The sequence below is a fragment of the Streptomyces sp. Q6 genome (genome assembly GCF_036967205.1).
Lineage (GTDB): Bacteria > Actinomycetota > Actinomycetes > Streptomycetales > Streptomycetaceae > Streptomyces > Streptomyces citrinus.
The window spans coordinates 4,203,271-4,259,822 of sequence record NZ_CP146022.1 but is presented as its reverse complement, the minus strand read 5'-3'; the positions used below and the strand labels follow the sequence as shown (position 1 = coordinate 4,259,822).

Genomic DNA, 56,552 nt, shown 5'->3' with positions numbered 1-56,552 from the left:
CGGGGCTGCGGTGTCCGATGCGCCGAAGAGCTCCACCAGGCCGGGGGCGGTGGGCAGGACGACGGCGACGACCGCGGCGCCGAGGAGCAGGGCGAGCCAGATGCCGTCCATGCCCTGTTGGATCGCGGCGCGCAGATCGCCCGACCCGACGCGGCGGGCGACGGCGGCGGTGGTCGCGTAGGCGAGGAAGACGAAGATGCTGACCGCGGTCATCAGGAGGGCCGAGGCGATGGCGAGTCCCGCCAGTTGGGCGGTGCCCAGATGGCCGACGATGGCGCTGTCGGCCATGAGGAAGAGGGGCTCGGCGACGAGCGCGCCGAAGGCGGGAACGGCGAGGGCGATGATCTCTCGGTCGTGCCGTCGTCGGGCAGCCTTGGGCGTCGCGGGAGCCTGTGTCATGCACACCAATCTAATCTTCCACAGGTAAGAGATGCAATGCGATTGAGACCCTTACTTGTGGACGTCTTCCGCGTGTCGCGGGACGTTACTTCAGACGATCTTGCGCCGACTGGGAAAGTTTTTCTTCTGCACAGCCGGTGGACGGGAAAACAGCAGGTCAAGCCCTATTCGCGGAAGTGTCTGAGGGCTTGTTCACAGGGCTGTCCACCGGGTCGTGCACAGGTTTTCCCCGGTTCTCCACAGCGAGAGGCCCGTCATCCACACCGCCTGTGGATAACCAGATTGGCTGACGGTGCCCGCACGCCTAACGTGGGGCGGCGCCCCCCGTGTCTTCCGCCCTCGGAAACCTCACAAAACCGACGCGTCAGAACCGGAGTCGGGCCCCCTGATTTGTCAGTGTCGTGCCGTAGGAATGAGTGGCACGGCGAGGTCCGCTCGGCGGACGGGAGGAGGTGGCCCGGTGAGTATCTCCGAGCCCTTGGACGACCCCTGGGCCGACAGCGGTCCCAGTGATCGTCTGCCCCCTTCCCGGCAGAACCGCAAGGGCGGCCGAGGCCAGGGTGGCGAGCATGAGCGCGGCCGCGAGGACAGCGGCTGGGACGAGGGTCCCGCCACGTTCGAGCGCGTACCGCCGCAGGACCTGGACGCCGAGCAGTCCGTGCTCGGTGGCATGCTCCTGTCGAAGGACGCCATCGCGGACGTCGTCGAGGTCCTCAAGGGCGCCGACTTTTACAAGCCCGCCCACGAAACGATCTTCCAGGCGATCCTCGACGTCTACGCCAAGGGTGAGCCGGCCGACCCGATCACCATCGCCGCCGAACTCACCAAGCGCGGTGAGATCAACAAGGTCGGCGGCGCATCGTATCTGCACACCCTCGTCCAGACGGTCCCGACCGCGGCCAACGCGGAGTACTACGCGGAGATCGTCCACGAGCGGGCCGTGCTGCGCCGCCTGGTCGAGGCCGGTACGCGGATCACCCAGATGGGATACGCGGCCGACGACGATGTCGACGAGATCGTCAACAAGGCGCAGGCCGAGATCTACGCGGTCACCGAGCAGCGCACCAGCGAGGACTACCTCCCGCTCGGCGACATCATGGAAGGCGCGCTCGACGAGATTGAGGCGATCGGCTCCCGCAGTGGCGAGATGACCGGTGTGCCGACCGGATTCACCGACTTCGACTCGCTGACCAACGGTCTGCACCCGGGCCAGATGATCGTCATCGCCGCCCGTCCCGCCATGGGTAAGTCCACGCTGGCGCTCGACTTCGCCCGCGCGGCGTCGATCAAGCACAACCTGCCCAGCGTCATCTTCTCCCTGGAAATGGGGCGCAACGAGATCGCGATGCGTCTGCTGTCGGCCGAGGCGCGGGTGGCTCTGCACCACATGCGGTCCGGCACGATGACGGACGAGGACTGGACACGGCTCGCGCGCCGGATGCCCGAGGTCTCGGCCGCGCCGCTCTACATCGACGACTCCCCGAACCTGTCGATGATGGAGATCCGCGCGAAGTGCCGTCGCCTCAAGCAGCGCAACGACATCAAGCTCGTGATCATCGACTACTTGCAGCTGATGCAGGCCGGTGGCTCGAAGCGTTCCGAGAGCCGTCAGCAGGAGGTCTCGGACATGTCCCGAAACCTGAAGCTGCTGGCGAAGGAGCTCGAGGTCCCGGTGATCGCGCTCTCACAGCTGAACCGTGGTCCCGAGCAGCGCACCGACAAGAAGCCGATGGTGTCCGACCTGCGTGAGTCCGGCTCCATCGAGCAGGACGCCGACATGGTCATCCTGCTCCACCGTGAGGACGCGTACGAGAAGGAGTCGCCGCGCGCGGGCGAGGCCGACATCATCGTTGGCAAGCACCGTAACGGTCCGACGGCCACGATCACGGTCGCGTTCCAGGGCCACTACTCGCGCTTCGTGGACATGGCGCAGACCTGAGCCTCTTGAATTAGGTCGACGGGAGCGGGCGGCCGGGGTGGACTGAGGGCATGACTACGCCTTTTGAAGAGTTGTTGCCCACCACGCGTCGTGCGCTCCTGCACCGCATCGCCGTCGCCCAGAGCGAGGGGCGGTCGCCTTCCCTGGTCGCCGCGGTCGCCCGGGACGGGCACCTGGTGTGGACGGGATCCCGTACCTCGGTGGATGGGCACGGGCCCGACGAGAACGTGCAGTACCGGATCGGCTCGATCACCAAGACGTTCACGGCCGTCCTCGTGCTGCGGCTGCGTGACGAGGGGCTCCTCGATCTGGGCGACCCGCTGGAGAAGCACCTCCCGGGCACCGGCGCGGGGGAGGTCTCCATCGCCGAACTCCTCGCGCACACCGGTGGGCTGGCCGCCGAGACGCCCGGTGAGTGGTGGGAGCGCTCGTCGGCGGCGCTGCGTCCGACCCTCGCCGACGTGCTGGGCGAGCGGCCCTTCCGGCATCCCGTAGGCCGTCGCCACCATTACTCCAACCCCGGCTACACGCTGCTGGGTTCGCTGATCGAGAAGGTGCGCGGGGTCTCCTGGGAACAGGCCCTGCGTACGGAGATCCTCGAACCGCTGGGGCTGAGCCGGACCAGCGCCCAGCCGCAGATGCCGCATGCCGGCGGGTGGGCCGTCCACCCGTATGCCGACGTGATGATGCCGGAACCCGGTGAGGACCTCGGCCTGATGGCAGCGGCGGGTCAACTCTGGTCGACCACCCGGGACTTGGCCGTCTTCGCCGCCTTCCTCGCGACGGGTGACGAGCGCGTTCTGAGCGCGGAATCCGTACGGGAGATGCGGACGCCGGCCGCGCCCGAGCTTCCGGGGGCCGAAGGGTCGTCGTACGGCCTCGGCATGCAGGTGCTGAGGAGGAAGGGGCGCACTCTGGCGGGGCACAGCGGTTCCCTGCCCGGGTTCGTGGCGGGGCTGTGGCTGAGCGAGCAGGACGGCCTCGCCGCCGTGGTGCTGGCCAACTGCACGTCCGGGGTCTCCGCGGCCACCGTCGCCGCCGAACTGCTCCTGACCGTCGCGGAGGCCGAGCCGCGTATCCCCGCTCCGTGGCGGCCCCTGCCGGCGGTGGACTCGTCCGTCATGGAACTGGTCGGTCCCTGGTACTGGGGCACGCAGACCGTGGCGCTGCGGCTCACCACGGAGGGTGGCGTCGAGCTGGGGCCGGTCGCGGCCGGTGGCGGGCGTGGCTCGCGCTTCCGGGCGAACGGCGACGGCACCTGGACGGGGCTCGACGGCTACTACGCGGGGGAGCTGCTCCAGGCGGTGCGGCGGCCGGACGGCTCGGTGAGCCATCTGGATCTCGGCTCGTTCGTCTTCACGCGGAAGCCGTACGACGAGGACGCTCCGGTGCCGGGCGGTGTGCATCCTGACGGCTGGCAGGGGCTTCCGCAGTAGGAGGTCGATCCGTCGTTTCACGTGAAACGGTCCCTCGTCGTTTCACGTGAAACGACGAGGGACCGGCTCGTCAGAGCTGGAGTTTGAAGCCCACGTGCGAGGCCACGAAGCCCAGCCGTTCGTAGAAGCGATGGGCGTCGGTCCGGGTGGCGTCGGAGGTCAGCTGCACCAACTGGCAGTCCTGGCGCCGGGATTCCTCGACGGCCCACTCGATGAACAGGGTGCCGAGACCGCTGCCGCGCTCGTCCGCGTGGACGCGTACCCCCTCGATGACCGAGCGGGTGGCGCCCTTCCGGGAGAGCCCGGGGATGACGGTGAGTTGCAGGGTGCCGACGACACGGCCTTCGCGTACGGCGACGACGAGGTGCTGGTTCGGGTCGGCGGCGAGGCGTGCGTGGGCGGCGAGGTACGGCGCCAGGTCGTCCGGCGACTCCCGCTGGGCGCCGAGCGGGTCGTCCGCCAGCATCGCGACGATCGCCGGGACGTCCTCGGCCGCGGCAGGCCTGATTTCAAGATCTCCCATGGCCGCAGCCTAGGCGGGACGTCCCGTACGGAACAGGGCTTTACGCGGGGACGCGGAGTCCTTCGACGGCCCTGACCAGCGGAGCGAGTTCGGGGTTCTCGGCCGCGGTGTCGAGCGCCTCGCGCAGTGCGGCCTCGTTGGTCGGCCGGGCCTCCTCGAGGAGCTTCAGGCCGGCCTCGGAGACGTTCGTGTAGATGCCGCGCCGGTCGGTGGGGCACAGGTACCGGGCGAGAAGGCCGCGGTCCTCGAGGCGCGTGACCAGGCGGGTCGTGGCGCTCTGGCTGAGGACGACCGCGTCGGCGACCTGCTTCATCTGAAGGTGGCCGCCCTCCCCGTCGTGCTGTCGGCTGAGGACGTCGAGCAGGGAGTACTCGCGCACGCTCAGTCCGTGTCCGGCCTGGAGGGCGCGCTCGATGTGGGCCTCAATCCTCCCGTGAAGGAGGGAGAGCGCGCACCAGCCCTGGGAGAGGGCGGTGAGTGCGGGGTCAGTGGCGGTCATGGCTCGTGGATCCTCCGTCCGGAGCGGCTGCACACCAGGATAGTCGATCCGCGCGATTGCCCGCGTTTGCAATTAACCAGCGTCTGCAATTATTGTGAGGTCTCGTAAAGCGCACCCGCAACAGTCTGGGAAGGTGAACCCCATGCCTCTCGCGCTCCTTGCCCTCGCGATCGGGGCCTTCGGGATCGGAACCACGGAATTCGTGATCATGGGACTGCTCCCAGAGGTCGCGGGCGACTTCGGCGTCTCCATCCCCACGGCCGGATTCCTCGTGACCGGCTACGCCCTCGGCGTCATGTTCGGCGCCCCGTTGATGACCGCCGTCGGCACCCGCATCTCCCGCAAGCGGATGCTGATGCTGCTGATGGGCCTCTTCATCGTCGGCAACCTGCTCTCCGCCGTGGCCCCCGTCTTCGCCGTGATGCTGATCGGCCGCGTGGTCGCCTCGCTCGCCCACGGCGCGTTCTTCGGCATCGGCTCCGTGGTCGCGGCCGAACTGGTCGCCCCGCAGAAGAAGGCCGGAGCCATCGCGATGATGTTCACGGGCCTCACCGTGGCCAACGTCGTCGGCGTCCCGCTCGGCACCCTCATCGGCCAGTCCCTCGGCTGGCGCGTCACGTTCACGATCGTCGCGGCGCTCGGCGTCGTCGGTCTCCTCGGCATCGCCAAGCTCGTACCGGACCTGCCCAAGCCCGAGGGCGTGCACCTGCGGCACGAGCTGGCCGCCTTCAAGAACGTCCAGGTCCTGCTCGCCATGGCGATGACCGTGCTCGGCTTCGGCGGAGTCTTCGCCGCCATCACCTACATCACACCGATGATGACCAACGTCGCCGGATTCGCGGACGGCTCGGTGACCTGGCTGCTCGTCCTCTTCGGGCTCGGCATGGTCGGCGGCAACCTCATCGGCGGCAAGTTCGCCGACCGGGCCCTGATGCCCATGCTCTACGTCTCCCTGAGCGCCCTGGCGATCGTGCTCGCCCTCTTCACCGTGACCGCGCACCACAAGGTCCTGGCCGCGATCACCATCGCCCTGATCGGCGCGCTCGGGTTCGCGACGGTGCCCCCGCTCCAGAAGCGGGTCCTCGACCAGGCCTCCGGCGCGCCCACGCTCGCCTCGGCCGTCAACATCGGCGCGTTCAATCTCGGCAACGCCCTCTCCGCCTGGCTCGGCGGCATGGTGATCGCCGCGGGCCTCGGCTACACCGCCCCGAACTGGGTCGGCGCCGCGCTCGCCGCGGGAGCCCTCGTCCTGGCCGTCCTGTCCGCCGCCCTGGAGCGTCGCTCGCCGGCCCCGAGCCTGGTCGTCACCGGCGCCGGACAGCGGCACGCCGAGCCGGCCCACCACTGACCCGCGTCACCTCCGGGCCGGCGCACCACCGACCCGCCCCACCTCCGTCGGGGCCGACGACGTCCCCGCACCCCTGAACGACCCGCACCACCCCGCAAGGAGAACCCCCACATGAGCACCACCACGGCCGTCACGCCGCTGACCACCCAGGACGCCGAGAAGCTCGTCGCCGCCGCGTACCGCGCCGCCGAAGAGGCCGGAGTCACCGTCAGCGTCACCGTCCTGGACGCCGGCGGTCACCTTCTGGCCTTCCGCCGCGACGACCGCGCCGTGCTGATCTCCGGCGAGACCAGCACCCGCAAGGCGTACACGGCCCTCCAGCTGAACGCGCCGACCGCCGACCTCGTCGACCTGGTCAAGCCCGACGGCCCGTTCCACAGCCTGCCCACCGCCCTCGACCGGCCGCTCCTGTTCATCGCCGGTGGCCGTCCGATCCACCGCGACGGCCGCCTCATCGGCGCCATCGGCGTCGGCGGCGGCGCTCCCGAGCAGGACCACGGGTTCGCCACGACGGCCGTGGAGTCGCTCGCGTAGCGGCGGCGCAGACGGACGAGCCCGCCCCGAGCGGCCGCATCACAGCGGCCCTCGGAGCGGGCTTCCTGCTGTCCTCAGCCGGCCGCGACGGTCAGCGGCGCGAAGCGGCGGGTCCAGTCGCCCGGCAGATCCGGGGCGCCGTGGTTCATCACCGCGTTCATGCTGATGCCCTCCAGGCCGCGCTCCTTGACCCAGGCGAGCAGCTCTTCATGGCGTACGTCGATGTCGGTGCGCAGCGGTCGGTCCGTGCCCGCCGCGAGCGAGGCGACGAGGGCCTTCGCGGTCTCGGTGTCACGGGCGATCAGCGGACCGATCACGTGCGTGTCCATGTTGGGCCAGGCCGCCGCGTAGCCGACGAGCTCGCCGTCGGCCTCCGCCACCCGCAGCTGGTCGGCGAAGGCCGGCAGGCGCGTGATCACGTGCGTGCGATCCGGGCCGAACACCTCGGCGTCCAGGCGCAGGATCGCCGCGAGGTCCTCGGCGGTCGCCGGGCGCGTGGCGACGTCGGGCGCCGCACCGCCCGGGGCGAAGTGGCCGCGCACCATCTCGGCCTGGCCGGTGACCTTGAAGCCCAGTTCCTCGTAGAGCGGGCGCCCGTACGGCGTCGCGTGCAGCGTCAGCGGCGTCGTGTGCGCACGCTCCAACGCGTAGCGCATCAGACGCCTGCCGACCCCCTGACGTGCATGCCGTTCGGCGACCAGGACCATGCCGATCGCGCCGAGTTCGGGGCGGTCCTGATGGCCGTACTCGGTCACCACGAAGGCGCCGACGAGTCCGCCGTCGGGGTCGTCGATGCCGTAGCCCGTACCGGCGGTGAGGAGCAGACCCCACTTGTGTTCTTCGCGGGGCCACCCCCGGTTCTCGGAGAGGTCGGCGCAGGCGAGGACATCGCGCCGGGTGAGACGGCGGATGGGAAGGTCGGAGAGGGAAGGTGTCGACACGCAGGTCAGGCTCTCGGACTCAGCCCGTCGCGTCCACCGCTTTGCGCGCAGTGACCCGGTGCTTTCGGCCACGTCGGGTCAGACCCCAGGGCTTGAGCACGGAGATCGCCGTCATGAAGACGTACGAGGTCAGGGAGGCGATCGGTCCGGCGAGCAGGTCGGTGGCGCGGGGCACTCCGCCACCTGCGGCGAGCGTGGCCACCGCGCCGTCGACGCCGGGCCGCAGGGCGAAGATCGAGGCCGCGGTCGTGGCGAGGGTCAGCCAGAACTTGACGTAGATCCACCGGTGCCGGGCCAGCCCCCAGGGCGTCCCGAGCGAGAGCACCAGGCCGCTGAAGAGCGTCAGGAGGGCCAGCGGGATCACCAGCCAGTCCGCGAAGAGCTTCATGGAGCGGGCGGAGGCCTCCACGGCCGCGCCCGCCCCGGTGGTCGTCGCCGTGACGGCCAGCGCGAGCAGCCCGAGCGTGACGCCGAGCCAGCAGGCGGACGCGGCGACGTGCACGACGAGGAGGGCCCGACGAGGGCGGCGCTGAAGTTTCACGTGAAACACCGTGCCGGGATCGGCCTCCGGAGGCGTCTGACGGCGGGAGTAATCCGTCCTACTAGCCTCGGCGTACATGACGCGACCGAGACTGCACCTCTTCGACCTCGACGGGACGCTGCTGCCCGGCACCTCCGCGCCCGTAGAGATCTCCCGGCAGCTGGGCCTGGAGGCGGAGACGCTCGCCCTCGATGTCGAGATCGGCGCGCAGCGCATCGGCCCGCCGGAGTACGCGCGCCGGATCCATGCCCTCTGGTCGGGGCTGACGGCCGACCATGTGGCCGCCGCGTTCGACGGGGCGCCCTGGCTCGTGGGCATCCGGGAGACATGGGCCGAGATCCGGGAGCGCGGTGACTACTGCGCGGTCGTCTCCCTGTCGCCGTCCTTCTTCGTCGAGCGGCTCATCGGCTGGGGCGCCCACGCCGCGTACGGCTCGCGCTTCCCGGCCGTGCCGTTCACCGAACCGGTCGATTCCGCCGGCGTGCTCAGCGCGGCGGCGAAAGTGAAGATCGCGGACCGGCTCTGTGAAGAGTTCGGGGTGGACCGGGCTGATTGCGTTGCGTACGGCGACTCCCTGTCGGACGTGGACCTTTTCGCCGCCGTCCCTGTTTCGGTGGCGGTCAATGCGGACCGGCACCTGGTCGGCCTCGCCACTCACTCCTATGTGGGGCGTGATCTGCGGAAGGCGTACGAATTGGTGCCGCGCGACCGGTAATCGAGGAATTTCGGAGAGCCTCAGGTTCGCTTAATCGGCGCTTAAGCGGGGAGGGGGTCGTGGCCCTTACGGCGGCCGGTATGGTCGACTCCGGTTCGCGCCCTGTGCATGGAAGACGCCAGGGAGGGCACCTGGGGGAAGCCGAGGGGGAACCGTGACACGCACGCAGGCCACCGCAGCGTAACCGGACGGAGAGATCCAAAACCGGCACTTTCCGCTTTGTGTTCTGCGCAATGGCGGCGGGTGGCATGCTGCGGTGAGAGAACTGCGGGCAATGTCACATTCTTGCCTTACTTGTCCGTAGCGGGCCGGAATGCAGGTTCACTATGGGCCGCATTGTCCGGTGAGGCCGACGGGCCGAACCGACGAGTCGAACCGACGAGTCAAGCCAACGAGTCATGGAGCGACAGACGGGGGAAAACCCGCTGCTTCCGTTCGCGGAACAGCACGGAAGGCCGCGGGTGTACAGAGACCGACCGAGAGATGTTCGAGGCGAGGCACAGCATGGACGCTCCGACCACTACGTCGGCCGGTTCCGACCCGGGCGACGGGGGCGGCTGGTTCACGACGCGCACGACCGCCGGACCGGATCCGACCCCTCCCGGCTCCGAGCCGGAGGGCCGAATACCGCAGCCGCGCCCGGCGCGTGAGCCGCGGCCCGCGGAGCCCGCGCGGACCGCTCCGGTCGCGCCGGCCGGCCCCGTCGCCGAGCCCCGTCCGCAGCGCCCGGCCCGGCAGAGCGCCTCCCCCGACGCGCTCCTCGTCCGCCGCACGATGGAGGAGGTCGGCCCGGTCGCCGACCAGGTCACCTCGTACTTCTACGCCCTGCTCTTCGTGCGCCACCCGGAGCTGCGCCAGCTGTTCCCCGTCGCGATGGACACCCAGCGCGACCGCCTCCTGAAGGCGCTGCTGACCGCCGCGGAGCACATCGACAACCAGGACGTCCTGGTCGCGTACCTGAAGAACCTGGGACGCGGTCACCGCAAGTACGGCACGCACGCCGGGCACTACCCGGCCGTCGGTGAGTGCCTCATCGCCGCGCTCACCCGGTACGCCACGACGACCTGGGACGCGCCGACCGAGGCGGCCTGGGTCCGGACGTACACGGCGATCTCCCAGATCATGATCGACGCGGCGGCCGAGGACGAGCTGAAGGCGCCGCCGTGGTGGCTGGCCGAGGTCGTCTCGCACGATCTGCGGACCTCTGACATCGCTGTCGTGACGGTCAGACCCAACCAGCCGTACCCGTTCCTGGCCGGGCAGTACACGACGCTGGAGACGCCGTGGTGGCCGCGGATCTGGCGGCACTACTCGTTCGCGGCGGCGCCCCGCTCCGACGGGCTGCTCTCGTTCCACGTGAAGGCGGTGCCCGCGGGCTGGGTCTCGAACGCCCTCGTGCACCGCGCCCGCCCCGGCGACGTGCTCCGCCTCGGCCCGCCCGCCGGGTCCATGACCGTCGACCACAGCACCGACGCGGGCCTGCTGTGCCTGGGCGGCGGCACCGGCATCGCCCCCATCAAGGCGCTCGTCGAGGACGTCGCCGAGCACGGGGAGCGGCGCCCGGTCGAGGTGTTCTACGGCGCCCGTACCGACCACGACCTGTACGACATCGACACCATGCTGCGGCTCCAGCGGACCCACCCGTGGCTCGCGGTCCGCCCGATCGTCGACCACGGCCTCCAACTCCCGGACGCGGTCCGGGACTACGGGCCCTGGGACGAGTACGACGGCTACCTCTCGGGCCCGCCCGGCATGATCCGCAGCGGCGTCGACGCGCTGCGCGACGTCGGTATCCCGGTCGACCGCATCCGGCACGACTCGGTGGAGGACCTGGTCGCCGCCGCGAACTGAGGCGCTCGTGCGGCCGGCGGACGCCCTCGTGCGGCGGCTGAGGCGCCCGTACAGCCGGCGGACGCGCTCGTACGGCGGACCGAGGCGCTCGTACGGCGGGTCAGCCCAGATCGGGCGCGTGCATCGCCCGCACGCCCTCGATGTTGCCGTCGAGGTAGTGGCGCAGGGACAGCGGCACCAGATGGACCGAGGCGATGCCGACGCGGGTGAAGGGCACCCGGACGATCTCGTACTCGCCGCACGGGTCCTCGATCTCGGGGCCGTGCCGCTGGTCCGCGTCCATCGTCTCCAGACGGCAGACGAAGAAGTGCTGGACCTTCACGCCGGTCGCGCCGCCGTCCTCGCCGATGTGCTCCACGGTGTCCACGAAGCAGGGCACCACGTCGATGATCTTGGCGCCGAGTTCCTCGTGCACCTCGCGGTGCAGGGCGTCCACGACGGTCGTGTCCTCCGGCTCGACTCCGCCGCCGGGGGTCACCCAGTACGGATCGACGCCGGGCTTGGTCCGCTTGATCAGGATCAGGTCGTCGCCGTCGAGCAGAACGGCGCGTGCGGTGCGCTTGACCACGGGTCGGACGGTCATGGGAGAAATGTGGCCCGGCTGGTTCCACGTGAAACATCCCGTACCGTCCGCGCCCGCGCTCACGACCAGTCGACAGCAGCGCGCAGCAGCCACTCATGCGCCCGCGCGATGTGCGGCAGGGCGAGTGTGCCGGTGCGTACGACCAGGAAGTACGTGCGCAAGGGCGGCACCGGCGGGTCGAGGAGCGCCACGATCTCGCCGCGCTCCAGGGCCGCCGCGCACAGATAGCGCGGCAGGACGCCCAGGCCGGCTCCGGCGATCACGCAGGCGAGGACCGCGCGCAGGTCCGGGACGACGACCGTGCCGGAGGCGACGGGCCGCGCGTCGAAGACGGCGGCCCAGTAGCGCGTGACCAACGGCAGCGACTCGTGGACCTCGACGACCGGGAACTTCTCCAGCGAGGGTGCCGCGTCGCGATGCAGGGTGCCGGAGCCGACGCGGGCGGCCCAGCGCGGTGCGGCGACCAGGACGTGCTCCTCGTCGCAGAGCGGAGTCGCCGTGAGCAGAGCGCCGCGCGGACGGGCCGTCGTGATGGCCAGATCATGATGTCCGGCGGCGAGCCCCTCCAGGACCTCCTCGGCGGTGCCGAAGGTGGCGCGCAGGGCGATGCTGTGGCCGTCGTCGCGGGTCAGGGCCGTGAGCGCGGGAAGAGCGCGCTCCGCGCTGAACTCCGGCGGCCCCGCGAGGTGCAGGGTGCGGACGGAGGAATCCTCGTCGAGCCCGGCCTCCGTGATCTCCACGAGGGCGTCGAGATGCGGGGCCGCCTTGTGGGCCAGTTCGTCGCCGATGCTGGTCGGCGTCACACCGCGAGCCTGGCGCAGGAACAGCGGGCGCCCCAACTGCCGCTCCAGCGCGCGTATCTGCGAGGTCACCGCGGGCTGCGAGAGGCCGAGCAGGGCGGCGGCGCGGGTGAAGGACCCGGCCCGATGGACCGTCACGAACGTACGCAGCAGAGCGAGATCCATGCGCCTCCCCTCTCCTCGCGACCGTCCGTCGCGCCCAACTATAAATATGTCGATAGGTCTCTGTCGCTCCCGTGATTGGACACTGACACACAGTCAACTAGCCTTGTTCGCGCGGTTCTTCGCGCGCAGAACCGGGACGGTCCGAGCCACGAGGGGGGAGGCTCGGACCGTCCTTTCTGCGTAGCCGGGTACTAGACGGCCGGGGAGTTCACCGCGTCGCGCACGGCGACGAGCAGCCCGTCGCTCGCCGCCTCGACCATCCTCAGGCACTCCTCGAAGCCGTCCATGTCGCCGTAGTACGGGTCGGGGACGTCCAGGTCGTCGCCGGCGGCGGGATCGTACGAGCGCAGCAGATGGATCTTCTCGGCCTCCTCCGGCAGCGCGGCCATGCGGCGCAGGGTGCGCTCGTGGCCCGCGTCGAGGGCGATGACCAGATCGAGCCGGGCGAACCACTCGCGGCGGAACTGCCGGGCCGTGTGGTCACTGGTGTAGCCGCCCTCCTGGAGGACGTGGACGGTGCGCGGGTCCGCCGGGTCGCCCTCGTGCCAGCCGTCCGTGCCCGCGCTGTCGACCTCGACGAGAGCGGAGAGTCCGGCCTCCTCGACGCGGGCGCGGAAGACGTGCTCGGCCATCGGCGAGCGGCAGATGTTGCCGGTGCAGACGAAACAGACGCGGAAGGTCATCGGACGCCTCAGTCGTTGTCGGGCAGTACGACGTTCAGCGCCCACGAGACGACCGAGATGATCAGGCCGCCGAGGATCGCGGTCCAGAAGCCGTCGACGTGGAAGCTCAGGTCGAACTGGTCGGCCAGCCACGAGGTCAGCAGCAGCATCAAGGCGTTCACGATCAGCGTGATCAGGCCCAGCGTGAGGATGAAGAGCGGGAACGTGAGCAGCTTCACGACGGGCTTCACCAACACGTTGACCAGGCCGAAGATCAGCGCCACCAGGAGCAGCGTGCCGATCTTCTTGCCCGTGCTGTCGCCGGTCAGGGTGATCTTGTCGAGCACCCAGACCGCGACGGCCAGGGCCCCCGCGTTGGCGATCGTCTTGACTACGAAATTCTTCATGTGTCTGATCGTGGCAGACGTGACCGGTGATGACGTGGACAGCGAGGGCGACGACGGCGATGAAGGCTTTCCGGCTGGACGAACTGGAGGCGGAGCGTGCCGCCAACGACGGCGCGTATCTGCAGTTCCTGCGCGAGCGGAACATGTCGGTCGGGCTGTACGCGCTGGACGCGGGGGAGCACGACGCGCAGCAGCCGCACCAGCAGGACGAGGTGTACCTCGTGGTGAGCGGCCGCGCCTCGATCACGGTCGGGATGGAGACCACGCAGGTCGGCCGCGGCAGCGTCGTGTACGTCCCGGCCGGCGTCGCCCACAAGTTCCACCACATCAGCGAGGATCTGCGGGTTCTCGTGGTCTTCTCTCCCCCGGAGAGCTGACGCCGGACCCCGGGGTTCCCTAAGGGGCGGGTCAGGGGAGGGCAAGGGATCGCGAGGCCCCATCCGGGCCCGCGCCGTGCCAGCATCGAGTGCAGGAAGTCAGAGGAGCCCCGCGGGGGCTCTCAACCGAAGGAGCGAGGGCAGTGCGAGAGATATTCGCGGGCATGCCGTGGTGGGTGAAGTGGGTCGCGGTGCCGGTCATCGCCCTGGTCGTGTTCGGCGGGCTGATCGCCAGCATCGTCGGCTTCGTGATCGGTCTGCTCTTCAAGGTCCTGGTGTTCGCCGCTCTGGTGGGCGGCCTCATCTACGTCGTACGGAAGTTCATGGCGGGCTCGTCCTCGCGCAGCGACTGGTGAGCGCGGGCGGGGTGCGGGGTCCCGGACGGCGGTGAGGATTCCCTTGGTTGCGTCGTGCGACGGTTCGCACGACCGAGGGAAGTTTCCGTTCCGGGCCCGCACGAAGCGGTGGCCAAGGGTTAAAGTCCGGAATCCGACGGCTTCCTCCCCGTGAGCCCCGGGAACGCGGGGACACCCACGAGCATCGGGAGTGAACCGTGGCCACGGCTGACACCGCACCCGCCGCCCAGCAGACGCTCATCGGCTCCGTCCAGCGGGCCATGCGGCTGCTCGAGGCGGTCGCCTCGCACGACGACGGGGCCCCCGCCAAGCAGCTCGCCAGGGAGGCCGGGCTCGCCCTCCCCACCGCCTACCACCTGCTGCGCACGCTCACCCACGACGGCTACCTCCGCAGGGAGAACGGCGTCTTCGTCTTCGGCGACGCGACCGAGCGGCTGAGCAGCAGCGGAGCGCAGCAGAATCGTCGCGGCATGATCACCGAGGCGCTGCGGCACTGGCGGGACGCCATCGGTGTCCCGGTCTACTTCGCGGTCTACCGCGACGGCGAGATCGAGGTCGTCGCCGTCGCCGACACTCCGGCCAATCCGGCCGTCGAGGAATGGGCCGACTTCCGCGAGACCGGACACGCCCACGCGATCGGGCAGTGCCTGCTCTCGCAGCTCGACGAGGCTGCGCGCCGCGACCACCTCGACCGCTACCCCGCGCAGTCCCTCACGCCGTACTCGGTGCGCGACGACCGCTCACTGCTGCGCAAGCTGAGCGCGGTGGGGCGGATGGAGCCTGTGATCGAGCGACAGGAGTACGCGCTGGGCTCCGCCTGCGCCGCGTTCCCGATCACCATCGGGTCGACCGCGGCCACTTTGGCCATTTCGCTCCCTTCCCACCAGGCCGAGAAACTGCTTCCCGCCGCACGTCAGTTGCAGCACGAGATCGGAAAGCTCGTAGGGACACTCGCCTTCTCTATCAGCATCTGAAAACTCACTCCTTGTGATCCCCCGTGTACGTTGAGCAAGATGCCAGCAGTGTCAGGAAGGTCATTCCTGGCCAATCGACGGCAAGTTGACGGGGTAGGCGATGCGCGAGTCGGTACAAGCAGTTCAGGCAGAGGTCATGATGAGCTTCCTCGTCTCGGAGGAGCTCTCGTTCCGCATTCCGGTGGAGCTCCGGTACGAGGCCGGGGATCCGTACGCCGTGCGGCTGACCTTCCATCTTCCCGGAGACGCGCCCGTGACCTGGGCGTTCGGCCGGGAACTCCTCGTCGACGGGGTCAACGGAGCCAGCGGCGACGGTGATGTGCGGATCTCCCCGGTGGAGTTGGCCGCGGGCGGCGCAGGCGAGATGCCGGGCGAGGTCCACATCCGGCTCCAGGTCGGCACCGATCAGGCGCTGTTCCGGGCCGGGGTCGCTCCGCTCGTCGCGTTCCTCGACCGTACGGACAAGCTCGTCCCACTCGGTCAGGAGCGGGCGCTCGCCGACTTCGAGACCCACCTCGACGAGGCCCTCGACCGGATCCTCGCCGAGGAGCAGAGCGCGGGCTGAGCCGTTTCCCCCGGCAGGCCCCCCAAGACGTAACGCTTCAGCAGCACGGTGCACCCGAGCCGTACCGTGCGCTCAGCGCTTGCGTCGCCGGCCTCTGCCACCGCGTACCGGTGCGGCCTTCTCGGGCCCGTGGGACCCCGGGCGGTCGGCGGAGACCACCAGGGCCGCCAGAGCGGTGGTGACCGGCACGGACGCCACCAGGCCGATCGAGCCGACCAGCGTGCGCACGATCTCCTCCGCCACGAGCTCGCTGTTGGCGACGTCGCTCACACTGCTCTGCGCGATCGAGAAGAGCAGCAGGAGCGGCAGCGCCGCGCCCGCGTACGCCAGGACCAGGGTGTTGACGACGGACGCGATGTGGTCGCGGCCGATCCGGATGCCCGCCCGGTACAGACCGCGCCAGCCCATCGTCGGGTTGGCCTCGTGCAGTTCCCAGACCGCCGACGTCTGGGTCACCGTCACGTCGTCCAGGACACCGAGCGAACCGATGATGACTCCGGCCAGCAGCAGACCGCTCATGTCGATGTGCGGGTACAGGCCGTGGATCAGGCCGGTGTTGTCGTCCGTGTTGCCCGTCAGCGCGGCCCAGTCGATGAACAGGGACCCCAACAGGCCGATCAGCAACAGCGATACGAGCGTGCCCAGCACGGCGACCGAGGTGCGGGCCGACAGACCGTGGCACATGTAGAGCGCGATCAGCATGATGGTGCTGGCCCCGACGACCGCCACCACCAGCGGATTCGAGCCTTGCAGGATCGCGGGCAGGATGAACGACGTCAGGACGAGGAAGCTGACCGCGAGCGCGATCAGCGCCATCAGACCCCGCAGCCGGCCCACCACGACCACGGCCACGGCGAAGATCCCGGCCAGCAGCGTCATCGGCAGTTTGCGGTTCACGTCGGTGACCGAGTACTGCAAGTTCTCCGGAGCGTCGGGCGCGTAGGCGACGATCACCTTCTGGCCCTCGTGCAACTGGCGCGGCGAATCCGGCTGGACGACCTCGGTGAACGTACGGCCCTTGTCCTTGCCGGTGTCGATGCGGATCGTCGCGTTCTCGCAGGTCCCGGTGGCCTGTTGCTGGGCGGAGGAGCCCTCGGCCGTGGAGGTGTCGCCGGTGGGCGTGCCCCCGGAGGCGTTCACGGACTTGCAGTCGACCTGGTCGACCTTGGTCACCGTGGCCTGCTGCGTCTGCCGGTCGAAGCCGACGCCGGTGCGCTCGTGCGCGGGGGCGCCCCCGGGCCACAGCACCACCAGGCCCACGACGACGGCGACCGAGAACGGCACCAGGATCGCCGCGATGACCTTCCGCAGATGCTTCGAGACCGGGGCGGCCGGACCGTGGCTGTGCGAGTGGCCGTGGCCGCCGTGCCCCGTCCCGGACGGGCCCGGTCCGTGCGGCGGTTGGGACGGCGGAGGCGGGGGCTGCTGCGTGGTGGTCACCGACCGATCATCGCAAGAACGGCAGGGGCCCTCTGTTCAACGCGTCCGACATGACGCTAGCGTGGAGGCACCTTTGCACACGCGGGAGCTCGGAGCACCGGGCTGAGAGGGCGCTGACCTCCGTACCGAGGCGTGTTTCACGTGAAACAGCGTGGAACATCGCGGGACGGACATCGCTGCGTCGACCGCCGAACCTGTTACCGGGTAATGCCGGCGTAGGGAGTAGGTCTCATGACCACAACGGACGCACGCACGCCTGCCTCCAGCTCTGCTGACGAGGCCGGGAAGTCCATCGGCTGGCACAAGGGATACGTCACGGGTTCGCGCCCGGACCTCCAGGTGCCGGTCCGTCAGGTGCATCTCACCAACGGGCAGTCGGTCACGCTGTACGACACCTCCGGCCCGTACACCGATCCGACCGTCGACACCGATGTCCGCCGCGGGCTCGCCCCGCTGCGGGAGAACTGGATCATCGCCCGCGGCGACACCGAGGAGTACGCGGGACGCCCCGTCCGACCCGAGGACGACGGCATCAAGCACACCTCGCCGCGCGGCGGGGGTCTGAAGAACCTCGACGCCGTCTTCCCCGGCCGGCCGCGTCTGCCGCGCCGCGGCCGCACCGGCGCGGCCGTGACCCAACTCGCGTACGCACGCAGGGGCGAGATCACCCCGGAGATGGAGTACGTGGCCATCCGGGAGAACGTCGCGCCCGAGGTCGTACGGGAGGAGATCGCGGCCGGTCGCGCGGTGCTGCCCGCCAACGTGAACCACCCGGAGATCGAGCCGATGATCATCGGCAAGAGGTTCCTGGTGAAGGTCAACGCCAACATCGGCAACTCCGCGGTCACCTCCTCCATCGAGGAGGAGGTGGAGAAGATGACGTGGGCGACCCGCTGGGGCGCCGACACCGTCATGGACCTCTCCACCGGCCGCAACATCCACACCACGCGCGAGTGGGTGCTGCGCAACTCCCCCGTCCCCATCGGTACGGTGCCGCTCTACCAGGCCCTCGAAAAGGTCGACGGCAAGGCCGAGGAACTGACCTGGGAGATCTACAAGGACACGGTCGTCGAGCAGGCCGAGCAGGGCGTGGACTACATGACGGTCCACGCCGGGGTCCGCCTCCCGTACGTCCCGCTGACCGCCAACCGCAAGACCGGCATCGTCTCCCGCGGCGGCTCGATCATGGCCGCGTGGTGCCTCGCGCACCACAAGGAGAGCTTCCTCTACGAGCACTTCGAGGAGCTGTGCGAGATCCTCGCGGCGTACGACGTCACGTACTCGCTCGGCGACGGCCTGCGCCCCGGCTCCATCGCGGACGCCAACGACGAGGCGCAGTTCGCTGAGCTGCGCACCCTCGGCGAGCTGAACTCGATCGCCAAGCGGCACGACGTCCAGACGATGATCGAGGGCCCGGGCCACGTCCCGATGCACAAGATCAAGGAGAACATCGACCTCCAGCAGGAGATCTGCGAGGAGGCGCCGTTCTACACGCTCGGCCCGCTGACCACCGACGTCGCACCCGCCTACGACCACATCACGTCCGGGATCGGCGCCGCGATGATCGCCTGGTGGGGCACGGCGATGCTCTGCTACGTCACGCCCAAGGAGCACCTGGGCCTGCCGAACAGGGACGACGTGAAGACCGGCGTCATCACGTACAAGATCGCCGCCCACGCCGCGGACCTGGCCAAGGGGCACCCGGGCGCGCAGGACTGGGACGACGCGCTGTCCGACGCCCGCTTCGAATTCCGCTGGGAGGACCAGTTCAACCTGGCCCTCGACCCGGACACGGCACGGGAGTTCCACGACGAGACGCTGCCCGCCGAGCCGGCGAAGACCGCGCACTTCTGCTCGATGTGCGGCCCGAAGTTCTGCTCGATGAGGATTAGCCAATCCATCACAAAGCAGTTCGGTGGTACGGCGGCTGCGGGAGCGTCGGCCGAGGAGGTCGCCGAGGGGATGCTCCAGAAGTCGAAGGAGTTCGCGGCCGGCGGGAACAGGGTGTACTTGCCGCTCGCGGACTGACGCTCCGGGCGGTGCCCGCGGTCGGCTGATCCGGGCACCGCCTGTGGCACTGTTCTCGCCCCGCGGCTGCCCCTGCCGTTGTCACATGCCGCACTTAAGGTTCCTCGCAACAGCATGAGCTTGATCGGTGCAGTTCGGGAGGCATGATGCAGGGCGCTGAGCAGACGGTGAAGGTGTCTTTCGGTGAGGGATGGGACCGGGCCTCCCGAACCGTGGTCCGTCCTCTCTCGCCCACCGGGGCCGAGGCCCGCGATCGTGCGGGGAAGCCCTATGTGATGGTGTACCGACTGGAGGGCAGGAGTTCGCCCATCGAGGTGCACTTGGTGGCCTGGGGCGATTCCCACGTCGGCGGATGGGCGTACGACGATCAGGGACGGCGGACCGGGGAAGTGGACTTGCGCCTGCTCGAACCCGGCCGCCTGTTCATACGCCACATCGCGCAATGGCGTTATGACACCGAGGACCAGGCCGAGTTCGCCCCCGACGCGGAGCGCTCCTATACGGACCTCTTTCCTGGCGGCAAAGGGCGCAGCGTGAGTGAACCGAAGGGGGATCGAGGACCGTCACGCCACACGCTCGCGGGCATCCCGGAAGAGAACCGATGGCATGACAGATCGCTGTTCGGTGTGTGCGGTGCCAGGCAGCTGCTCCTCACGCAGCTGTCGACGTCGGAGCAGCAGCCACAGTTCGTCGACGCCACCGAGAGCGAGACCGAGGCATCGTGCGCAGACCGCGTCGCCGATGCCCGGCCTTCTCCGTGGGTGCCTCCGCGACCGGCACGTCCCACCCATCTCAAGGAGCTGTTCGAGCCAGGCACACGTATCGCGACGAATTTCGAGCCGGAGATGACGGTCACCGCCGTACGCGACATCGCGGCTCTCCGCGTGCCCAGCGGCAGGCTCGTCGTCGCGGATCCCGACACCGAGGGCCACAGCGCCGGACGCGAGCTGTCCGAGCGGATCCCTCCGGGCGAGTACCCCGTACAGGCCGCAGTGGTTGCATACGAGCATCAGCGCGGGGACAAGCGCATTGCCAACCAGGATGAAGTCGCCGTCCGGCTACTGCTGGGGGAAGAGACGGTCGTGTCGTGGGAGCTGGCGCTCACGGAGGAGGACGACCCCCGGCTGTTGCGCGAGGGCGAGTTCTTCGGCTTCGACACGGACTGTGCTGCGGGGGCCTTCGCCGATGCCTCGGGCTGGGAAGTACTCGCGGACAAGTACCGGCTCTATCTCGTGGAGCAGGAGGACGACGCCGGAGAGACCCTCAGTGAGGGGTACCTGCGCACCACGGACGACGTGACGGGCAGTGACCTCGTCTCCTTCTACACCGGTGGGGATGGCACGTATCCCGTGTGGATGGGACGCGCGAGCACGGGAAAGCCGGTGTGCGTCGTAGTTCTGACCGCCTACCTGCCCGAACTGCGGCTCCTCTGAACGGGTCCGGTCCCCGACGATTCCGAGTGGCCAGTTGCTCTCCTCGATGAAGATCTCGCAGGACATCCGGCGCGCGCACGGCTCCACGAAGGCCGAGGTCGAGGCCGGGATGGAGCAGAAGTCGAAGGAGTTCGCCGAGGCGGGCAACCGCGTCTATCTGCCGCTGGCCGACTGACGCGTACGCGCGCGCGACCGAGGGCTCGGGGCCCGCGCAGTTCGCCCCGAGCCGAGGTCACGGCCCCCGCCGATGCCGGAGGGTCAGTCCGGCTGGTGCTCGGGGCCTCCGAAGTCCGGACTGGAGAAGTCCGGGCTGGAGTAGCCGGCGCGCTGCCCCGTGGCGGTGCCTCCGCCGTCGGGGCTGCTGAATCCCGGCCGGTTGTAGCCGAGTTGGGGCATACGGCTGGTGGAGCCGCCGCGGCTGCCCCCGAGCGGCGTCCCACCGCTCGGGGGCGGATCCGCGAGGGCGTCCCGCAGGAACGGCAGGATGCCGCGCTCCAGGAGTGCCTTGCCCCAGACTTCTCTGGCCTGTGCCACCGCCTCGTTGGACTCGCCGTGCGCGCTCGCCTGGAGCGACGTCGCTCCGTTGCGCAGGGCCGTCAGCAGCAGGCAGACCGCCGCGACGAGGATGCCCGCCGCGGTGATGGCGCCGAAGACCCAGCCGAACGCCAGCAGCGTGTCGGCGAAGTCGGGCGCCGGGTGCAGCATCTTCAGGATGTAGCCGACGAGCAGGAAGATCGCGGCGGCGGTCCCGGCGAGGACCGGGGCGAGTACGACGGCGACCGCGGCGACGCCGGGTCCCGTGGTCTCCGCGACCAGACCGATCGTGTTGCTTCCGGACTCCGCCGAGCCGGAAGAGCCTCCTTCACGTAGCGGGCGGACGGGCCGCGGGGCGGCGCGCAGTTCCTCACGGACCTTGACGTAGTGCTGGTACTCGGTGGCGGCCGCCGTGCTGATCAGCGCGGCGGCGTTCAACGCCATGGTGCGCAGCTGTTCGGGGTTGAGCCGCTGGCCCACTGCGGCGAGTTCAGGGCGGCTGGGTGCGGTACGCAGCGCCTCATCGAGGATCCGCTCGAACTCGGGGCGGTCCTCGTTCAGCAAATGCGGAGCGCTGTTCATGTGCATCCCCCGATGCTCCGTAGGGCTTGGTGGCTCGCATGGTTACGAGCCGTCGGGCAGAAACGGAGGGGAGCCTGCTACGGATAAGCCGATGGTAGAGCGGTCACGGCACGCGGTGACAGGGGGTTTCCGGAAATTGGCCCTGTGGCCTGCCGGATCCTCCGCTTACGCGGCTGCCCGGTGAACTCTCAGATATCCATGGGGAGTTGCTGGACCAGCAGTTTTCCGGCCATGGTCACGCCGCCGTCCATGGCGATGGCCAGACCGCCCGCGTACACGTGCGGTCCCTCGACGACGGGCCGGCTCTCCTCGCCGTCGGCGTCCTCGCCGCCGACCTCGCCGAGGAGGTACGGGATCGGGCTGTGGCCGTGCACGACGCGCGAGCCGCCGTAGGCGTCGAGGAGCTCGCGGACGGACCCGGGCCCCGACTCCTCGTCCCGGAACGCGAACCGCTTGGTGAACTTGCGGAACAGGTCCCAGCACTCGTCCGCGTCGTTGCGCGTGAGCGTCTCGCGGACCGTGTCGTTGACCGCCTCGATGGAGTCGCCGTAGTCGAGGTAGGCGGTCGTGTCCGAGTGCATCAGCAGGTGGTCGTCCTCGATCTCGATCGCGTCGAGTCGGGACATCCACTGGAGATGGACGTCCTGGAGGCGGTCCATGTCGGACTTCTGGCCGCCGTTGAGCAACCAGGCCGCCTGGAAGGTGGCGGTGCCCGCTCCGGAGTTGACGGGGGTGTCGCCGAACCGCTTCGCGCCGAGCAGCAGCAGCTCGTGGTTGCCCATGAGCGCCTTGCAGTAGCCGCCCGCCGCGGCCGCCTCGGCGGACAGCCGCATCACGAGGTCGATGACGCCGATCCCGTCGGGGCCGCGGTCGGTGAAGTCACCGAGGAACCACAGGCGCGCGGTGCCCGCCGCCCAGTTGCCCTCGGCGTCGATCAGGCCCTTCTCGCGGAGCGCGGCGAGCAGCTCGTCGAGGTAGCCGTGCACGTCGCCGACGACGTACAGCGGGCCGGGTCCGTCGGCCGGCTGCTGCACGGTCTGCTGCACGACCTCGACCTGCACGGTGTCACCCCGATTGATGACGGGGAGATCGCGCTCGGTGGGGGTGTACCCGTCCGGGTACCCCTCGGTGGCGTCGGGCTCGGGGCCGGGGGCGGGGTCGGACGGCACCACGTTCGCCGGTACGTCATGGACGTACGCGGGAACGCGGAAGTCGCGCAGCGTCTCCGTGCGCGCTGCGGGTCCCTGACCGGCCCCCTGAGTCATCGACCCCTCCACCACCATTGCGCCGCCTGTGCACCGGATCGGACTGCCTGGTCGCAGCGGCCCGCGGTGTCGTGCGCCCATCATAGGAATGCGGCTCGCGCTGTGTGATGCACCAGGGGTGGTGAATCGGTGACGGGGGGCTGTTCACCGCGCTTTTCTCCCGAATTGGTGGGGACTTTTCCCCTGGTTTCTTGCCGGTTTCTTTCTTGTCCCTTCCGGGTCGGTCGCGGGAACGGGCGGTCAGCCCTGCCCCGGGGAGCGGGGCGGGCTGACGGTGGTGCGGGGCGGACGGCGCTGGGACGACGTCCGCACGATCAGTTCCGTCGGTATCACCTGCTCGACCGGCTGGTCCGATTCGAGCCCCTCGATGGCGTCGATGAGGAGTTGGACGACGGCCGTGCCGATGCGGCGCGGCTTGAGCGAGAGGGTGGTGATGGGCGGCTCTGTATTCGAGTACACATTCGACTCGCTGCAACACACGAGCAGCAGGTCCTCCGGGACGCGCAGGCCGTAGCGGCGCGCGGCCGCGAGCAGATCCGTGCCGTTGGGGTCGAACAGGCCGTAGACCGCGTCCGGGCGGTCGGGCCTGGCGAGCAGCCGGTCGGCCGCGACGGCCCCGGCACAGGGGTCGTGCGCGGGATAGGACTCGTAGACCGGCTCCTGCCCGATCCGCTCGCACCAGCGCAGGTACGCGGAGGTGGAGAGGTGCGTGTAGGTGTCGGTGGTGGTGCCGGTCAGGAGGCCGATACGGCGGGCGCCGGCCTCGGCGAGGTGATCGAGGATGCCGAGTACGGCGGCCTCGTGGTCGTTGTCGACCCAGGCGGTCACGGGCAAGGTGCCCGCGGGACGTCCGTCCGAGACGACGGGCAGGCCCTGGCGGACCAGTTCACTGACGACCGGGTCGTGGTCGGAGGGGTCGATGACGACGGTGCCGTCGAGCGCGACGTTCGACCACACGTCGTGGCGTGAGGTGGCGGGCAGGATGACAAGGGCGTAACCGCGCGCGAGCGCGGCGGAGGTGGCCGCTCGGGCCATCTCGGCGAAGTACGCGAACTCCGTGAAGGTGAAAGGTTCATCCCCGTAGGTCGTCACGGTCAGGCCGATCAAGCCCGACTTGCCGGTACGGAGCGTGCGGGCGGCCGCGGAAGGGCGATAGCCCAGCCGATCGGCGACCTCGCGGACATGGCGTCGGGTGGCGTCCGGTAGCCGGCCCTTGCCGTTGAGCGCATCGGAGACAGTCGTGATCGAGACCCCGGCGGCTGCGGCAACGTCTCTGATGCCTGCCCGGCTCGGCCGGGTGCCTCTGCGGGTCGTCTCAGCCCGGCTCACCTGGTGCTTCCCTGCTGCTGTCATGGCGAGCCGATAGTAGGGCTCATGCGGCTGCATGGCGGGGGCGCATATGCACGCGTTGACAGGCACGTTTCTGCAAGGTGATGAACCATCAATGACCTTGGAAATCAAGGGAGTTGGGGGGTAGTACAGCGGTACGTTACTTGTCGGCACGCATGAGCCTGCCAAGTCGGCGATGTTGCGAGTAGGTCTCAACTCACCTTCACGGGTGATGCGCGCCACGGCGCGAGCCACCGGCGCACGCCAGGGCGGGGAGCGCTCCCCCCTCTCCGTACGCCTTCGCCGGGTCGAGGGGCCCGGCCCATTGGGGCGGGCCGCGAATCCTCTTAAGGTGAGCAGTATTGGAACGGTGGCTACAAGGAGGACTGCGGTGAGCGAGAAGAACCCCAGGCTGCGTGCCGAGCTGGACGGGGTCCCCACCTACAAGCCGGGCAAGCCGGCGGCTGCCGGGGGTCCGGTGGCATTCAAGCTGTCCTCCAACGAGAACCCGTATCCCCCGCTGCCGGGCGTGATGGAGCAGGCGATCGCCGCGGCCGGCTCCTTCAACCGGTACCCGGACATGGCCTGCACGGGCCTGATGAACGAGCTGTCCGAGCGCTTCGGGGTGCCGGTCGAGCACCTGGCCACCGGCACCGGCTCGGTGGGCGTCGCGCAGCAGCTCCTCCAGGCGACCAGCGGTCCGGGCGACGAGGTCATCTACGCCTGGCGGTCCTTCGAGGCGTACCCGATCATCACGCAGATCAGCGGCGCCACGTCGGTGCAGGTGCCGCTGACCGACGGGGACGTGCACGACCTCGACGCGATGGCCGACGCGATCACCGACCGCACGCGCCTCATCTTCGTCTGCAACCCCAACAACCCCACGGGCACCGTGGTCCGCCGGGCCGAGCTGGAACGGTTCCTCGACCGGGTGCCCTCCGACGTCCTCGTGGTGCTCGACGAGGCGTACCGGGAGTTCATCCGCGACACCGAGGTGCCGGACGGCGTGGAGCTCTACCGGGACCGGCCGAACGTGGCGGTGCTGCGGACCTTCTCGAAGGCGTACGGGCTCGCCGGGCTGCGGGTCGGCTTCGCGATCGCCCACGAGCCCGTGGCGGCGGCGCTGCGCAAGACCGCGGTGCCGTTCGGCGTGAGTCAGCTCGCGCAGGACGCGGCGGTGGCCTCGCTGCGCGCGGAGGACGAACTCCTCGGACGCGTCGGCTCGTTGGTGGCGGAGCGCGCCCGGGTCGTGGACGGGCTGCGGGCGCAGGGCTGGACGGTGCCCGAGACGCAGGCCAACTTCGTGTGGCTGCGGCTGGGGGAGCGGACGACCGACTTCGCGGCGGCGTGCGAGCGGGCCGGGGTCGTCGTGCGGCCGTTCGCCGGCGAGGGCGCGCGGATCACGATCGGCGAGACCGAGGCCAACGACATCTTCCTGAAGGCGGCGGAGGCGTTCCGCAAGGAGCTCTGAGTCGTCGCGCGCTGCGGCCGGTTCGGCGGGGTGATCCCCGCGGAACCGGCCGTTCGCATGTCCGGGCACGGGCGCCGTGTGGCGTTCCTCGCAGTAGGGGGACCCCCCTTCGGATCCCGACAGTCAGTACGACATAATGCTTGTGAATGTGAACGCGTTCACAAGCGTGTCCCGGTTCCTCCCGGGATTTGTGGGATTAAAGGGGCAAACTGCCGCTGTGACCGCAGCGACGTAAGGAGAGACGCAGTGGACCTGGCTTTGGCGCCGGAGACCCTGGCGCGATGGCAGTTCGGCATCACGACCGTCTACCACTTCCTGTTCGTCCCTCTGACGATCTCGCTCGCGGCGCTGACCGCCGGGTTGCAGACCGCCTGGGTGCGTACGGAGAAGGAGAAGTACCTCAGAGCCACCAAGTTCTGGGGAAAGCTCTTCCTGATCAATATCGCGATGGGTGTCGTCACCGGCATCGTGCAGGAGTTCCAGTTCGGCATGAACTGGTCGGACTACTCCCGCTTCGTCGGTGACATCTTCGGGGCGCCCCTGGCGTTCGAGGCACTGATCGCGTTCTTCTTCGAGTCCACCTTCATCGGGCTGTGGATCTTCGGCTGGGACAAGCTGCCGAAGAAGATCCACCTGGCCTGCATCTGGATGGTGTCGATCGGCACGATCCTGTCGGCGTACTTCATCCTGGCGGCCAACTCCTGGATGCAGCACCCGGTCGGCTACAAGTACAACAAGGCGAACGGGCGGGCCGAACTCACCGACTTCTGGCACGTGCTGACGCAGAACACGGCGCTCACCCAGGCGTTCCACACGCTGTCCGCCTCGTTCCTGACCGGCGGCGCGTTCATGGTCGGCATCGCGGCATTCCACCTGGCCCGCAAGAAGCACATTCCGACGATGCGGTCGTCGCTGCGGCTGGGCCTGATCACCGTCGTCATCGCGGGACTGCTCACCGCGATCAGCGGCGACCAGCTCGGCAAGGTCATGTTCAAGCAGCAGCCGATGAAGATGGCCGCGGCCGAGGCGCTGTGGGACGGCCAGAACTCCGCGCCGTTCTCGATCTTCGCCTACGGAGACGTGAGCAAGGGCCACAACACCGTCGAGCTGTCGATCCCCGGGATACTGTCCTTCCTCGCCGACGACAACTTCCACTCGTACGTCCCCGGCATCAACGACACCAACAAGGCCGAGCAGGAGAAGTACGGACCGGGCGACTACCGGCCGATCATCCCCGTCACCTTCTGGGCGTTCCGCTGGATGATCGGCTTCGGGATGGCGTCCTTCGCCATCGGTCTGCTCGGACTCTGGCTCACCCGCAAGAAGTTCATGCTGCCGCAGGCCATGCGGACGGGCGACGACGAAGTGCCGAACCTGGTGCTCTTCAAGAACAAGGCCCTCAGCCCGAAGTTCACGAAGCTCTACTGGATCGTGGCGCTGTGGACCGTCGGGTTCCCGCTGATCGCCAACTCCTGGGGCTGGATCTTCACCGAGATGGGCCGGCAGCCGTGGGTCGTCTACGGCGTCCTCCAGACCCGCGACGCCGTCTCCCCCAGCGTCTCGCAGGGCGAGGTCATCACCTCGATGACCGTCTTCACCCTGCTGTACGCGGTCCTCGCCGTCATCGAGGTCAAGCTGCTCGTGAAGTACATCAAGGCCGGGCCGCCCGAGCTCACCGACGACGATCTCCACCCGCCCACCAAGATCGGCGGAGACCGTGACGCCGACAAGCCGATGGCCTTCTCCTACTGAGGCCCAGGGAGCTCACGAGTCATGGAACTTCACGACGTCTGGTTCGTCCTCATCGCGGTCCTCTGGATCGGCTACTTCTTCCTGGAGGGCTTCGACTTCGGGGTCGGCATCCTCACCAAGCTGCTGGCCCGTGACCGCACCGAGCGCCGGGTCCTGATCAACACGATCGGGCCGGTCTGGGACGGCAACGAGGTGTGGCTGCTGACGGCGGGCGGTGCGACCTTCGCCGCCTTCCCCGAGTGGTACGCGACCCTCTTCTCCGGCTTCTACCTGCCGCTGCTGATCATCCTGGTCTGTCTCATCGTCCGCGGTGTCGCCTTCGAGTACCGGGCGAAGCGGCCCGAGGAGAAGTGGCAGACCAACTGGGAACACGCGATCTTCTGGACCTCGCTGATCCCGGCGCTGCTGTGGGGTGTGGCCTTCGGCAACATCGTGCGCGGCGTGAAGATCGACAAGAACTTCGAGTACGTCGGCAACTTCTGGGACCTGCTCAACCCGTACGCGATCCTGGGCGGCCTGGTCACCCTGACCCTGTTCACCTTCCACGGCGCGGTGTTCACCGCGCTCAAGACGGTGGGCGACATCCGGATGCGGGCGCGGAAGATGGCGCTCACGCTCGGTCTGGTGGCCGCGGTGCTCGCGCTCGGCTTCCTGATCTGGACCCAGGTCGACCACGGCGACGGCTGGTCGCTCATCGCGATGATCGTGGCCGTGGTCGCGCTCGTCGGGGCGATCGGCACCATCAAGATCGGGCGCGAGGGCTGGTCGTTCGCGCTGTCGGGCATCACGATCACGGCCGCCGTCGCGATGCTCTTCCTGTCGCTGTTCCCGAACGTCATGCCGTCGTCGCTCGACCCGGCCTGGAGCCTCACGGTCTCCAACGCCTCGTCGAGCCCGTACACCCTGAAGATCATGACCTGGTGCGCGGGGATCGCGACGCCGCTCGTGCTGCTCTACCAGTCGTGGACCTACTGGGTGTTCAGGAAGCGGATCGGCACGCACCACATCGCCGACGCCGCGCACTGAGTCCCTTGGGTCAATCCACCTGATGTGAGGGTGTGTTTCACGTGAAACCGATCGACCAGCGTCTGCTCCGGTACGCCCGGGCCACCCGCTTCTTCCTGATCGCGGTGGTGCTCCTCGGCGTCGCCGGGGCGGGCCTGGTCATCGCCCAGGCGATGCTCATCGCCGAGGTGGTGGTGGGAGCCTTCCAGCACGGCTCCGACGTGGCGCACCTGCGTACCCCGCTGCTGCTGTTGGTGGTCGTGGCCGCGGGGCGCGGCCTGGTCGCCTGGCTCACCGAGATGGCGGCGCACCGGGCGAGCGCCGCGGTGAAGTCGGAACTGCGCGGACGGCTCCTCGAGCGGGCCGCGCAGCTCGGTCCCGGCTGGCTGAGCGGGCAGCGCACCGGGTCCCTGGTGGCGCTCGCGACGCGCGGGGTGGACGCGCTCGACGACTACTTCTCGCGCTATCTGCCGCAGTTGGGGCTGGCGGTGGTGGTCCCGGTGGCGGTGCTCGCCCGCGTCGTCACCGAGGACTGGGTGTCGGCGGCGATCATCGTCGGCACGCTGCCCCTCATCCCGGTCTTCATGATCCTCATCGGCTGGGCCACCCAGTCCCGGATGGACCGTCAGTGGCGGCTCCTGTCCCGCCTCTCGGGGCACTTCCTGGACGTGGTCGCGGGCCTGCCGACCCTGAAGGTCTTCGGCCGCGCCAAGGCGCAGGCCGAGTCCATCCGCAAGATCACCGGCGAGTACCGCAGGGCAACAGTGCGCACCCTGCGGATCGCCTTCTTGTCGTCCTTCGCCCTGGAACTGCTCGCGACGCTGTCGGTCGCCCTCGTCGCCGTCACCATCGGCATGCGGCTCGTCCACGGCGAGATGGACCTCTACGTGGGTCTGGTCATCCTGGTCCTCGCGCCCGAGGCGTATCTGCCGCTGCGGCAGGTCGGAGCGCAGTACCACGCGGCGGCCGAGGGGCTGGCGGCGGCGGAGGAGATCTTCGCCGTCCTGGAGACCCCGCTGCCCGAGCGGGGCGCCGGAGAGGTTCCGGCGGCCGGCGGTCTGCGGTTCGACGGTGTCCGCGTCCGCTACGAAGGGCGGGACGAGGACGCTGTCTCCGGGGTGTCCTTCGACGTCGCCGACGGGGAGACCGTCGCCCTGGTCGGGCCGAGCGGCGCCGGCAAATCGACGCTTATCAGTGCCCTGTTGGGCTTCGTGCGCCCTAGCAGCGGTCGGATTCTCGTCGGCGGCACGGATCTCGCCGAGGTGTCGCGGGAGGCGTGGCACGCGCGCGTGGCGTGGGTGCCGCAGCGGCCGCAGCTGTACGCGGGGACGATCGCGGACAACGTACGGCTCGCGCGGCCCGGCGCGGACGACGCCGCGGTGCGGGACGCGCTGCGCGAGGCGGGTGCGCTGGAGTTCGTCGACGCGCTGCCCGACGGCACGCGGACCGAACTGGGTGAGGACGGGGCCGGGCTCTCGGCGGGACAGCGGCAACGGCTCGCTCTCGCGCGGGCGTTCCTCGCCGACCGGCCCGTCGTGCTGCTCGACGAGCCGACGGCCGCGCTCGACGGCGCGACCGAGGCGGGCATCGTCGAGGCGGTGCGCAGGCTCGCCGTCGGGCGGACCGTGCTGCTGGTCGTGCACCGGCCGGCGCTGCTGGCCGTGGCCGACCGTGTGGTGCGCCTGGAGGCGGCCGGCGCGGGGCGGCTGCCGCAGACCGCGCCCGCCGCGCTCGCCGGAGTCCCGGAGCAGGCCCGCAGGACGCCGGACGAGGCGCCCGCGCAGGAGCGGGAGCTGCCCGTGTCGCGGCGTCGTCATGTGCTCGCGCGGCTGCGCGAGGCGGCCCGTCCGCGCCGCTCGCGGCTCGCGCTCGCGCTGCTGCTGGGGGCGCTGGCCCTCGGCAGCTCCGTCGGCCTGATGGCGACGTCCGGGTGGCTGATCTCGCGGGCCTCGCAGCAGCCGCCGGTGCTGTACCTGATGGTCGCGGTCACGGCCACGCGCGCGTTCGGCATCGGCCGTGCCTGCTTCCGGTACGCGGAGCGGCTCGTGTCGCACGACGCGGTGCTGCGGATGCTGGCCGACACCCGGGTCGCCGTCTACCGGCGCCTGGAGCGGCTCGCGCCCGCCGGGCTGCGGGCCCACCGGCGCGGCGACCTGCTGTCCCGGCTCGTCGCCGATGTGGACGCACTCCAGGACTACTGGCTGCGCTGGCTGCTGCCCGCGTCGGTCGCGGCACTTGTAGGGGCCGGGTCCGTGGCGTTCACCGCATGGATGCTGCCCGCGGCCGGTGCCGTGCTCGCCGTCGGACTGCTGCTCGCCGGTGTCGGCGTGCCGCTGCTGTCCGGCGCAGTGGCCCGCCGCGCGGAACGCAGACTGGCCCCCGCGCGGGGAGTGCTCGCCACCCGGGCGGCCGAACTGCTCACCGGAACCGCCGAACTGACCGTCGCCGGCGCCCTTCCGCGCCGGACGAAGCAGACCGCTGAAGCCGACTCCGTGCTGACGCGGATCGCCTCCCGCACGGCCACCGCCACCGCCCTCGGCGACGGCCTCACCGCCCTGATCACCGGCCTGACGGTGGCGGGCGCCGCGCTCGCCGGTGTCCAGGGCGTGCGCGCCGGGCAGCTCGACGGGGTCGCGACGGCGGTCGTCGTCCTGACGCCGCTCGCCGCGTTCGAGGCCGTGCTCGGGCTGCCCCTCGCCGTGCAGTACCGGCAGCGGGTCCGCAAGAGCGCCGAGCGCGTCTACGAGGTCCTCGACGCCCCCGAACCCGTACGAGAGCCCGAGAGCCCCGCAGTGATGCCGCGGGACCCCTTCCCGCTCGTCGTGCGCGACCTCGCGGCCCGGTACGAGGGGCAGGCGCGGGACGCGCTCGCCGGGGTCGACCTGACGCTGGAACGCGGGCGCAGGGTCGCCGTCGTCGGCCCGTCCGGATCCGGCAAGACGACCCTCGCCCAGGTGCTGCTGCGCTTCCTCGACGCGGACGCCGGGACGTACACGCTCGGCGGCACCGACGCCTACGCCCTCGAAAGCGACGACGTGCGCCGCGTCGTCGGGCTCTGCGCCCAGGACGCGCACCTCTTCGACAGCAGCGTCCGCGAGAACCTGCTGCTCGCCAAGAAGGACGCCACCGAGGACGAGCTGCGGGCCGTGCTCGGCCGCGTACGCCTTCTGGAGTGGGCGGACGCTCTGCCCGACGGGCTCGACACCCTGGTCGGCGAGCACGCCGCGCGGCTGTCCGGCGGGCAGCGGCAGCGGCTCGCGCTGGCCCGCGCGCTGCTCGCGGACTTCCCCGTCCTCGTCCTGGACGAGCCCGCCGAGCACCTGGACCTGGAGACGGCCGACGCGCTCACCGCCGACCTGCTGGACGCGACCCGGGGGCGGACGACCGTGCTGATCACGCACCGCCTGGCCGGTCTCGACGCGGTGGACGAGGTGCTTGTCCTGGACGGCGGGCGGGTCGCGCAGCGGGGCGCGTACGCCGACCTCGCCGCCGTCGAGGGGCCGCTGCGGGAGCTGCGCGAGCGCGAGGGCGCGGCGGAGCTCCTGGCCGGCGCGGGGTCGGGCCGGTGAGCGCGGCGCGACCGCACCCCCCATCCCGACTTTCCTCGCCAAATAGGACTAACTAGGCTCAGGGCATGGCAGCACCCCCGGAACCCGGCGTCCCGTCCCCCGCTGAGCCCGCCGCGAGCTCCGCGGAGGCGGCGACCCGGGCCACGCGCAGCCTTCAGGGGCTGTCCACCGAATTGACCGCGCGGGTGCCGCAGCTCCTGGAGGCGATGCGGTCCGTGGGCACCGGTCTGGAGCTGCACTCCACGCTGGACCGGATCTGCGAGACCGCCGCCGAGCTGGCGGACGCCAAGTATGCGGCGATCGGCGTCGTGGCCGAGGACGGCGACGGCCTCTCGGACTTCGTCTACCACGGAGTCGACGACGCGACCGCGCGTCTCATCGGACGGCTGCCCGACGGGCACCGGGGCCTGCTCGGCGCCCTGATCCACGACCCGACACCGGTGCGCCTGGCCGACCTCTCCGAGGATCCGCGCTCGTGCGGCTTTCCGGCGCACCATCCGCCGATGCGGACGTTTCTCGGCGTCCCCATCCGCGTACAGGGCGAGATCTTCGGAAATCTGTACCTCACGGAGAAGCGCGGCGGCGGCGAGTTCAACGACTACGACCTGAACATGGTCCGGGTGCTCGCCACGGAGGCCGGCATCGCGATCGGCAACGCACGCCTCTACGAAGCGGCCAAACAGCGCGAGCGGTGGATCGACGGGTCCGTGGCGGTGACCACCGCGCTGCTGTCCGGCGGCGACGCCGAGGACGCGCTCCAAGTGGTCGCCGAACAGGCCCGCCAGCTGTCGGACTCGGCGGCGGGGATAGTGCTGCTGCCCGCCTCCGAGGGCGGCATGGAGATCGTCGCCGTGGCGTCGGACGGGCCGTCGGCCGCGCTCGGCGTGATCGTCCCGCCGGAGAGCGAGATCGTCTGCGAGCTCCTGGACGGGCAGGCCGTGTTCGTCGAGGACGCGGCCACCGATCCGCGCGTGCTGACCGATCTCGCGCGGGACTACGGCCCGGCCATGATGCTGCCCCTCCAGAGCGACGGGCGCGTCCTGGGGACGCTGGTCATGCCCCGCGCGCGCGGCGCCCGTCCGTTCACCGAGGTGGAGCGGACGCTCGCCACCCAGTTCGCGTCCCAGGCCGCGCTCGCGCTGATGATGGCCGAGGCGCAACGGGACCGGGAGCGGCTCGCCGTCTTCGAGGACCGCGACCGGATCGCGCGGGATCTGCACGACCTCGTCATCCAGCGGCTCTTCGCCACCGGGATGATGCTGGAGGGCGCCCAGCGCCGCTCCGTGGTGCCCGAGGTGCAGGCCGGGATCGGCAAGTCCGTGGACGAGCTGGACGTCACCATCCAGGAGATCCGCACCGCCATCTTCGCCCTCCAGCAGGGCCCCGCGGAGGCGCCGTCGGGGCTGCGCACGCGCGTGCTGAGGGAGATCAACATGGCCGCGGTGCCGCTCGGCTTCAAGCCCTCGCACCGCTTCCTCGGCCCCGTCGACACGGTCGTCGGCGAACTCACCGGGAAGAACCTCATCGCGGCGCTCAGGGAGGCGCTCTCGAACGCCTTCCGGCACGCGCAGGCCGGGCACATCGACGTGGTCGTGGACGCCGGCGCGATCCTCCCCGACGGCCGCCAGGGCGTCCGTCTGACCGTCGCCGACGACGGCGTGGGCATCCCCGAGGGCGGCCGGCGCAGCGGCCTGAAGAACCTCAAGCGCCGCGCCGAGTCGCTCGGCGGCGACAGCTGGTACGGCCCCGGGCTCGGCGACGACGGAGGCGGCACCACGGTGGTGTGGCAGGCGCCGTACTGATCACCGGCTTCCGCCAATCAGGACCTACCAGTTCGGCGGTACGTTCCTGCGCCGTACGGGGCAAGGGTTCCCCCAGCCGTACGAGTCCCGCAGGAGGGCGGCCGCGCGGCGGGCAACGATCCGAGACATGCGCCAACGACCCCGCCGCTCCCTCGTCGTCCCGGCGCTGCTGTGCGCGCTCGTCGCCCTCGGGGGCCCGCCCACGCTCTCCCAGGGTGCGGACGGCTCCGAAGGGCCCGAGGCAAGTGCCGAAGTGGCCCGCCTCTTTGAGGAGGCGTCAGCCGCGACCCAGCACTACGAAGAGGGGCGGAGAGCCGCCGCTCTACAGAAGACGAAGGCGCAGAAGATGGAGCGCCTCCTTGAGCGGGAACGCCGCGAGATCGCCGCGCTCCACAACGACCTCGGCCGCATCGCCCGCGCCCAGTACCGCAACGGCGGCGACATCCCGCTGACCGCGCAGATGCTGCTCGCCGACGACCCCGAGGAGCTGATGCACGGTCAACGGGCCGTCTGGCAGGCCGACCTGGCGCTCAACAACGCCGTGGACAAGAGCCGCCGCGCGGAGAAGAAGCTCGAAGAAGGGCAGCGCAGGGCGACCGCCGCATGGCACTCCCTGGAGAAGAGCAACGGCCGGCTCGCGAGCCTGAAGCAGAGCATCGCGAGCAAGCTCGAAGAGGCGCAGTGGAAGCTCCAGGGTGAGGCGGACCGGTCGGTGGCGGCGGGCCAGTGCCGCGGTGCCGTACGCCTGGAGCAGCCGGAGTTCCGCGTCACCAGCGCATGGGTGCCGCCCGTGGAGACGTACGAGCTGTCCGCGGGCTTCGACAGCGCGGGCGAGCGCTGGGCGCACCGGCACACCGGGCAGGACTTCGCGGTCGGCATCGGCACGCCGGTGCGGGCGGCGGGCGCGGGACGCGTGGTCAGCGTGTCCTGCGGCGGTGGCTTCGGCGTCGAGGTCGTCGTGCGGCACCCGGGCGGCTACTACACGCAGTACGCGCACCTGGCGGCCGTCGCCGTCGACCAGGGGGAGAAGGTGCGGGCGGGGCAGTGGCTCGGGCAGTCGGGGACCACCGGCAACTCGACGGGGCCGCACCTGCACTTCGAGGTGCGGCTCACGCCGTATCTGGGGTCGGGGGTCGACCCGGTCGCATGGTTCGCCGAACGCGGCGTCAGGCTCTGAGTATCGGTGCGTCGGTGCGTCAAGACATCAGAACAACAGGTCGCCGGGCGGGCCGGTCGGCGGGATCAAGGCTTCACGCGACCTGCCGGGCCGCGAGGATCTCCTCGATGACGCGGGCCACGCCGTCCTCGTTGTTGGTCGCCGTACGGCCCGTCGCCGCGGTCAGCACTTCGGGGTGCGCGTTTCCCATCGCATAGGAGGTGCCCGCCCAGGCGAGCATCTCCATGTCGTTGGGCATGTCCCCGAAGGCGACGACCTCCGCGGGGGAGATGCCCCGCTCCTGGCAGCACAGTGCGAGGGTGCTCGCCTTGGAGACGGCGCGGCCGCTGATCTCCAGGAGGGCGCTCGGGCTGGAGCGCGTGATGGCCGCGATCTCGCCGACCGCGTCGCGCGCGAGGGCCAGGAATGCGTCCGGGCCGAGCTCGGGGTGGTACGCGAGGAGCTTGAGCACCGGCTGGTCCGCGACGGTCGAGCCCTCGAACTCCGCGGTGAGCAGCTTCTCGGCGGGGGCGACGCTCTCTCCGGGGTCGAGGTGCAGCGGCGGGTACGTCGCCTCGTGGTGCAGTCCGCCGGTCCGCTCGACGGCGAACGACGTGCCCGGGGCGGCCGCGCGCAGGATCCGGACGACGTCGAGCGCGTCCGGGACCGGCAGTTCCCGGACCTTGACGAAGCGGTGCCGGCCGGGGCCGCCGTGCAGGTCGACGACGGCGGCGCCGTTGCCGCAGATGGCCAGGCCGTGGCCGTGCACGTGATCGCTGACGACGTCCATCCAGCGGGCCGGGCGGCCCGTCACGAAGAAGACCTCGACACCGGCCTCCTCGGCGGCGGCGAGCGCGGCGACCGTCCGGGGCGAAACGGTTTTGTCGTCGTGCAGCAGCGTGCCGTCCAGGTCCGTGGCGATCAGCCGGGGCGCGGGGACGGTGGGGGCCGGGGTCCGGGGCCCAGGAGTCGGTGAGGTCACCGCCCTATGGTCGCGCATATGCGTGCACGGGCGTGCGGCGGGGCGCGCAGATGAGTACGTTCCTGGCGCATGCGCCCCGCCGGTCCTGTGGCTGGTGCCGCCGTCGGTCAGCCGAGCTGGGCGAGGGCTTCCGTGGCGATCGCCTCGAAGACCTTCTGGTCGGCCGCGAAAGCCGTGTCGGGGATCGGCCAGTGCACCACGATCTCGGTGAAGCCCAGGTCGCGGTGGGTGCCGGCGAAGTCGACGAAGGCGTCGACCGACTCCAGCGGACGGCCTCGCTCCGGGGTGAATCCGGTGAGCAGGATCTTGTCGAGCTCGGCGACGTCACGGTCGATGGCGTCGCACGCGGCGGTCAGCTTCTCGACCTGTCCGCGAATGGCTTGAAGTGATTGCTCGGGGGTGCCCGTCTCGAACAGCTTGGGGTCCCCGGTGGTCACCCAGGCCTGCCCGTGGCGCGCGGCGAGCTTCAGCCCGCGCGGCCCGGTCGCGGCCACGGCGAAGGGCAGCCGGGGGCGCTGGACGCAGCCCGGGATGTTCTGGGCGCCGCCGGCCGAGTAGAACGTGCCGTCGGACGAGACGGTGTCCTCGGTGAGCAGCCGGTCGAGCAGGGCCACGAACTCGGCGAAGCGGTCGGCCCGTTCGCGCGGCGTCCACGCCTCCTGCTCGCTGTGCGCGAGCGCGGTGGCGTCGAATCCGGTGCCGCCGGCGCCGATGCCGAGCGTGATCCGGCCATCGGAGAGGTCGTCGAGCGAGATCAGTTCCTTGGCGAGCGTGACCGGGTGGCGGAAGTTCGGCGAGGTCACCAGGGTGCCCAGGCGCAGCCGCTGCGTGACACCGGCCGCGGCGGTCAGCGTCGGCACCGCCCCGAACCACGGCCCGTCGCGGAACGGGACGCGCCAGGACAGGTGGTCGTACGTATAACCCGTGTGGAAGCCCAGCTCCTCGGCGCGCACCCAGGCGTCGCGGGCGCCCTCGCGCCAGCGGCGGTAGGGCAGGATCACGGTGCTCAGGCGGAGCGGGTGCTGGGACGTGGGGGCCTTGTCGGTCATGTCTGTGAGCGTATGCGGACCGGCGTGCGGGTGCTCGGGGCGGGCGGCCTCGCGGCAGCTCAGCGCACGTGCCCGCTGAGCCAGGGCGTGAGCTGGATCATCGGCAGGACTTCCTTGTACGTACGGTCGCCGGGCAGCGGCACGATCAGCCGGTAGCCGGGCGGGAACAGCTTTCCGCGGACGTGGGCGAGGCCGCCGTAGCAGGACCGCAGGAAGGCGGGCACCTCGTCGCGCGGTACGTCGTGGAACTCGACGCCCTCGACGGTGATCAGGGCGTCGTCCTCGGGGAAGAGCCGCACGGTGATCCGGGGCGAGCCGCCCAGTTCGACGTAGGCCTCGTGCGGCAGCGAGCCGTCGGGGTCGGTGGTCGCGCCGATGTCGGCGGTGGTGCGGCGGGAGGTCCGGTCCGCGCCGATGTCGTGGCCGACCTCGATCTCCAGGTGGAACTCGCGGGCGATCTCGCGCAGGGCGGCGACGGCCGACTCGGTGGTGGGCAGATGCGGGTGGTCCATACCGCCCGATCATGCCGCAGGGGCGCGGAGCTGTGGTCTGTCAGCCGGGAAAGCGCAGGTAGCGCGGGGGAACGGCGGCGGTGAGCCAGACCCCGTTGGCGCTCACGCGGAACGTGTGGCCCGCGCGGTGCATCGCGCCCGCGTCGACCGGCAGCACGACGGGGCGGCCGCGCCGGGCGCCGACGCGGGTGGCGGTCTCGCGGTCCGCGGACAGGTGGACGTCGTGCCGGGCCATGGGGCGCAGGCCCTCGGCGCGGATCGCGTCCAGGAAGCGGGCGACGGTGCCGTGGTAGAGGTACGCGGGCGGTTCGGCGGGGGCGAGGCCCAGGTCGACGTCGATCGTGTGGCCCTGGTTGGCCCGGATCCGGGTGCCGTCGATGCTGAAGCGCCGTTTGTCGTTCTCGGCGACGACACGGTCCAGTTCGTCGCGCGCGATCGGGAACCGGTGGGCGGCGCACGCCGCGAGCAGTTCGTCGATCTCCACCCACCCGGCCTCGTCGAGGGTCAGCCCGATGCGGTCCGGTTGATGCCGCAGGTGTTTCGAGAGGTACTTCGACACCTTGACGGTGCGTTGCTCATTCATGGCGACCAGAGTGCCCGGGAGGTCGTTCGCCGTGCACCCAGATTTCTTCCGCTCCGCGCGCCTCGCATGTTTGATCCACAGCCAAGTGCGGTTATCCACAGGGGAATTGGCAATTCTGTGGACAACTGGCCTGCGATACACCCCATTTGGGCAACTAGTGGCTATTTGTTAGGTTTTGCCGCCAAGGCGTCCAATGCCCTGGCCTGTACCTCGCGTTCGGCGGCCGCCGCGATGAACGCCGACACGTTCTCCGAGCCAACCAGCTCTCGCACGGCCCGCATTGTCCCCAGGGGTACGGCGACGGACTGCGGTTCGTTCTGCGGTACGGGCACCGGACCATCGGCGAGGTGTCGATGCAGATGCCGGGTGGCGAACAGGCGCATGGCGCGCGCCAGTTCGGCGTCCACCGACTGCTGGGCGAGCGGCCGCAGGCGGCGCACGAGCGAAGCGGCTTCGGCGGCTTCCGCGTCGGTCGGCGGGTACGGGCCGAGGTAGCGCGCGAAGACGTGCTCGGTGGTGAACTCAAGGAAACGGGCCGCTATATGTTCGATCTGGCCCCGCAACTCCCTGAGATGGCCCGCGATCGCGGACAGCGGGACGCCCGCCCCGTGCAACTCGGCCGCCACAGCGAGCTCTTGAGGGCTCGGGACGAGGAACTCGTCGTCCCGTCCGGGGATGCGCTCCAGGATGCCCAGCTCGATCGCGTCCCGCAGGGCGGCGTCATCGGGTTCGCCGCCGAACGTCTCCTCCAGCTCGACCCGCGTGATGCGTCCGGCCCGCTCGTCCGTCCACGGCCCGTCCACCTCGGCGACGAGTCCGAGTACGCCACCGAGCCCGCGGCCCGCGTCCCAGGCCTCCAGGAGTTCCTTGATGGAGGCCAGGGTGTAGCCGCGGTCGAGCAGATCGGCGATCTGCCGCAGCCGGGACAGATGCGTGTCCGTGTACACGTTGGCCCGTCCGCGACGCTCGGGGCGTGGCAGCAGCCCCCGGTCCTGGTAGGCGCGGATCGTGCGGACCGTGGCGCCGCTGTGGTGGGCCAGGTCCTCGATCCGGTACTCGGCGGCCGACTGCCCCGATCGCTCCGTCACACCGCACGCCCCTCGGTCGTCCCCGTTCACATCAGCGTCCCACTCATGGAAGGGGTCGCTCCGGTCACCCGAGGGCCGAGCGGCCGATCGCGCCCGCCGCGGCCCGTGCCGCGGGCGACACCGCCAGATACTCGACGGCCTTGCGCAGCGAACCCTCCTGCGAGGGATGGTACGACCGCCGCAGGTAGCGGGGTACGGCCGCACCCAGCTCGCGCCAGGTGGGCAGCAGCCCTTTGCGGACCGCCTTGTTGTGCTCGGCCAGGGAGTAGCGCGCCCGGCCGGCGAGCTGCGGGTCGTGGCGTATCAAGTAGGCCGCGCCCCACGCCCACAGGTAGAGCATCACGGGGGCGGTGACCGTCATGCCCGCGATGCGGCGGGCGTAGCGGGGCAGGCCCCGGCCGCCGCAGTGCTGGTACATGTCGAACGCGACCGCGCGGTGCTCGACCTCCTCCGCGCCGTGCCAGCGCAGCAGGTCGAGCATGACCTCGTCGCAGCCCGCGCGGTCGAGGGCCTCGGCGCGCAGCACCCAGTCGCCCAGGACCGCCGTGAACTGCTCGATCGCCGCCACCACCGCCAGGCGGAAGCGCAGCCACTCCTGGTCCGGTATCGGCGCTCCCAGGGGCGGCCGCTCGCCGAGCAGCTTCTCGAAGAGGAAGTCGACGTACTTCGTGTAGGCGGCGGTCTCCAGCCGCTGAGCGGCCAGGTGGTCGAGGACGTACGCGTGCTGGACGCTGTGCGTGGCCTCCTGGCCCATGAACCCCTTCACGTCACGCAGGAGTTCGGGGTCGTCGACCAGCGGCAGGCCCTCCTTGAAGACCTTCACGAACCACCGCTCCCCCGCGGGCAGCAACAGATGCAGCACGTTGATGACATGGGTGGCGGTCGGCTCGTCCGGTATCCAGTGCAGCGGCGTCGACTCCCAGTCGAAGGAGACGCGGCGCGGCGTGATCGTGTGGTGCTCGCCCCGGTCCACGGGGCCCGGGCCGGCGGTGCTCACAGGGGCGGCTCCATCCGTGCGACCGCGCGCAGGGCCCTCGGCGTGAAGCGGGACATGAGATGCGCGCCGCGGGCCTCCGGGGTGACCGGGACGACGGCCTTGTTGTGCACGACGGCACCCAGGATCGCGTCGGCGACCTTCTCCGGCGGGTAGTTGCGCAGGCCGTACAGGCGGGAGGACTTCTTCTGGCGGCGCTTCTCCTCCTCGGCGTCCACCCCGGCGAAGCGGGCCGTCGCCGTGATGTTCGTGTTCACCAGGCCGGGACAGATCGCGGAGACCCCGATGCCCTGCCCGGCCAGCTCGGCGCGCAGGCACTCGCTGAGCATGAGGACGGCGGCCTTGGAGGTGGAGTACGCGGGGAGCGCCTTCGAGGGCTGGTACGCGGCGGCGGACGCGGTGTTGACGATGTGGCCGCCCTGACCGCGCTCCGCCATCTGCTTGCCGAACAGGCGGCAGCCGTGGATGACACCCCACAGGTTCACGTCGAGGACCCTCTTCCAGTCCTCCGGGCTCGTGTCGAAGAAGGAGCCCGACAGGCCGATGCCCGCGTTGTTCACCAGGACGTCGAGCACGCCGTACTCGGACGCGACCTTCTCGGCGAGCTTCTCCATGGCCTGCTCGTCCGTGACGTCGACGGTCTCCGCCCACGCCTGCGGGGCGCCTATGAGCCGCGCCAGCTCGGCGGTGCGGGCGGCGCTCTCCGCGTCCCGGTCGACGGCGACCACGCGCGCGCCGGCCTCGGCGAACGCGAAGGCGGTGGCCCGCCCGATGCCGCTGCCGGCCCCGGTGACCAGGACGAGCTGGCCGCCGAACCGGTCCGCGTGCTTGCCGTCGGCCACCTTGCGCTGTGCGGGCACGCCCGCCTCCTGGTCCTCGTTCGCGGTGACGAACTCACTGATCCAGGCGGCGAGCTGGTCGGGCCGGGTGCGCGGCACCCAGTGCTTGGCGGGCAGGGTGCGCCGGGTCAGCCGGGGCGCCCACAGCTCCAGGCGGTCGTACAGCTTCGGTGACAGGAAGGCGTCCCCGAGCGGCGTGATGAGCTGCACGGGCGCGTGCGCGTACGCGTCCTCGCGCGGGCGGCGCAGCCGCGCCCGCACGTTGTCCCGGTACAGCCAGGCGCCGTGCGCGGCGTCCGAGGGGAGCGACGACGTCGGATAGTCGCCCGCGGGGACCCGCTCCACGCGCTCCAGGATCCTGGGCCAGCGCTTGCCGAGCGGCCCGCGCCAGGCCAGCTCGGGCAGGACGGGCGTGTGCAGCATGTACACGTACCAGGACTTGGCGCCCTGGCCGAGGAGCTGGCCCACCTTGCGGGGCGTGGGCCGCTTCATGCGCTGCTTGATCCAGTGCCCGAAGTGGTCGAGGGACGGGCCCGACATCGAGGTGAAGGACGCGACGCGCCCCTCGGTGCGCGCGACCGTGGCGAACTCCCACGACTGCACCGAACCCCAGTCGTGCCCCACCACGTGGACCGGCTCGTCGGGGCTCACCGCGTCGATGACGGCGATGAAGTCGTCGGTCAGCTTCTCCAGGGTGAAGCCGCCGCGCAGCGGGACCGGTGCCGTGGAGCGGCCGTGCCCGCGGACGTCGTACAGCACCACATGCAGGTCGTAGCGGTCCACGAGGCGCGAGGCGACCTCGGACCAGACCTCCTTGGAGTCCGGATAGCCGTGGACGAGGACGACGGTCGGCCGTGCCGCGTCGCCCAGCTCCACCACGCACAGCTCGATCCCGCCCGTGCGCACCCGGCGCTCGCGCGCGCCGTGCAGTCCCATCAGGTCCGTCATCAGATGCCCTCCGCCCAGCGCCGCACGTGCGGCAGATCGTCGTCCAGCCAAAAAGCGCTCTCCTCGGGGTCCTTGGAGTCGGTGACCACGAGGAGCTCCTCGAACTTGGCGCCCGTGCCGCGGAATCCGAGATGCGGCTCCACCGCCCACAGCCCCGGCCTCGGCGGATGGTCCGAGAACCTGTACGGCGACCAGAGCGGGGACCAGCCGTCCCGGTGCCCGTGCAGCGCGTCGCTCGCCAGCCCCTTGAGGGACTGTGTGCCGAAGCCGAAGAGCGTCGGGGTGAGCCGCCGCTCCTTGACCCGGTCGACCTTGTGCGCGATGACGCCGAAGGGGTACGCCCGGTGCCGGTTCGCATAGCCCTGGCGGACCATCAGCCGGTCGACGTCCTCGTAGATCTCCCGCAGCGAGCGGCGCTCGCGCACCTCGCGCAGCAACAGCTCGCGGTGCGCCTCCAGATCCGAAAGCAGCTTGTCGTGCACGGGGTTGGGGCCGAGGCAGCCCGAGTAACCGATGTCCGCCGTGTAGCCGTGGTGGACCGGAGCCATGTCGAGGATGAACGGCATCCCCGCCTCGAGCTTCCGGTTCGTGGGGAAGAACTGCAACGGGATGCGGAAGTTCACGAACGCGGTGCGGTCGCCGAACCAGGCGAACGGGAGGTGGAACCAGTCCTTCACCCCGCGCTCGCGCAGCCAGTCCCGCTGCATCCGCGCGGCCTCGCGCTCCGTCACTCCGGGCTTGAGCTGTGCCGCGACCGCTTCCGCGCACTCGTACGCGAGGGTCTGCACCGTCCTGAACCCCCGCAGCTCCGCGGAGAGTTCCCGTACCACTGCTGAGGCCATGCCACCGTCCGTCCGGGTCCCGGCCGCCCGGGTCCTGTGACCGGGCCGTCGCCGTACGCGCTCGTAACTTGACACTGATGAATGTGACAATGCCTGGCGGCGACGTCAAGGGGCCTGCGGCAGACTGTGGAAAAGCTCCGTGATGTGCACAACGCCGACACCCTGCGGCGCGACGGCCTCGACGATCTCGACGGCTCGGCCCCGTCGCGGGACCGACCCCCGGGAGGGGCTACTCAGGGAGGACCCCTAGGGACCCGTAATACTCAGGTCTCATACGAGGTCGACCCCACGGTCTGACGAATTGGTGTGGCCTGCGCCACTACCGTCGAACCGTGACTGTGATCGCGACCGAAAGCCTGAGCAAGCGGTTCCCCCGGGTGACCGCTCTTGACCGGCTGACCATGGACATCGGGCCCGGGGTGACCGGACTCGTCGGGGCCAATGGAGCCGGCAAGTCCACCATGATCAAGATTCTTCTTGGTCTGTCCCCCGCCACGGAGGGCCGTGCCGAAGTGCTCGGACTCGACGTCGCGACGAAGGGCGCCGCCATCCGCGAGCGGGTCGGCTACATGCCGGAGCACGACTGCCTGCCGCCCGACGTCTCGGCCACCGAGTTCGTCGTGCACATGGCCCGCATGTCGGGCCTGCCGCCGACCGCCGCCCGCGAGCGCACCGCGGACACGCTGCGCCACGTCGGCCTGTACGAGGAGCGCTACCGCCCCATCGGCGGCTACTCGACGGGCATGAAGCAGCGCGTGAAGCTGGCCCAGGCCCTCGTCCACGACCCGCAGTTGGTCTTCCTCGACGAGCCGACGAACGGCCTGGACCCGGTCGGCCGCGACGACATGCTGGATCTGATCCGCCGCGTCCACACGGACTTCGGCATCTCCGTCCTCGTCACGTCGCACCTCCTCGGCGAGCTCGAGCGCACCTGCGACCACGTCGTCGTCATCGACGGCGGCAAGCTCCTGCGCTCCAGCTCCACCACGGACTTCACGCAGAACACGGCGGTCCTCGCCATCGAGGTCACCGACAGCGACGAACACCCGGACGGCACAAGCGCGTTGCGCGCGGCCTTCGAGGAGCGCGGCATCGAGACCAGCACCGGCGGCGAGCTGCCCGGCGCGGGCCACACCGTACTGATCACCGCGCAGGGCGAGGAGACGTACGACATCGTGCGCGACGTCGTCGCGGACCTCGGCCTCGGCCTGGTCCGCATGGAGCAGCGCAGGCACCACATCGCGGAGGTCTTCCGCCCGGCGGACGAGCCGCGGCAGCAGCCGTTCGCCTCCGCGGCGGCCCAGCAGACGGGAGGCCGGTCCGATGACCACTGAACCCATGCCCACGGACCGCGCGTCCACCCAGATCCACAACATCGGCTACCGCCACTACGACGGCCCGCGCCTGGGCCGCGCGTACGCCCGCCGCTCCCTCTTCTCGCAGAGCCTGCGCGGCGCGTACGGCCTCGGCCGCTCGGCCAAGTCGAAGGTGCTGCCGATGCTGCTCTTCGTCGTGATGTGCGTCCCGGCACTGATCATGGTCGCGGTGGCCGTCGCCACGAAGGCCAAGGACCTGCCGGTGGACTACACCCGCTACGCGATCGTCCTGCAAGCCGTGATCGGCCTCTACGTGGCATCGCAGGCACCCCAGGCCGTCTCCCGCGACCTGCGTTTCAAGTCGGTGCCCCTCTACTTCTCGCGGCCCATCGAGCGCGTCGACTACGTGGTCGCGAAGTTCGCCGCGATGACGTCCGCGCTGTTCGTCCTCACGGCCGCGCCGCTGATCGTCCTCTACGTAGGCTCTCTGCTCGCCAAGCTGGACTTCACCGAGCAGACCAAGGGATTCGCCCAGGGACTGGTCTCCGTGGCACTGCTGTCGCTGCTCTTCGCCGGGATCGGCCTGGTCGTCTCCGCCATCACACCCCGCCGCGGCTTCGGCATCGCCGCCGTCATCGCCGTCCTGACCATCTCCTACGGCGCGGTCTCCACCGTCCAGGCGATCGCGGACGCGCAGGACAACGGCGACGCGGTGTCCTGGCTCGGCCTGTTCTCGCCGATCACCCTCATCGACGGGGTGCAGACCGCCTTCCTGGGAGCGGACTCCTCGTTCCCCGGCGCGCACGGTCCCTCGACCGGCCAGGGGCTGCTCTACCTGCTCGTCGTCCTCGGGCTCATCGCCGGCTCCTACGGCCTGCTGATGCGCCGCTACCGGAAGGTCGGACTGTGACCAGCATCAACATCGACCACGTCTCCCGCTGGTTCGGCAACGTCGTCGCGGTCAACGACGTCACGATGACGATCGGCCCCGGCGTCACCGGCCTGCTCGGTCCCAACGGCGCGGGCAAGTCCACACTCATCAACATGATGGGCGGCTTCCTGGCCCCGTCGAACGGATCGGTGACCCTCGACGGCGAGCAGATCTGGCGCAACGAACAGATCTACCGCCACATCGGGATCGTCCCCGAGCGCGAGGCGATGTACGACTTCCTCACGGGAGAGGAATTCGTCGTCGCCAACGCCGAACTGCACGGCCTCGGCAAGAAGGAGGCGCAGCGCGCGCTCGCCACGGTCGAGATGGAGTACGCCCAGGACCGCAAGATCTCCACGTACTCCAAGGGCATGCGGCAGCGCGTGAAGATGGCGAGCGCCTTGGTCCACGAGCCCTCGGTGCTGCTCCTCGACGAGCCGTTCAACGGCATGGACCCGCGCCAGCGCATGCAGCTCATGGATCTGCTGCGGCGCATGGGCGACGAGGGCCGCACGGTCCTGTTCTCCTCGCACATCCTCGAAGAGGTCGAGCAACTCGCCTCCCACATCGAGGTGATCGTCGCGGGCCGGCACGCGGCCAGCGGTGACTTCCGCAAGATCCGCCGCCTGATGACCGACCGCCCGCACCGCTATCTGATCCGCTCCAGCGACGACCGGGCGCTGGCCGCCGCGCTGATCGCGGACCCGTCGACCGCGGGCATCGAGGTCGACCTGAAGGAAGGGGCGCTGCGCATCCAGGCCGTCGACTTCGGCCGGTTCACGACACTGCTCCCGAAGGTCGCGCGCGCACACGGCATCCGCCTGCTCACGGTCTCGCCGTCCGACGAGTCCCTCGAGTCCGTCTTCTCGTATCTCGTCGCGGCGTAGGAGGCCCTGATGTACGACCCCACTGTCGCCCGGCTCACCTACCGGGCCCTGCTCGGCCGCCGCCGGGCCCTCATCCTCTTCGCGCTGCCCGTCCTGCTCGTCGTGATCTCCGCGCTCGTCCGCGGGCTGACCGGAGCCGACGACCAGACCGCGTCCGACGTCCTCGGCGGGTTCGCGCTCGCCACGATGGTGCCGCTCATCGGCGTCATCGCGGGCACGGGCGCCATCGGCCCCGAGATCGACGACGGGTCGGTCGTGTACCTGCTGTCGAAGCCGGTCAAGCGGCCCACGATCATCTTCACGAAGCTCATCGTCGCCATCGGCGTGACCATGGTCTTCTCCGCCGTCCCGACGCTCATCGCGGGCCTGATCCTGAACGGCAACGGGCAGCAGATCGCCGTCGCCTACACGGTCGCCGCCCTCGTGGCCTCCATCGCGTACGCGGCGATCTTCCTGCTGCTCGGCACGGTCACGCGGCACGCGGTCGTCTTCGGCCTGGTCTACGCCCTCGTCTGGGAGGCGCTGTTCGGCTCCCTGGTCGCCGGGGCGCGCACCCTCAGCGTGCAGCAGTGGTCCCTCGCGGTCGCCCACAAGGTGGCCGGCGGCGATCTCGTCACCTCCGACGTGGGGCTGCCGCTCGCCACGGTGTTCCTGGTGGCCGTGACCGTCCTGGCGACCTGGTACGCGGGGCAGAAACTGCGGGCGCTGAAGCTGGCCGGGGAGGAGTAGGCCGCCGAAAGGGGCGCCGACCGCTCCGGGCCTCCTCATCTCCTCACGCCGATTTCACCCTCCCATCCGGACACTGGTGGGAGGGTGCGCTGTTTCCTACGCCGCCCGAGGAGGACCCCATGGCATCCGAACCGACCCGTGAGGGGGACCGGCCGGAACAGGACGACGACGCCTGGGACGGCGTGGTCCTGGACGCCGACTTCATCCGGTCCGCGCAGACGACCGAGCCGTCCGCGCGGGCCCGCATGCTCACCGCGCGCTGGCGCCGGGGCGCACCGGAGCCGCAGCCGTGGCGGTCGGACGAGCCGCCCGCGGGATGGTTCTTCAGCAAGGCACGACGCCGCAGGTGGCGCCGCCGGTGAGCGCCGGAGTTTATTCGGTGGCGTCGAACCGGGCGCCGGGGCACAGTAGGGGTGTCACCGCGCCGGTCCGGTTCCGATACCGACACCGTCGCCCGTCCACGGGGAGAGGAGCGAGACGATGAAGTTCAGTAGTCCGTCGAGTTCCCGACAGGGCAGCCCGAGGCAGGCTCCGGAGTAGTCACTGCACTCCGTCGAGCCCCGCCCCAGGGGTGTTGCCCGGGGCGGCCGCTTCGAGCACGTGTCCTCAGCGGCACGTGGGCCGCCCACCCGGAGGATTGGCCGAGTGGTAAGGCAGCGGCTTGCTAAGCCGTAGTCGGGGCGGAAGCCCCGCGCGCGTTCGATCCGCGCATCCTCCGCATCTCTGCCGCGCCGAGCGGCTCGTCCGCGTCCGGCAGGCTCCGTCTGCGTCCGTCTGCATCCGTCTGCATCCGTCTGCATCCGTCAGAGTCCGTCCGCGTCCGGCTGTGCCCCGCCGGACCGGCCGCCGAACCGGCGCGGTGTCACGGGCGCCGGTCAGCCCAGCAACCGCTCCAGGACCACCGCGATGCCGTCGTCCTCGTTCGACGACGTCACCTCGTCGGCCACGGCCTTCAGCTCCGCATGGGCGTTGGCCATCGCCACGCCGTGGGACGCCCAGCCGAACATCGGGATGTCGTTGGGCATGTCACCGAAGGCGATCGTGTCCGCGGCCTTCGCGCCGAGGCGCCGGGCCGCCAGCGAGAGGCCCGTGGCCTTCGAGAGCCCCAGCGGGAGCAGCTCGACGATGCCCTCGCCGGCCATCGTCACGCCGACCAGATCACCGGCGACCGTACGCGCGACCGCCGCCAGCTCGTCGTCGGTCATGCCCGGGTGCTGCACGTAGACCTTGTTGAGCGGCGCCGCCCACAGATCCGAGACGTCCGTGAACGGGATGGCGGGCAGGTGGCCCTCACCGACCTGGTAGCCCGGGCCGACGATCACCTCGCCCTCCAGTCCGTCGCGGCTCGCGGCGAGCGCCATCGGGCCGATCTCGGCCTCGATCTTCGACAGGGCGAGCCCCGCGAGCTGCCGGTCGAGCGTCACGGACGTGAGGAGCCGGTGCTCCCCCGCGTGGTACACCTGCGCGCCCTGCCCGCACACCGCGAGACCGTCGTAACCGAGGTCGTCGAGGATGTGCCGGGTCCAGGGCACGGCCCTGCCGGTCACGATGATGTGCGCGGCGCCCGCCGCGGTGGCCGCGGTGAGCGCCTCACGCGTGCGCGTGGAGACCGTGTGGTCGGTACGGAGCAGCGTCCCGTCCAGGTCGGTCGCGACGAGCTTGTACGGGAAGGCGGGTGTGGTGGGAGCGGGATGGCTCACGTGCTGATCGGCTCCAGACTGCGCTTACTTGGGCTCAAGAGTGGCTCGTCCCCCCAGGTACGGCCGCAGCACCTCGGGCACACGCACGGAGCCGTCGGCCTGCTGGTGGTTCTCCAGAATGGCGACGATCGTGCGCGGTACCGCGCACAGCGTGCCGTTCAGCGTCGAGAGCGGCTGGACCTTCTTGCCGTCGCGCATACGGATCGACAGGCGGCGCGCCTGGAACCCGTCGCAGTTCGAGGCCGAGGTCAGCTCGCGGTACTTGCCCTGCGTCGGGATCCACGCCTCGCAGTCGAACTTGCGCGAGGCGGAGGAGCCCAGGTCACCGGTGGCGACGTCGATCACCTGGAAGGGCAGCTCGAGGCCGGTCAGCCACTGCTTCTCCCACTCCAGGAGGCGCTGGTGCTCGTTCTCCGCGTCCGCCGGGTCGACGTACGAGAACATCTCGACCTTGTCGAACTGGTGCACGCGGAAGATGCCGCGGGTGTCCTTGCCGTACGTACCGGCCTCGCGGCGGAAGCACGGCGAGAAGCCGGCGTAGCGCAGCGGCAGCTGGTTCGCCTCGACGATCTCGTCCATGTGGTACGCCGCGAGCGGGACCTCGGAGGTGCCGACCAGGTAGTAGTCGTCCTTCTCCAGGTGGTACACGTTCTCCGCGGCCTGGCCGAGGAAGCCCGTGCCCTCCATGGCGCGCGGGCGCACCAGGGCCGGGGTCAGCATCGGCGTGAAGCCGGCCTCGGTGGCCTGCGCGATCGCCGCGTTCACGAGCGCGAGCTCCAGGAGGGCGCCGACGCCCGTCAGGTAGTAGAAGCGCGATCCGGAGACCTTCGCGCCGCGCTCGACGTCGATGGCGCCGAGCGACTCGCCGAGCTCCAGGTGGTCCTTGGGCTCGAAGCCCTCGGCGCCGAAGTCGCGGATCGTGCCGTGCGTCTCCAGGACGACGAAGTCCTCCTCGCCGCCGCGCGGGACGTCGGGGTGAACGATGTTGCCCAGCTGGAGGGCGAGACGCTTGGTCTCCTCCTCGGCGTCACGCTGCTCGGCCTCGGCGGCCTTCACGTCGGCCTTGAGGGCCTCGCCCTTCTTGAGCAGCTCCGCGCGCTCCTCGGGCGTGGCCTTGCCCATCAGCTTGCCGAGCGACTTCTGCTCGGAACGGAGTTCGTCGAAGCGGAGCCCGGACGACCTGCGCCGCTCATCGGCGGACAGGACGGAGTCGACGAGCGCGACGTCCTCTCCACGGGCGCGCTGGGAGGCGCGAACACGGTCGGGGTCCTCACGGAGCAGGCGAAGGTCAATCACCCCTCAAGGCTACCGGTGCGCGGTTCCGGCTCACGACCCGATATCCGTTGCGATGCTTATGCCCTATTTGCCGGAATGTGAATTAAGGGCGGAACAGCGCCGGAATGAGGACGGGACGCGCTCTCCGGCGCCCGTCAATAAAACCCGGCCCTTTCCCTGAAAAGGGGCAGGCGGGACGCGGGCCCTTGACGTGATTCCCTTGCGGGGAAGGGGACTTGAGGCTCGGTTGTCCACAGTTACGCACAGTCCGGAAAAGTTATCCACAGGCTGTGAGAAAGAACTGTGGACACCGGAAGTGATCGTTCCGAAAGCCGCATGTGTGGCGAAGGATTCCCGTTCCAAACCCGACTCATGCTCACTTTCGGGTGGAAATGCTTCACTCCAAAGAGTTGATCAAGGGAAAAGAGTGGACGAGGGGTGACGTGCGGGACTGTGGACGGACTTGCGGGCTGTAGGCCGATTTGTCGACCATGTCGCATGATCCTGTCGACTTGTCCCCAGGTCGAGAAGGTAACCTGTGGATAACTCTTGTGGACGAAGAAAATCCGCTGGTAGGACGGGCCGCGGACGCGGCAAGAAGCCGGACCCGGCGGTGGAGAACCCGGATCCGGCGGGGGTGTGCGGGTGCTAGAAGCGGCCGTCCTGGCAGCGTGCCAGCCAGTCGGACGCCGCCACGAACTCGTCGTCCGACGTCCCGGCGCGGAGCGGGCGCACGTCCTTGGTGGCGACGCCCGCGCGCGGGTACGAGCCGAGGAAGCGCACCTGCGGGCAGGCCCGCTTGAGGCCCATGAGCGCCTCGGCCACCCGCCGGTCGGAGATGTGGCCTTCGGCGTCCATCGCGAAGCAGTAGTTGCCGATGCCCTTTCCGGTCGGCCGGGACTGGAGCAGCATCAGGTTGACCCCGCGGATGGCGAACTGCTGGAGCAGTTCCATCAGGGCGCCGGGATGGTCCTCGCGCTGCCAGATGACGACGGAGGTCTTGTCCGCGCCGGTCGGTGCGGCGGGCCGGGCGGGCTTGCCGACGAGCACGAACCGGGTCTGCGCGTTCTCCGCGTCGTGGATCTCGGTGACCAGGGGTTCCAGGCCGTACCGCTCGGCCGCGAACTCGCCGGCGAACGCGGCGTCGTACCGGCCTTCCTGGACGAGCCGTGCGCCGTCGGCGTTGGACGCGGCGGACTCCCAGACCACGTCCTCGGCGAGGTGGGTCTTCATCCAGTTGCGGACCTGCGGCTGGGCGGCCGGGTGCGCGGTGACCGACTTGATGTCGCTCAGCCGGGTGCCGGGGCGGACCAGCAGGGCGAAGGTGATGTCGAGCAGCACCTCGCGGTAGATCATCAGCGGGGCGCCCGCCACCAGCTCGTCGAGGGTCGTGGTGATGCCGCCCTCGACGGAGTTCTCGATCGGCACGAACGCGGCCTCGGCCTCGCCGTTGCGCACGGCGTCGAGCGCCGCCGGTACCGACACCACGGGCAGGAGCGTGCGGGTGGCCGTCTCCGGCAGGGTGCGCAGGGCGACTTCGGTGAAGGTGCCCTCGGGTCCGAGATACGCGTAGCTGGCTGGCATGAGGTCACCCTAATGGGCCGTACGGGGTGGAAAACGCGGATGTCGCCCCGGTCCGGGCGGGCGGGTGTGAGTCAGCCCTCCAGCAGGGCCTGCCCCACGTATCCGCCCTTCTCGGCGCCGCCGGGGACCGCGTACAGGCCGCTCGACTCGTGCCGGACGAACTGCGACAGGGCGTCGCCGCGGTCGAGTTTGCGCTGGACGGGGACGAATCCGCGCAGAGGGTCCGCCTGCCAGCACACGAAGAGCAGGCCCGCGTCGGGGACGCCGTCCTGGTCGAAGCCGTCGTGGAAGGAGAAGGGGCGGCGGAGCATGGCGGCGCCGCCGTTCTGGTCGGGGCGGCTGATGCGGGCGTGTGCGTTGATCGGGATGACGAGGTCGCCGTTCGCGTCCGTCTTCTCCAGGTCCGGTTCGGTGGTCTCCTTGCCGCCGGTCAGCGGGGCTCCCGTGGATTTCTTGCGGCCGATGACGTCCTCCTGGGCCTTCGACGACAGCTTCTCCCAGTCGTCGAGGAGCATCCGGATCCGGCGTACGACGGCGTACGAGCCGTTCGCCATCCATGCCGGGGAGCTCGCGGAGGAGCCTGAGGCGGGCACGTAGATCCGCTTGTCGAAGTCGGACTCGGACGGCTTGGGGTTGTTGGTGCCGTCGATTTGGCCCATCAGGTTGCGGGCCGTCATCGGGTGGGAGGTGGCGCCGGGCGAGCGGTTCAAGCCATTCATCTGCCAGCGCACCTTGGCCGCCGCGCCCGTGTCCTTCTGGATCGCGCGCAGGGCGTGGAAGGCGACGAGGGAGTCGTTGGCGCCGATCTGCACCCATAGGTCGCCGTTGCTGCGGGCCTTGTCGAGGTGGTCGGAGAAGAAGTCGGGCAGTGGGTCGAGGGCGGACGGTCGCTGCTTCTCCAGTCCCGTACGGGAGAAGAAGCTGTGGCCGAAGCCGAAGGTGATCGTCAGTGAGGACGGGCCCGCGTCCCGGGCCACGTCCGTGTCGTCGGACGACAGCGGCTCGCCCGCCATCAGCCGCTCGGCCGTCGCCGACCAGCGGCGCAGCAGCGCGGTGGCTTCCTTGCGGCCCGCGCCCGCGGCCAGGTCGAAGGCGATGAGGTGGCCGCGTGCCTGCATCGGTGTGGTGATGCCGGGCTGATGTTTCCCGTGAAACATCACCGTGTCCGCGCCGAGTGTCGTCAACGCGGCGTGCTGTTCGGGCGAGTTCGAGGACGCCACGGCGTATCCCGCGCCCGCGCCGACGGCGCCGAGGGCGACACCGGTGGCGCCCGCCGTGCCGATCAGACGGCGCCGGGAGATGCCGGAGGGGGCCTGGGCGGAGGGTTCGGTACGGCTCTGAGTGTCAGCCATGGTCGTTCAGCCGATCTTCGCGTTCTTGGTGACGGTCACTTGGTCGATGTCGGAGGTGCGCACGGTCACCGCGATCTTCCAGTCGCCCGCGACGGGGATCTGGACGCCGCTCGCCGACCAGTGGCCGGTGGCGATGTGGTCGGGCACGACGGGCAACGGGCCGATCTTCCGTGCCTCCAGGGTGAGGGCGACCTTCACCTCGGGGACGTCGAAGGCCTTGCCGTTCGGCCGCTCCACGTAGACGTGCATCTCGTTGTCGCCGGTGCGGCCGGGGTCGACGTCCAGGAGGACCGTGCCCTTGCCGTCCTTGCCGCCGGTGTCGAAGGGCAGCTTCAGGGAGAGCGGCCCCGACTGGGTCTGGGCGGCGGAGGTGGCGGCCTTGGCCTCTTCCTCCGTACGGCCGGGCTCGGTGGAGGTCAGCACGGTGGTGACGGCGAGCAGGACGACGGCGACGCCGGCCTCGGCGAGGACCGAGCGGCGCAGTCCGAAGCGGTGCGGGTCGGCGTCCCGGGCGCGCTTCGCGCGGGCCGTGGCCATCGCCGCGCGCTGCCGCGCGAGTTGAGCGGCGCGCTTGGGGTCGTCGCTCGTCACGGTGTCGCCGGGTACGTCGTCGCTCGTCGGGTCGGCGGCGCCGCTCTTGCCGGGTTTCGCGCTCTGGGCGCTCTTGGCGCTCTTGGCGCCGCCGCCGACGGCGACCGGTTCCTTCTTCTCGGAGGTGCCCTGCCGCACCACGGACGCGGAGAGCCGGCTCGTCCACGTACGGGAGATCCAGGCGATGCCGACCAGGACGGCGACGAGTCCGATCTTGAGCAGCAGAAGCTGTCCGTACGTCGTCCCGGTCAGGGCCGACCAGGAGCCGACCTGCCGCCACGACTGGTAGAGCCCGGTCGCCGCGAGTGTCACGACGCTGAAGAACGCGACCCGGGAGAAGCGGCGTACGGCGGTCTCCTCGATCGAAGGGGTCCGGTACAGCGCGACGAGCAGGGTGGTCAGGCCGCCCAGCCAGGCGGCCACGGCCAGCAGGTGCAGGACGTCGACGGGCATGGCGAGGCCCGCCTGGATGCCGGTCGAGGCGTGTTCGGCCATGGCCCAGGTGGCGGCGAGTCCGGCCGCGACGACGGCGCCGCCGATGGCGAGCCCGAAGGTGAGGTCCTTGACCTCCTTCTTGTCGCCGTCCTCGGCCCGCTTCACGTAGGCGCCGAAAAGCACCGCAATGAAGAGGGCTGCCGCGGCGAGCAACAGAAGGCGGGACGTCAGCGCCGCGCCCGTCTTGGTCTGCAGCACCTGCCCGAGCTGTGTCGTGTCGAAGACGTCGCCGAGCTTTCCGGAGCCGGTGTACGAGCCGCGCATCAGGAGCAGTGCGAGGGTGGCGGCGGTGAGGGCGGTCCAGCCGCCCACCACGACCCGCTGCACGGGCTTGAGCGCGGCTCCGCGCGGCCAGCAGCCGAGCACGAACGCGGCGCCGCCCACGAGCAGCACGAAGCCCGCGTACGAGACGTAGCGGGCGAATCCGTAGAGCCCGCCGACGACGCCTCCGCCCGCGTTCTGGTCGGCCAGGACGGCGGAGGTCTTGGAGGGGGCTCCGATGGAGAACGTGAAGGCGCCGGAGACGGGATGGCTGTCGGCCGACACGACCTGGTAGGCCACGGTGAACGTGCCGTCGGGCAGGCCGGAGTGCAGGCCCACGGTGTACGTCGTGCCGCGGGGGTGGCCGACCTTGCCGGTGTCGACGCGTTTGCCCGCCGGGTCCAGGACGCGCACCGCGCCGCCGGACATGGCGACGTCCTCGGAGAAGGTCAGCGACACGCTCCGCGGCGCCGTCTCGACCACCGCTCCCTGTCGGGGGTCGCTCCCGGTCAGCGCGGCGTGCGCGGACGAGGGAGCGGCACCGGCCAGGAGCGCGCCGGTGACGGCGAGGAACAGCAGCACCAGGTGCCACAGGCGGGGAGCGATGGTCTTCACGTGCGGTCAGCCCCTCAATGAGACGCGTGCGACGTCGGGTTGTAGGTGGCGGCCTTCACCGGGAAGGCGACCTTGACGGTGCCGGCCTTGGCGAAGTGCAGCTCCACGGCCACCTTGTCGCCCTCTTCCGGCTTCTGCGCCACGTTCTCGAACATGAGGTGGTTGCCGCCGCGTTCGAAGTCGAGCGTGCCGTCGGCGGGCACGGCGAAGGACTTCTGCTCCTTCATCACGCCGCCCTTGGTGCTGTGCAGGGTGACCTGCCGCGCGAGGGTGCTGGAGACGGAGGTGAGCGTGTCGGCGCCGCCGCTGTTGCGCACGACGAAGAACCCGGCCGCCATGTCGCCGGAGGCGGGCGCGGGGATGAACGCGCCCTCGACCTTCAGGTCCGGCTCGTCCTGCCCGCCGCAGGCGGTGAGGGCACACCCGGCGGCGAGTATCACGGCGCTCAGGGCGAGGGGGGTGCGCCTCACGGCCTGGCCCCCTTGATGATCTTGGGCAGGTCCTTGGTGTAGTCGTCGACGGTGGCTTCCTCGTCGTACAGCAGGTAGCCGCCGTCGGTCTTCGGCGAGAAGGCGATGACCTGCGTGCCGTGCATCGACACGAGCTTGCCGTTCTTGTCCTTCTGCGTCGGCTCGATGGAGATGCCGAGGGTGCGGGCGCCGCCCTGGATGGTGGCGAAGTCGCCGGTCAGGCCGATGAAGTCGGCGTCCTGGGCCTTGAGCCACTTGCCGAGCACGGCCGGAGTGTCCCGGTCCGGGTCGGTCGTGACGAAGACGACCTGGAGCTTGTCCTGTTCGGCCTTGGGCAGGGCCTTCTTGGCCACCGCGATGTTGCTCATCGTCAGCGGGCAGACGTCGGGGCAGTGGGTGTAGCCGAAGTAGATCAGCGTCGGCTTGCCGTCGGTCCGCTCGCGCAGGTCGAACTTCTTGCCGTGGGTGTCGGTGAGGACCAGGTCCGGCTTCTCGAAGGGCTTGTCGAGCACGGTCACGTTCTGCTGCGAACCGGCCTCGGCGGACACCTCGGCGACCGACTTCCCGCTGTCGTCGCTGCCGCCGCACGCGGAGAGCGTGAGGGCGGCCGCCGTGACCAGACCGGCGGCGAGCAGGGTCTTCTTCTTCATCTTCATGGTCTTGCGCATAGAGAAATGTCCCAGATGTGAGGGGGCCGGCGGGTGCCGGGATCGCCCACCGCGACCCCGGCACCCGCCATGGGTGGCTCAGCTGTTGGTACGCCGACGGCCGGCCAGCACGCCGAACGCCACACCGGCGACGCCGACGGCGATACCGACGACGCCGAGGACACGGGCGGTGGTGTCACTGCCGGAGCCGTCGGACGACGTGTCGGAGGAGGCCGCGGTGGTCTCCTTGTCGTGGTCGGCGCTGTCGTCGGAGGAGGCGCCGGACGAGCCGTGCTCGTCGCCGGTCGCGGCCGTCAGCTCAAGGGTGGGCGCCGGGTTCTCCGGCTCCTCCTGGCCCTCCTGCTGCGGCTCGATCCAGCGCACGACCTCCTTGTTGTCGTACGTCTGGATCGCCTTGAAGACGAGCTCGTCGGCGTCGGTCGGCAACTGGCCGATGGACACCGGGAACTTCTGGAAGTAGCCGGGCTGGATGCCCTTGGTGTCGCCGGAGCCGGTCGCGGTCCAGGTGACCTTGGAGACGGCCTCGGTGATCTTCTCGCCGTGCAGCTCGATCGGCTTGTCGAGCGTGGACTTGGTGACCTTGGCCGTCCAGCCCGGGACGGGCTCGGGCATCACCGAGGCGAGCGGGTGGTCGGTCGGGAGGCTGACCTCGAGCTTGGTGGTCGCGGCGTCGTCGCGCTCGTTGGGCACCTTGAAGTCGACCACGGCGTAGCTGCCCTTGGCGGCGGCGCCTTCGGGCTGCACGCTCACGTGCGCGAAGGCCGGGGCGGAGAGGAGGACGACGGAGGAGACGGCGGCGGCACCGACGAGAGCGGCGCGGGACATCTTCTTCATGGCAGAAAGAACTCCACGTTCAGCGG

52 protein-coding genes, 1 tRNA gene and 1 pseudogene (1 of these 54 running past the window's edge) are annotated in these 56,552 nt (G+C 70.3%); 25 read left to right on the top strand and 29 right to left on the bottom strand.

All coding sequences use genetic code 11. The features are described from left to right. A protein-coding gene (locus V2W30_RS19925) for an MATE family efflux transporter (RefSeq protein WP_338698360.1) crosses the window boundary here: on the bottom strand, positions 1 to 399 show its 5' portion. Its footprint begins 939 nt before the window's first position; the window shows 399 of its 1,338 coding nt (coding positions 1–399); it begins with the start codon at positions 397 to 399; its stop codon lies beyond the left edge, outside the window. Positions 400 to 859: 460 nt separating this feature from the next. Here V2W30_RS19925 and dnaB point away from each other — a divergent pair, with 460 nt between their 5' ends. Continuing rightward, positions 860 to 2,338, top strand: coding sequence for a replicative DNA helicase (gene dnaB / locus V2W30_RS19920; protein WP_338698359.1), 1,479 nt, complete (start codon positions 860 to 862; stop codon positions 2,336 to 2,338). 50 nt (positions 2,339 to 2,388) lie between these two features. Then, on the top strand, positions 2,389 to 3,774 hold the full coding sequence (locus V2W30_RS19915) for a serine hydrolase domain-containing protein (RefSeq protein ID WP_338698358.1): 1,386 nt from the start codon (positions 2,389 to 2,391) through the stop codon (positions 3,772 to 3,774). A 70-nt stretch (positions 3,775 to 3,844) separates the two neighbouring features. Here V2W30_RS19915 and V2W30_RS19910 read toward each other — a convergent pair whose 3' ends face one another. Both V2W30_RS19910 and V2W30_RS19905 read right to left on the bottom strand, forming a co-directional pair. Further along, the gene (locus tag V2W30_RS19910) at positions 3,845 to 4,297 is read right to left on the bottom strand and encodes a GNAT family N-acetyltransferase (protein WP_338698357.1); all 453 of its coding nucleotides are present in this window, start codon (positions 4,295 to 4,297) and stop codon (positions 3,845 to 3,847) included. A 40-nt stretch (positions 4,298 to 4,337) separates the two neighbouring features. Further along, the gene (locus V2W30_RS19905) at positions 4,338 to 4,796 is read right to left on the bottom strand and encodes a MarR family winged helix-turn-helix transcriptional regulator (protein ID WP_338698356.1); all 459 of its coding nucleotides are present in this window, start codon (positions 4,794 to 4,796) and stop codon (positions 4,338 to 4,340) included. A gap of 142 nt (positions 4,797 to 4,938) precedes the next feature. On the opposite strand from V2W30_RS19905, the gene V2W30_RS19900 reads away from it, so the two are divergent. Continuing rightward, complete coding sequence (locus tag V2W30_RS19900) at positions 4,939 to 6,144, top strand: MFS transporter (protein WP_338698355.1); 1,206 nt, start codon at positions 4,939 to 4,941, stop codon at positions 6,142 to 6,144. A 111-nt stretch (positions 6,145 to 6,255) separates the two neighbouring features. Further along, a complete protein-coding gene (locus tag V2W30_RS19895) occupies positions 6,256 to 6,678 on the top strand; it encodes a GlcG/HbpS family heme-binding protein (protein WP_338698353.1) in 423 nt (140 codons plus the stop codon). Positions 6,679 to 6,752: 74 nt separating this feature from the next. Here the strand turns inward: V2W30_RS19895 and V2W30_RS19890 are convergent, their stop codons facing one another. Together V2W30_RS19890 and V2W30_RS19885 are read right to left on the bottom strand one after the other, a co-directional pair. Beyond that, the gene (locus tag V2W30_RS19890; RefSeq protein WP_338698351.1) at positions 6,753 to 7,619 is read right to left on the bottom strand and encodes a GNAT family N-acetyltransferase; all 867 of its coding nucleotides are present in this window, start codon (positions 7,617 to 7,619) and stop codon (positions 6,753 to 6,755) included. Positions 7,620 to 7,638: 19 nt separating this feature from the next. Continuing rightward, positions 7,639 to 8,160 carry a DUF2269 domain-containing protein gene (locus V2W30_RS19885; RefSeq protein ID WP_338698350.1) on the bottom strand — a complete coding sequence of 174 codons (522 nt, stop codon included), beginning with the start codon at positions 8,158 to 8,160 and terminating at the stop codon, positions 7,639 to 7,641. Positions 8,161 to 8,236: 76 nt separating this feature from the next. On the opposite strand from V2W30_RS19885, the gene V2W30_RS19880 reads away from it, so the two are divergent. Then, positions 8,237 to 8,875, top strand: coding sequence for an HAD-IB family phosphatase (locus V2W30_RS19880; RefSeq protein ID WP_338698349.1), 639 nt, complete (start codon positions 8,237 to 8,239; stop codon positions 8,873 to 8,875). Positions 8,876 to 9,379: 504 nt separating this feature from the next. Then, entirely contained in the window at positions 9,380 to 10,726 is a 1,347-nt protein-coding gene (locus V2W30_RS19875) for a globin domain-containing protein (RefSeq protein WP_425244567.1), read from the top strand. A gap of 100 nt (positions 10,727 to 10,826) precedes the next feature. Here V2W30_RS19875 and V2W30_RS19870 read toward each other — a convergent pair whose 3' ends face one another. From V2W30_RS19870 to V2W30_RS19855, 4 genes are all read right to left on the bottom strand, one after another. Then, positions 10,827 to 11,309, bottom strand: coding sequence for an NUDIX hydrolase (locus tag V2W30_RS19870; protein WP_338698345.1), 483 nt, complete (start codon positions 11,307 to 11,309; stop codon positions 10,827 to 10,829). Between the two features lie 59 nt (positions 11,310 to 11,368). Further along, entirely contained in the window at positions 11,369 to 12,274 is a 906-nt protein-coding gene (locus tag V2W30_RS19865; protein WP_338698343.1) for a LysR family transcriptional regulator, read from the bottom strand. Positions 12,275 to 12,465: 191 nt separating this feature from the next. After that, entirely contained in the window at positions 12,466 to 12,957 is a 492-nt protein-coding gene (locus tag V2W30_RS19860) for a low molecular weight protein-tyrosine-phosphatase (RefSeq protein WP_338698341.1), read from the bottom strand. Positions 12,958 to 12,965: 8 nt separating this feature from the next. Further along, on the bottom strand, positions 12,966 to 13,343 hold the full coding sequence (locus V2W30_RS19855; protein WP_338698339.1) for a phage holin family protein: 378 nt from the start codon (positions 13,341 to 13,343) through the stop codon (positions 12,966 to 12,968). 59 nt (positions 13,344 to 13,402) lie between these two features. Between V2W30_RS19855 and V2W30_RS19850 the strand changes: the two genes are divergently transcribed. From V2W30_RS19850 to V2W30_RS19835, 4 genes are all read left to right on the top strand, one after another. Further along, on the top strand, positions 13,403 to 13,720 hold the full coding sequence (locus tag V2W30_RS19850) for a cupin domain-containing protein (RefSeq protein WP_338703697.1): 318 nt from the start codon (positions 13,403 to 13,405) through the stop codon (positions 13,718 to 13,720). A gap of 143 nt (positions 13,721 to 13,863) precedes the next feature. Further along, a complete protein-coding gene (locus tag V2W30_RS19845) occupies positions 13,864 to 14,076 on the top strand; it encodes a DUF5326 family protein (protein ID WP_338698337.1) in 213 nt (70 codons plus the stop codon). A 197-nt stretch (positions 14,077 to 14,273) separates the two neighbouring features. Next, positions 14,274 to 15,050, top strand: coding sequence for an IclR family transcriptional regulator (locus V2W30_RS19840; protein ID WP_338698336.1), 777 nt, complete (start codon positions 14,274 to 14,276; stop codon positions 15,048 to 15,050). Positions 15,051 to 15,150: 100 nt separating this feature from the next. After that, positions 15,151 to 15,615 (top strand): SsgA family sporulation/cell division regulator, encoded by a 465-nt coding sequence (locus tag V2W30_RS19835; RefSeq protein WP_338698332.1) that lies wholly within the window; start codon positions 15,151 to 15,153, stop codon positions 15,613 to 15,615. 72 nt (positions 15,616 to 15,687) lie between these two features. On the opposite strand, the gene V2W30_RS19830 is transcribed toward V2W30_RS19835, so the two are convergent. After that, positions 15,688 to 17,055, bottom strand: coding sequence for a YibE/F family protein (locus tag V2W30_RS19830; protein WP_338698330.1), 1,368 nt, complete (start codon positions 17,053 to 17,055; stop codon positions 15,688 to 15,690). Positions 17,056 to 17,286: 231 nt separating this feature from the next. Between V2W30_RS19830 and thiC the strand changes: the two genes are divergently transcribed. The 3 genes and pseudogenes from thiC to V2W30_RS19815 form a co-directional block, all read left to right on the top strand. Further along, positions 17,287 to 19,083 carry a phosphomethylpyrimidine synthase ThiC gene (thiC, locus tag V2W30_RS19825; RefSeq protein ID WP_338698328.1) on the top strand — a complete coding sequence of 599 codons (1,797 nt, stop codon included), beginning with the start codon at positions 17,287 to 17,289 and terminating at the stop codon, positions 19,081 to 19,083. Positions 19,084 to 19,226: 143 nt separating this feature from the next. After that, on the top strand, positions 19,227 to 20,516 hold the full coding sequence (locus V2W30_RS19820; protein ID WP_338698327.1) for a DUF4241 domain-containing protein: 1,290 nt from the start codon (positions 19,227 to 19,229) through the stop codon (positions 20,514 to 20,516). Between the two features lie 28 nt (positions 20,517 to 20,544). After that, positions 20,545 to 20,691: pseudogene (locus V2W30_RS19815) on the top strand (thiamine biosynthesis protein ThiC); the annotation flags it as partial. Positions 20,692 to 20,774: 83 nt separating this feature from the next. Here the strand turns inward: V2W30_RS19815 and V2W30_RS19810 are convergent. The 3 genes from V2W30_RS19810 to V2W30_RS19800 all read right to left on the bottom strand — a co-directional run bounded on the left by V2W30_RS19810 (position 20,775) and on the right by V2W30_RS19800 (position 24,250). Then, a complete protein-coding gene (locus V2W30_RS19810) occupies positions 20,775 to 21,638 on the bottom strand; it encodes a hypothetical protein (protein ID WP_338698325.1) in 864 nt (287 codons plus the stop codon). Positions 21,639 to 21,820: 182 nt separating this feature from the next. Next, on the bottom strand, positions 21,821 to 22,897 hold the full coding sequence (locus V2W30_RS19805) for a metallophosphoesterase (RefSeq protein WP_338698323.1): 1,077 nt from the start codon (positions 22,895 to 22,897) through the stop codon (positions 21,821 to 21,823). Positions 22,898 to 23,137: 240 nt separating this feature from the next. Beyond that, the gene (locus V2W30_RS19800) at positions 23,138 to 24,250 is read right to left on the bottom strand and encodes a LacI family DNA-binding transcriptional regulator (protein ID WP_338698322.1); all 1,113 of its coding nucleotides are present in this window, start codon (positions 24,248 to 24,250) and stop codon (positions 23,138 to 23,140) included. A 367-nt stretch (positions 24,251 to 24,617) separates the two neighbouring features. Here V2W30_RS19800 and hisC point away from each other — a divergent pair, with 367 nt between their 5' ends. From hisC to V2W30_RS19770, 6 genes are all read left to right on the top strand, one after another. Continuing rightward, positions 24,618 to 25,697, top strand: coding sequence for a histidinol-phosphate transaminase (gene hisC, locus V2W30_RS19795; RefSeq protein ID WP_338698320.1), 1,080 nt, complete (start codon positions 24,618 to 24,620; stop codon positions 25,695 to 25,697). A 246-nt stretch (positions 25,698 to 25,943) separates the two neighbouring features. Beyond that, complete coding sequence (locus V2W30_RS19790; RefSeq protein WP_338698319.1) at positions 25,944 to 27,449, top strand: cytochrome ubiquinol oxidase subunit I; 1,506 nt, start codon at positions 25,944 to 25,946, stop codon at positions 27,447 to 27,449. 21 nt (positions 27,450 to 27,470) lie between these two features. Next, entirely contained in the window at positions 27,471 to 28,475 is a 1,005-nt protein-coding gene (cydB, locus tag V2W30_RS19785) for a cytochrome d ubiquinol oxidase subunit II (protein ID WP_338698318.1), read from the top strand. A gap of 41 nt (positions 28,476 to 28,516) precedes the next feature. Next, positions 28,517 to 32,023 carry a thiol reductant ABC exporter subunit CydD gene (gene cydD, locus V2W30_RS19780; RefSeq protein WP_338698317.1) on the top strand — a complete coding sequence of 1,169 codons (3,507 nt, stop codon included), beginning with the start codon at positions 28,517 to 28,519 and terminating at the stop codon, positions 32,021 to 32,023. A gap of 65 nt (positions 32,024 to 32,088) precedes the next feature. Then, complete coding sequence (locus V2W30_RS19775) at positions 32,089 to 33,825, top strand: GAF domain-containing sensor histidine kinase (RefSeq protein WP_338698316.1); 1,737 nt, start codon at positions 32,089 to 32,091, stop codon at positions 33,823 to 33,825. Positions 33,826 to 33,952: 127 nt separating this feature from the next. After that, positions 33,953 to 35,002, top strand: coding sequence for a M23 family metallopeptidase (locus tag V2W30_RS19770; RefSeq protein ID WP_338698315.1), 1,050 nt, complete (start codon positions 33,953 to 33,955; stop codon positions 35,000 to 35,002). 73 nt (positions 35,003 to 35,075) lie between these two features. On the opposite strand, the gene V2W30_RS19765 is transcribed toward V2W30_RS19770, so the two are convergent. From V2W30_RS19765 to V2W30_RS19730, 8 genes are all read right to left on the bottom strand, one after another. After that, positions 35,076 to 35,981, bottom strand: a complete 906-nt coding sequence (locus V2W30_RS19765; RefSeq protein ID WP_338698314.1) for an HAD family hydrolase — start codon at positions 35,979 to 35,981, stop codon at positions 35,076 to 35,078. 89 nt (positions 35,982 to 36,070) lie between these two features. Next, a complete protein-coding gene (locus tag V2W30_RS19760) occupies positions 36,071 to 37,012 on the bottom strand; it encodes an LLM class flavin-dependent oxidoreductase (RefSeq protein ID WP_338698313.1) in 942 nt (313 codons plus the stop codon). A 59-nt stretch (positions 37,013 to 37,071) separates the two neighbouring features. After that, a complete protein-coding gene (locus V2W30_RS19755; RefSeq protein ID WP_338698312.1) occupies positions 37,072 to 37,524 on the bottom strand; it encodes a hypothetical protein in 453 nt (150 codons plus the stop codon). A gap of 40 nt (positions 37,525 to 37,564) precedes the next feature. Then, positions 37,565 to 38,107: an RNA 2'-phosphotransferase gene (locus tag V2W30_RS19750; protein ID WP_338698311.1), complete on the bottom strand. Its 543-nt coding sequence runs from the start codon at positions 38,105 to 38,107 to the stop codon at positions 37,565 to 37,567. A gap of 161 nt (positions 38,108 to 38,268) precedes the next feature. Next, on the bottom strand, positions 38,269 to 39,195 hold the full coding sequence (locus V2W30_RS19745) for a MerR family transcriptional regulator (protein ID WP_338698309.1): 927 nt from the start codon (positions 39,193 to 39,195) through the stop codon (positions 38,269 to 38,271). 64 nt (positions 39,196 to 39,259) lie between these two features. Beyond that, on the bottom strand, positions 39,260 to 40,192 hold the full coding sequence (locus tag V2W30_RS19740; RefSeq protein WP_338698307.1) for a metal-dependent hydrolase: 933 nt from the start codon (positions 40,190 to 40,192) through the stop codon (positions 39,260 to 39,262). Then, positions 40,189 to 41,964: an SDR family oxidoreductase gene (locus tag V2W30_RS19735; RefSeq protein WP_425244691.1), complete on the bottom strand. Its 1,776-nt coding sequence runs from the start codon at positions 41,962 to 41,964 to the stop codon at positions 40,189 to 40,191. The genes V2W30_RS19740 and V2W30_RS19735 overlap by 4 nt, the downstream gene beginning before the upstream one ends. 11 nt (positions 41,965 to 41,975) lie before the next feature. Continuing rightward, positions 41,976 to 42,818: a M24 family metallopeptidase gene (locus V2W30_RS19730; protein WP_338698303.1), complete on the bottom strand. Its 843-nt coding sequence runs from the start codon at positions 42,816 to 42,818 to the stop codon at positions 41,976 to 41,978. Positions 42,819 to 43,156: 338 nt separating this feature from the next. Here V2W30_RS19730 and V2W30_RS19725 point away from each other — a divergent pair, with 338 nt between their 5' ends. The 6 genes from V2W30_RS19725 to V2W30_RS19700 all read left to right on the top strand — a co-directional run bounded on the left by V2W30_RS19725 (position 43,157) and on the right by V2W30_RS19700 (position 47,399). Further along, complete coding sequence (locus V2W30_RS19725; RefSeq protein WP_338703696.1) at positions 43,157 to 44,152, top strand: ABC transporter ATP-binding protein; 996 nt, start codon at positions 43,157 to 43,159, stop codon at positions 44,150 to 44,152. Next, positions 44,142 to 45,044 carry an ABC transporter permease gene (locus V2W30_RS19720; protein WP_338698302.1) on the top strand — a complete coding sequence of 301 codons (903 nt, stop codon included), beginning with the start codon at positions 44,142 to 44,144 and terminating at the stop codon, positions 45,042 to 45,044. The genes V2W30_RS19725 and V2W30_RS19720 overlap by 11 nt, the downstream gene beginning before the upstream one ends. Further along, complete coding sequence (locus V2W30_RS19715) at positions 45,041 to 45,952, top strand: ABC transporter ATP-binding protein (protein WP_338698301.1); 912 nt, start codon at positions 45,041 to 45,043, stop codon at positions 45,950 to 45,952. The genes V2W30_RS19720 and V2W30_RS19715 overlap by 4 nt, the downstream gene beginning before the upstream one ends. 9 nt (positions 45,953 to 45,961) lie before the next feature. Continuing rightward, positions 45,962 to 46,681, top strand: coding sequence for an ABC transporter permease (locus tag V2W30_RS19710; protein ID WP_338698299.1), 720 nt, complete (start codon positions 45,962 to 45,964; stop codon positions 46,679 to 46,681). A gap of 119 nt (positions 46,682 to 46,800) precedes the next feature. Continuing rightward, the gene (locus tag V2W30_RS19705; protein WP_338698297.1) at positions 46,801 to 47,043 is read left to right on the top strand and encodes a hypothetical protein; all 243 of its coding nucleotides are present in this window, start codon (positions 46,801 to 46,803) and stop codon (positions 47,041 to 47,043) included. A 269-nt stretch (positions 47,044 to 47,312) separates the two neighbouring features. Continuing rightward, positions 47,313 to 47,399: transfer RNA gene (locus tag V2W30_RS19700), tRNA-Ser, on the top strand. A gap of 157 nt (positions 47,400 to 47,556) precedes the next feature. Here V2W30_RS19700 and V2W30_RS19695 read toward each other — a convergent pair. The 8 genes from V2W30_RS19695 to V2W30_RS19660 all read right to left on the bottom strand — a co-directional run bounded on the left by V2W30_RS19695 (position 47,557) and on the right by V2W30_RS19660 (position 56,526). Beyond that, positions 47,557 to 48,381, bottom strand: coding sequence for an HAD family hydrolase (locus V2W30_RS19695; protein WP_338698295.1), 825 nt, complete (start codon positions 48,379 to 48,381; stop codon positions 47,557 to 47,559). Positions 48,382 to 48,405: 24 nt separating this feature from the next. Further along, positions 48,406 to 49,677, bottom strand: a complete 1,272-nt coding sequence (gene serS, locus V2W30_RS19690) for a serine--tRNA ligase (RefSeq protein WP_338698293.1) — start codon at positions 49,675 to 49,677, stop codon at positions 48,406 to 48,408. Positions 49,678 to 50,304: 627 nt separating this feature from the next. Next, a complete protein-coding gene (pheA, locus tag V2W30_RS19685) occupies positions 50,305 to 51,240 on the bottom strand; it encodes a prephenate dehydratase (protein ID WP_338698291.1) in 936 nt (311 codons plus the stop codon). 71 nt (positions 51,241 to 51,311) lie between these two features. Further along, positions 51,312 to 52,592 carry an iron uptake transporter deferrochelatase/peroxidase subunit gene (gene efeB, locus V2W30_RS19680; protein WP_338698289.1) on the bottom strand — a complete coding sequence of 427 codons (1,281 nt, stop codon included), beginning with the start codon at positions 52,590 to 52,592 and terminating at the stop codon, positions 51,312 to 51,314. Between the two features lie 6 nt (positions 52,593 to 52,598). Next, positions 52,599 to 54,554 carry a copper resistance CopC/CopD family protein gene (locus V2W30_RS19675; protein ID WP_338698288.1) on the bottom strand — a complete coding sequence of 652 codons (1,956 nt, stop codon included), beginning with the start codon at positions 54,552 to 54,554 and terminating at the stop codon, positions 52,599 to 52,601. Between the two features lie 14 nt (positions 54,555 to 54,568). Then, positions 54,569 to 55,024: a copper chaperone PCu(A)C gene (locus V2W30_RS19670; protein ID WP_338698286.1), complete on the bottom strand. Its 456-nt coding sequence runs from the start codon at positions 55,022 to 55,024 to the stop codon at positions 54,569 to 54,571. Continuing rightward, positions 55,021 to 55,674, bottom strand: a complete 654-nt coding sequence (locus V2W30_RS19665) for an SCO family protein (RefSeq protein ID WP_338703695.1) — start codon at positions 55,672 to 55,674, stop codon at positions 55,021 to 55,023. The genes V2W30_RS19670 and V2W30_RS19665 overlap by 4 nt, the downstream gene beginning before the upstream one ends. Before the next feature lie 96 nt (positions 55,675 to 55,770). Continuing rightward, positions 55,771 to 56,526: a YcnI family protein gene (locus tag V2W30_RS19660; RefSeq protein WP_338698284.1), complete on the bottom strand. Its 756-nt coding sequence runs from the start codon at positions 56,524 to 56,526 to the stop codon at positions 55,771 to 55,773. Between the last annotated feature and the right edge of the window lie 26 nt (positions 56,527 to 56,552).

Excerpts from the sequence above, each read along its gene's own strand:
- V2W30_RS19915 (WP_338698358.1), top strand. The coding sequence starts at position 2,389 with ATGACTACGCCTTTTGAAGAGTTGTTGCCCACCACGCGTCGTGCGCTC.
- V2W30_RS19910 (WP_338698357.1), bottom strand. The coding sequence starts at position 4,297 with ATGGGAGATCTTGAAATCAGGCCTGCCGCGGCCGAGGACGTCCCGGCG.
- V2W30_RS19905 (WP_338698356.1), bottom strand. The coding sequence starts at position 4,796 with ATGACCGCCACTGACCCCGCACTCACCGCCCTCTCCCAGGGCTGGTGC.
- V2W30_RS19900 (WP_338698355.1), top strand. The coding sequence starts at position 4,939 with ATGCCTCTCGCGCTCCTTGCCCTCGCGATCGGGGCCTTCGGGATCGGA.
- V2W30_RS19895 (WP_338698353.1), top strand. The coding sequence starts at position 6,256 with ATGAGCACCACCACGGCCGTCACGCCGCTGACCACCCAGGACGCCGAG.
- V2W30_RS19880 (WP_338698349.1), top strand. The coding sequence starts at position 8,237 with ATGACGCGACCGAGACTGCACCTCTTCGACCTCGACGGGACGCTGCTG.
- V2W30_RS19875 (WP_425244567.1), top strand. The coding sequence starts at position 9,380 with ATGGACGCTCCGACCACTACGTCGGCCGGTTCCGACCCGGGCGACGGG.
- V2W30_RS19870 (WP_338698345.1), bottom strand. The coding sequence starts at position 11,309 with ATGACCGTCCGACCCGTGGTCAAGCGCACCGCACGCGCCGTTCTGCTC.
- V2W30_RS19865 (WP_338698343.1), bottom strand. The coding sequence starts at position 12,274 with ATGGATCTCGCTCTGCTGCGTACGTTCGTGACGGTCCATCGGGCCGGG.
- V2W30_RS19860 (WP_338698341.1), bottom strand. The coding sequence starts at position 12,957 with ATGACCTTCCGCGTCTGTTTCGTCTGCACCGGCAACATCTGCCGCTCG.
- V2W30_RS19855 (WP_338698339.1), bottom strand. The coding sequence starts at position 13,343 with ATGAAGAATTTCGTAGTCAAGACGATCGCCAACGCGGGGGCCCTGGCC.
- V2W30_RS19850 (WP_338703697.1), top strand. The coding sequence starts at position 13,403 with ATGAAGGCTTTCCGGCTGGACGAACTGGAGGCGGAGCGTGCCGCCAAC.
- V2W30_RS19835 (WP_338698332.1), top strand. The coding sequence starts at position 15,151 with ATGCGCGAGTCGGTACAAGCAGTTCAGGCAGAGGTCATGATGAGCTTC.
- thiC (WP_338698328.1), top strand. The coding sequence starts at position 17,287 with ATGACCACAACGGACGCACGCACGCCTGCCTCCAGCTCTGCTGACGAG.
- V2W30_RS19820 (WP_338698327.1), top strand. The coding sequence starts at position 19,227 with ATGATGCAGGGCGCTGAGCAGACGGTGAAGGTGTCTTTCGGTGAGGGA.
- V2W30_RS19810 (WP_338698325.1), bottom strand. The coding sequence starts at position 21,638 with ATGCACATGAACAGCGCTCCGCATTTGCTGAACGAGGACCGCCCCGAG.
- V2W30_RS19805 (WP_338698323.1), bottom strand. The coding sequence starts at position 22,897 with ATGACTCAGGGGGCCGGTCAGGGACCCGCAGCGCGCACGGAGACGCTG.
- V2W30_RS19800 (WP_338698322.1), bottom strand. The coding sequence starts at position 24,250 with ATGACAGCAGCAGGGAAGCACCAGGTGAGCCGGGCTGAGACGACCCGC.
- cydB (WP_338698318.1), top strand. The coding sequence starts at position 27,471 with ATGGAACTTCACGACGTCTGGTTCGTCCTCATCGCGGTCCTCTGGATC.
- V2W30_RS19775 (WP_338698316.1), top strand. The coding sequence starts at position 32,089 with ATGGCAGCACCCCCGGAACCCGGCGTCCCGTCCCCCGCTGAGCCCGCC.
- V2W30_RS19770 (WP_338698315.1), top strand. The coding sequence starts at position 33,953 with ATGCGCCAACGACCCCGCCGCTCCCTCGTCGTCCCGGCGCTGCTGTGC.
- V2W30_RS19765 (WP_338698314.1), bottom strand. The coding sequence starts at position 35,981 with ATGCGCGACCATAGGGCGGTGACCTCACCGACTCCTGGGCCCCGGACC.
- V2W30_RS19760 (WP_338698313.1), bottom strand. The coding sequence starts at position 37,012 with ATGACCGACAAGGCCCCCACGTCCCAGCACCCGCTCCGCCTGAGCACC.
- V2W30_RS19755 (WP_338698312.1), bottom strand. The coding sequence starts at position 37,524 with ATGGACCACCCGCATCTGCCCACCACCGAGTCGGCCGTCGCCGCCCTG.
- V2W30_RS19750 (WP_338698311.1), bottom strand. The coding sequence starts at position 38,107 with ATGAATGAGCAACGCACCGTCAAGGTGTCGAAGTACCTCTCGAAACAC.
- V2W30_RS19735 (WP_425244691.1), bottom strand. The coding sequence starts at position 41,964 with ATGGGACTGCACGGCGCGCGCGAGCGCCGGGTGCGCACGGGCGGGATC.
- V2W30_RS19730 (WP_338698303.1), bottom strand. The coding sequence starts at position 42,818 with ATGGCCTCAGCAGTGGTACGGGAACTCTCCGCGGAGCTGCGGGGGTTC.
- V2W30_RS19720 (WP_338698302.1), top strand. The coding sequence starts at position 44,142 with ATGACCACTGAACCCATGCCCACGGACCGCGCGTCCACCCAGATCCAC.
- V2W30_RS19710 (WP_338698299.1), top strand. The coding sequence starts at position 45,962 with ATGTACGACCCCACTGTCGCCCGGCTCACCTACCGGGCCCTGCTCGGC.
- V2W30_RS19705 (WP_338698297.1), top strand. The coding sequence starts at position 46,801 with ATGGCATCCGAACCGACCCGTGAGGGGGACCGGCCGGAACAGGACGAC.
- pheA (WP_338698291.1), bottom strand. The coding sequence starts at position 51,240 with ATGCCAGCCAGCTACGCGTATCTCGGACCCGAGGGCACCTTCACCGAA.
- efeB (WP_338698289.1), bottom strand. The coding sequence starts at position 52,592 with ATGGCTGACACTCAGAGCCGTACCGAACCCTCCGCCCAGGCCCCCTCC.
- V2W30_RS19665 (WP_338703695.1), bottom strand. The coding sequence starts at position 55,674 with ATGAAGAAGAAGACCCTGCTCGCCGCCGGTCTGGTCACGGCGGCCGCC.
- V2W30_RS19660 (WP_338698284.1), bottom strand. The coding sequence starts at position 56,526 with ATGAAGAAGATGTCCCGCGCCGCTCTCGTCGGTGCCGCCGCCGTCTCC.